The organism is Microcoleus sp. A2-C3, assembly GCF_036706065.1.
GTDB lineage: Bacteria > Cyanobacteriota > Cyanobacteriia > Cyanobacteriales > Microcoleaceae > Microcoleus.
Genome location: NZ_JAUBVX010000030.1, coordinates 1 through 57,221, shown reverse-complemented (window position 1 = coordinate 57,221; position 57,221 = coordinate 1). Strand labels below are relative to the sequence as shown.

The following is a 57,221-nucleotide window of genomic DNA, read 5'->3' as shown; positions in this document are numbered from 1 at the left end:
TTTTAACTGTAGGGTGCTTATGGGCACACCTTACCTAAGTAAGGTGCGCTAAATGTTAACTGTAGGGTGTTCTTCGGCGCACCTTTCCATAGGTGCGAAGCTTACAAAACAGTCCCTATTTCCTTCAAATAAACCCGCGTAAACGGTTCGTCATCCCCCAGACTGTACTGTTCGATCAACCCCTGGTGGCGAATAGAAATATTATTCCCTTCCCGCACCACAACAGTATCCTCATCAGTGCATTCTCTGACCAAAATCATCTCAGTTTCCCCCGGATTGTCCAGCACCACCATATTGCTGCCCCGATAAAACATTCCCTCAGCTTCCAAAACATCTTCGGGATATTCAGCAATCAACAAATCGAGCTTGGGATTCCGCAGCAAAGTTTGCACGTTCACATTGTAATTCTTATTCATCACCTTTTCAGAACGGTTGACGAAAAGTCCAGTGCGACAAACAGCGCCCACCGTCCAATCGGGATGCTGCAATAGAATGTGGTCGATTATTTCTTGCAGTTCCTGCGCCGAAATTCGGTTAAAAGTAATAATGGGAATTCTGGCTGATTTTCCCGATTCAAAGAAAGTTTCGATAATATGCGAAGGCACATCAACCCCTAATCCGACAGCCGGATTGAGGTGCATGAAAATTCCCGGCGCAGCATTGATTTCGAGAATCCCAAAATTGCCTGTTTTCCAAGATTTGGCGAGAGTTTCTGTGATCACATCAACCCCCAAACAAGTTAACCGAAAATGTTGGGCGATATCTTGAGCCAAAACAATGTTATCGGGGTGAACGGTGCGGGTAGCGTCGATGCTGACGCCGCCTGCGGAAAGATTGGCAACTTTCCGCAAAGAAACAGTGCGATCGCGCTCTAACACGCTATCCAATGACAGCCCTTGTTCTTCCAGATACATTTCCATCGCTTCATCGGACTGAATTTTGCTCATCGCCGAAGTTGGCGTATCCAAACGTTCGGGTTTGCGGTTTTCACGGCGGATCAATTCGCGAATTGTTAAGTCGCCGTCTCCTGTTACCGAAGCGGGCCGGCGTTCAGTTGCAGAAACAAATTTGCCGTCAACACACAGCAGCCTAAAATCCGATCCTTTGATGCTGTTTTCCACAATTACTCGCACCGGTTCTGTTTCGGGAATTGCCTTAACTGCTCTTTTAAAAGCCGCCTGCAATTCTTCAGCATCTCGGACATCTGCTGTTACGCCAATTCCTTTATGACCGACTACTGGTTTGATAGCAACTGGGTAGCCAATTTCTCTGGCAACTGCCAGAACTCCGTTTTCTGTAGAGACGATATCTCCTTTGGGAACAGGAAATCCTAAGGTAGCGAGAAAAGCTTTACAATCGTCTTTGCGCGTGGTAAAATCTGAGTCTAAATGGCTATCAGAATCAAAAGTTGTTGCAGAGCCGCGCACCAGTTTTTTGCCGTAACCGTATTGCATCAGTCCTTCATCCCACAAATAAAATGTGGGAATGCCTTTTTGGGATGCCGATCGCATTAATGAATAAACTGTCGGGCCTCCGTAAACAGACTGCCGGAACATATTTTGCAGCGCGCCTATTTGTGCTGACAATGGGAAGTCTTGATTTTGATTGATCGCTTCAAACCAATCCCAAACAGCGTAAACTACGGATCGGGCGCTGCGGGCGTGAAGTGCTTCTATGCTGATTCTGTTAAACTGAGAAAATGGCTTGATGTTCCAGTGTTGGAAGTGCAAACCCATGTCGAGTTTGGCTACTTCTGAGGCGGTGCGGCCGAACAGTTGGGCGTGGTTGGAGAAAGTTTCGTGCAGCAGTTGCGGGTAGCGATCGCCAATAATTTCATGGTAATGTGCGATCGGCTTTAGTTCGCTCGCATCCGTTACCGCCAAATCGAACACTAAAGCCGCTGTTTCTAGGTAAGGGTTTGGCCCGATGTAGTGTTTGAAGTTGAAAATATCAAATACATCAGTTTTTCGAGCATTGACGCGGGCTGTCTCGGTACTTTTTTCTTGCAGCATTTTCTAACCTCCTTTTAACTAATTGGTCAGATTAACTCTCCTCTCGGTGCATTGCATACTACCTGCCGGCATAGATATAGCCTTTCTCACAAAGGTAAGATTTTAGATACTTCGGCTTGCTTCGGCTTGCTTCGGCTTGCTTCGGCTACGCTGGCTCACAAGTCGCTCAGCACAAGACGCTCAGCACAACTCGCGAGCGAACAAGTTTTAGATTTTAGATTGTAGATTGAGGGATCGATACCTCATCGAGAGTGGGCACTGCTATATTTCAGAGAGCGAGCATCTGTGTTTTGCTTTCGCCGTGATGTCCGCACTCGCGCAGCATACAAGACTCGCGAAGTATACAAGACTCGCGCAGCATACAAGACCATTAGTGAAAAAATAAAACTAACGCTGCATTTGTCAATCGGTAAAACTACTCAAAAAACTGCTTTTGAGAAAAGTGGAAAATTCGCAATTTGGGGGTGAGCGGGCATAAATACGGCGCGCCGCACGTCCCCCCAAATCTCAGTTTTATAGCCAAAATATAAGTAAAATTGCTGATTGACAAATGCTCCCTAGTTTAAGTTGTCAGCAATGATACAAAACTCCCGATCGCCAATTCTCCGCGAGCAATTACCAATAACTAATGACTACTTAAAAAAACTATAACTTTGGAGAGGTACAACGCTAACTAAAATTGGCTATGACTGTGAAAAAGGATTTAAGAGGCAGCAAATTATGAAAATCGCACAAACTGCTCTAAGGGATAAAGTTCATCAATTAGCTGAGGAAGCATTTCACCTCAAGCTGATTTCTGGGTACGGCGACGGTCAAAACAGCAACGAATATCAGATTGTCTGGAACGGCAAACCGAGACACTTGCCTTTAGAACGGGCGCGTACAGTGTTGAGCAGTTTGCTCGAACGATCGCACTAACTGGCGATCGGACTCATTTAGCAATTGCGCTCATCAACCCGGTTTGTCGGAAAAACTAACATCAGGAGCGGCGAAAAATCCCACCTGAAAGCCGGTTGATGACCCCGCCCGCGTCAGTCCGAGAATCTAGACTCATTTTTTGACCCCTCCTAGTAGGGAGGGGTTAGTCTTAGAAATCTCTACCTTTTAGCAGTTTTCCAGACAAAAAAGATTATGTTTTATTGAAATATAATCAATTAAAAGTACACAGCGTATGGCTAGCGGCAAAAATCAGGGGAAATTGCTAATTATTGGCGGCGCCGAAGACAAAGACGGGGACTGCAAAATTCTGCGGGAATTCTTGCGGTGCGCCGGAGGCACTAAAGCCCGCATTGTAGTGATGACGGCTGCCACAAGCCTGCCGGGAGAAGTCGGAGATAATTACATCCGAGTGTTTGAGCGGCTGGGCGCAGAAGAGGTGCGAGTTGTTGACACCCAGAAACCCGAAGATGCCGACAATCCAGATTATTTAGAAGCGATCGAACAAGCGACCGGCATATTCTTTACCGGCGGAGAGCAAGCGCGGATTATTAGCTGCTTGAAAGACACGAAACTCGACGCAGCTATGCACAAACGCTACTCGGAAGGGGCGATCATTGGTGGCACCAGTGCCGGCGCGGCGATGATGCCAGACATCATGATTATTGAAGGAGATTCGGAGACAAATCCACGGGTTGAGGTAGTAGCAATGGGCCCGGGAATGGGTTTCCTGCCGGGAATTGTCATCGACCAGCATTTCGCCCAGCGAGGTCGTCTCGGACGTTTAGTTTCCGCACTCTTGGTGCAACCAGCAGTCTTGGGATTTGGGATTGACGAAAATACAGCTATTTTAGTCAGCGACGACCACTTTGAAGTTATTGGCGAAGGCGCTGTAACTGTCATCGACGAGTCGGACAAACTCCACGACAATATAGACGGACTGTTGAAGGATGAGGCTTTGGCGATTTGCGGCGCGAAGTTGCACATCCTCCCCCACGGATACCGGTTTAATTTAAAAACCCGCCAGCCGATGTTCGATCGGATAGCAACACCAGGACAGAGAGAAATGGCGATCGGCTAATTTACTTCCAACTGGCAAAAATCTAAAAATTATGTAGGGTGCGCAGTGCGCACCTTACCGCTTCAACGAAGTATTAGGGTTAAAAAACCCAGTTTAGGCGATCGCGAACTAATAAAAAGAAGAGGATTTGACCTCTTCTTTTATTCCTGCGGTTTCGGCTCGATCAAGCACTTTTCTGTTCGTCAAAAAACGACTGCTGCCCTTCTTCAGTCGATATTAAATTCCACCCTTGAGTAATCAGCTTCTGAAAAGTTGCCCATCCCTTAGAACCGCCCGGTTCGAGGTAGTCGGACGCAGCGAACTGCGGAAAAGCTGTATAAGGCCGCCATGCTTGACGCACTTCGGTACGCAAGTGCAATATCTTTTCTCCATTTCCTCCCAATCTGGGCAACCAACACATTTGTTTTAGCATTTTTTACACTCCAGAGTTTTTACAGTAACGGTAATTCGCCAACATCCCAAATTAAACTTTTAGAACCCTAGAGCCACTGCTCGGAATATCTAACAGGTAACAGGGACGGATGAGATTTTCACCGATTACCAATTACTGAGGTAGCAGCAGTCGTCTAAGCTGATTTGGGTTCTGCCGAGTTTGCCAGTTCAGAAATATAAGACCAGTGCTGCCAAGGCATAAGCAAAAATAATCATTGCTCTTCTTGGCTCAAACTTGACTTAATGTCGATCGCGCGGAAATCTAGTTAAATCAAGCCTTTATCTTTCTGGTTTCCCTTGCCTTATAATTACAAACTCATCCTCGCCCTTTCCGCCTAAAATGACATCTTTCTACGGTATTGGCTCTGTCAGCTAAAAAATGTTCCTTTAGTTACAATTGTTAAATTTTTATCACGATTTATATACTTATCAAAAGTTAAATTACTTTTCATAAACAGCGATTAATAAGTTTTAGTTACTTTAGCTACATTTTTGCTCTAAATCAGAGCTCCGGTTGCTGGTGTAGAGCTTGCTGGATCGCTAGGGTGCGCACGATAGTTGTTGGAATACTACAAATACATGATTCGCCTGCGGGAAATTTTGCCTACACATTACACTGAAAATATTGAATTTATCCACGAAAATCCCGAAACTAAAGTGCTCGCTGATTACCGCTGGAGCGAGGAGAGAATGCGAGTATTAGTAGTTACGAATTTTTAGCTAAACAGACGGGAATCCCCACACTATATCGCTTCGATTAGTGTGGGATGAAAGACGCGGTGAGACGAGGATTCCACCTGTCAACCCACTCAAAACTATGTTTTGACCGATGACGGGTGGATGACGAGGCGAACAAATTATTTTATTCGACTTTTTTCAACCATTTCTGTCGACCGTTGAGATTTGGCAATAAAAGTTAATACTTAATAATAGAAGTTTCTTTGAATGTATAAATAAAATTTTGAATGTATAAATAAAATATTTATTCGCGTACTTGACATAAAGTAACGCATTCAAGTATATTAACAATTGATGAATCGCGATTTAAATTACACATTCACCGCTTAAATGAGAACTTCTTACCAGTATCGATTACGTCCAACAAAATCACAAGCCATTGAGATTGACAGATGGCTGTCAATGTTATGTGCACAGTACAACTATTTGTTGGCAGATCGATTCAACTGGTACGAGCAAAATCGTTCATCCATTAATGCGTGTCCCCTAGTTTGCTACTTACCTGAACTGCGGGACAATCCCGATTACTACACCCAGAAAAAAACGTTACCTCAACTCAAAAAGACCCATCCTTGGTATGCCGAGATTTACTCTCAAGTCCTCCAAGATGCAGTTAAACGAGTTAAGGTAACGTTTGATCGTTTCCTCAAAGGTGATGGTAACGGAAAACGCAGCGGTAGACCAAGATTTAAACAACGCAGCCGTTACCGCACGTTCACCTATCCTCAAATTAAAGACGGCTGCTTGCAAAACAACTTAATTAACTTGCCCATGTTCGGAAAAATTAAAGTTGTTTTGCACCGTTCGATACCTAATGGATTCAAAATCAAAACCGCCTCTATTACTAAAAAAGCTGACGGGTACTATGTCACTCTCAGTTTAGAAGATTCTACAGTCCCTGAGATTAAACCAGAGTTCAATCCTCAAAAGATTGTTGGAATTGATGTTGGGTTGAAGGATTTCTTAACAACATCGGAAAATGAGACTGTAGCAATTCCTCAACATTACCGCAAAGCTCAAAAGCGCCTGCGAACTATTCAAAAGCGAGTCTCGCGTCGTAAAAAAGGCAGTAACCGCAGGCAAAAAGCAGTCAAACAACTGGGGAAATGTCACAAAAAAGTAGCAGACAAACGCAAAGATTTTCATTTTAAAACTGCCAATAATTTATTGAAAAAATATGACGTTGTTGCAGTTGAAGATTTGAATGTTAAAGGACTCGCTCGTACAAAACTAGCTAAATCTGTGTTGGACGCTGGGTGGTCAAGCTTTCTGTCGATTCTAACAAACAAAGCCGTAAATGCTGGTTTGTTGGTAATCCCAGTAAGTGCCTATAATACTTCACAAGATTGTTCTGGTTGTGGCGAAAAAGTACCAAAAAAGCTGCATGAAAGATGGCACGACTGCCCCAATTGTGGATGTAGTCTTGACCGCGATCATAACGCCGCGATAAATATAAAAAATAGGGCGGTGGGTCATCCCGTCTTTAACGCTCAGTCAATGTCCGAAGCAATAGCTGGAGTCACTGAGAAGCCTACGCCATACTGTACTCAGTTGGCGTAGGAGTATGTCACGATACTTATCTATCTAGTTACTGCATTCCTAACTTTCCGAATACGGGAAATTGGCACGAATGGATGTATAACAAAATCGTATAAGTTGGGGAAGAAGGCTTTAAGTTTGATTTGCTGGAATGATCGGCGCAGGTATTTGTTTGAGCGCCGGAGAATTTATGTCTCCAGACAGATGATCGGCGAACTTGTGCAATATTAAATTGTATTTATGATTGGCGCACACAACTCAAGAAACCGGGTTTGGCTACCGAACTGGATGGCTGTAACGATTTTTTTTTGTCGAAAAACTCGGTTTCTGCGTCATGGAGTGCGATCGCAATTCCGATGATTGAGCATAATAATTGCACACCCTCGTGCCAACTGTCAATTAACAAAAACTTTGTGAGAGGACAAATTCTATGGGCTGGCTCAAAAGACTGTTTGGTTTAGAAAAACTGGAAAATCAGGACAATGTGGAAGCTCCTGCTTACCAAGCACCTGCCGCTGCATCTCAAGCTCAAGCTCAACCTGTGGCCCAACCTGCGGCGAACACTCAAACAATCCCGCCGGAACGCATGGGATTGAATGGAGAATACGATCAAAGCGGTTTAGCTAAACGGGTGGCTCAGGCCTTTGATGCAAATCCTGATGTTGCAGATATTGAGACTGTTTATGTGGCTCAACTGGGCACTACTGTGGTTCTCAAAGGTACAGTTCCCGATCAGGAAATTGTTACTAAATTGGTGACAATTGCTAAAGGTGTTAAGGGTGCAACTGGGGTGGAAACTAATCAAGTTATTGTTGGCTAGCGCCACGGTTGTTTATAACAGTTAACAGTTAACTGTTAACTGTTATCGGTTAATAGTTTTTTCACTTATCTTGCTGTACCTAAAAAATATGACTGGGGACACATTAGTACCTACTCGCGGTAAATTAGAACGGAGTCTTGCGCAGGGTATTCAAGCTTTGTACCGTTCTCTACTCGGACATCAAACGAGTCAGGCGCTCTGCAATCTTTTGGATAACAAATTGATAATTGTGATCGAAAATGCGATTACTAAACCCGAAAAATTGCTGGCTCAGAACGGTCAGGAAGATTTGGCTTCGCAGGTGCGATCGCAATTAGACTCGGTTCTGGAATTGCAACTGAAAGACTTAATCAAAGAAGTTTTGGGCGTGGGAGTGACTGATTTGCTCAGCGATGCGACTTTGGAGACTGGCCGCACGGGAACCATCGCAATTTTGGAGTCTGCACCTAAAGTTCGCGATGCTAGTTCTAAGTCTAAAACTCAACCAGAAGTGGCTGATTGTTGAGGTGTTGGCGGATAATAGTTTCTAAATCCTTGATGTTAAAAGGTTTGGAAAGGTATGCAATACAGCCGGCTTGGAGAATCCGATCGCGGTCTTCTGTTTTTGCTAGTGCTGTGACAGCAACAATCGGAATATGTCTGAGTTCGGGGTTTTCTCTGATCCGCTTTACTAATTCTATACCGTCTATATCGGGCAGGCAAATGTCGAGTACGATTAGGTCGGGAGAGCGCGAGACTGCTGTTGACAGAGCTGTGTACCCGTCAACGGCTCCCACGCACTCGCAGCCGAATAAATCGAGTATTTGCGTCAGCAGCTCTAAGTTGTCGTGATTGTCGTCTACAGCCAAGACTAGAGGACGCTTGTCAACCGCCGGTTGACCGCTATTTAAAGACAAAGATTCCAAATTCTTATTCCAATTAGGGTAGTTCATAAATGCCGATCGAAAAACGATCGTAAAAGTTGTACCCGAGGCATTCCTCAAGTGGCGCTCCGGCACTTGAAACAGATTGGCTCGTATTTGTAGCTTTTAATTGCCAGTCTTCGCTCTAGCCCGATTGTACAATATCGGTGCTTTGCTGGTGCAAAGACTGCACCATTCGATCGATTATAGCATCTCCATAATTTTACTGATCAAAAGCGCAAATTACCAACTTACACCTACGGGCGATCGGCATTAGCAACAAGACGCGATAACTAGGAAAAGTATTGCCCATCAAGCATCCTATCTTAACGGCTGTGAAGAGTGGCGGCAGCTTTTCAGGATACTACCAAAAGTAGACTACGGTTGTTCTACGTAAATCCACCTGAAGGAAGATTCTAAGCGGCACTTAATTTTAACAACTTCCACCTGCTGAGAGATTCTTGTTTGTCTGGTTTAGACTTCAATGTTTTTAAGTAGTAATTATCACAATTTTAGCAAGTAAAAAATCATTTTTTACTTAAGTTTTACCGGATATTAACCTAGGAGGTTTTGATGACAATTGCAATCAGAGACGACTTGACTTACATTTTGCTCAAACAGATTGGCAGCGGCAACGGCAAGGGAGAGTCGGCAATTAGGAATGCAGCCGAAGAATATGTCGGTCGAGAAATAGCAGAAGCGGAATTGCTCGGTCACTTGGACTACCTCAACCAAAGGGAATTTATCAAAGCCGAGTTTAGTGGATAGCCTTACGGAGGAACTGAGTTATTGCCGGCTTTAGTGGCATTTCAAGAAGCTGATTTAACGGAAAAAGGCCGCAAACTGTTGCAGAAAATGGAGACGAATCCTCCTAAGTCTCTGCATCAAGAAGGGTCAGCAGTTCCGATCGCCTCTAAGGATATGCCATTTTTGGAAAAAGTTATGGTAAACGGTCACTTGGAGGATATTTTTGATGCCAGGGACATTACCGAATTGGTGTACCGGACAATGCGAGATTTGATGACAACAGAAGCAAGCGATCGCGTGGAAGCTGAACTGCACACAGAAGTTTTGCCGACGGACGACAAAACTTTGCAAAAAGAAATAGCAGACCTCTGGAAAGATACGAATCCGCTGGTGGGATTGCTGAGCCGGGTGCGTCCGCCTTGGCAAGGGCCTGCACCTTTTGTGATTGATTCCAACTTGTTTATTTTTCGGGTGGAACAAGAAGGCCCACTTCCTTCTGGGGTAAAACCGGAAACTGCGATCGCCGCCGTATTTTCGGCAACGAAGGATGAGTTGTCCGAGGAACGAATTCAGGAAATAGCGGGCTTTTTGCCGGACAGAATTCTGAAAATTTGGGAGTCGGCTTAAAAGGATAATTTCGAGTATAAATACTTACCAACCGGGTTGAAAAACCAGCATTCTGCGTTCTTGCATCAGAAGCTTGTCCGATCGACCCGGTTGCTGTATTTGTGCGATCGTTCGGAATAGTAGTCGGCATAAAAGTCTTTTGAGAAAACCCGGTTTCTACCCAAAATTTGTGGGAAAACCCAAAATATTGCTAAAAACCGGGTTTCTCGATCCCGGCTGGAAAAAATCCCACAGATAGAGCGAAAGTGTTGTAGTCTATAATACAGGGCGAGTTAACACAGTGGCTCGCAAAAATGCTGTTAACAGCCGGAGAGCAAAAGGGATGACTCGCTCAAAAGTTAGACAAATGTCACGATCGACTCTAGAACAAGAAATTTTACTCAATCGAATTACCAATCGCATTCGCAACTCTTTAGAACTGCAAGAAATTTTGTCAACAACAGCGCGAGAAATCCGCAGTTTTTTAGGCAGCGATCGGGTAAAACTTTATCGCTTTGAATCCGACGGTAGCGGTGAGGTGATTGCTGAGTCCATCAACGGCGACAACTTGCCATCTCTGCTTGGTTTGCGCTTTCCTGCTGGCGACATTCCCCCTAGTGCCCGCGAAATGTTTCTCAAAGCGCGGCAGCGAGTGATTGTAGATGTCCAATTGCAGCATAAAATAATTAATCGGTTAGATTGTCCCGAAACCGGCAAAACTTTAGCAGTTGAAGATATTCGCTATGGTCCTGTAGACCCCTGTCATGCAGAATATCTGAAGGCTATGGGGGCGCGTTCTTCTCTGACGGTGCCGATTGTGCATCAAAATCAGCTTTGGGGGTTGTTGGCTTGTCACCACAGCCAACCGAAACGGTTTAACGATCGAGAATTGAAAATGGTGCAGTTGCTTGTGGATCAACTTTCAATTGCGATCGCCCAATCTTTTCTGCTAAGTCAAGCCCGACAGCAAGCCCGCGACGAAGCCGTTGTCAACCAGATTAGCAGTTTGCTACACTCTCCTCTGAAATTAAACGAAATTCGGCAAGTAGTTCTCGAACAAACTGTCAAGCATTTGCACGGTTCGGGAGGGCGGCTGTACATTGCAGCCGAGTTTCGCGATCTGCCCGCTAAACTTTATACCTGCGGCCAGCAGCCTTCGGAGTGCGACTTGGAACTCAGCGAATTTTGGCAGCAGATCATGGGGTTGACCAATGAAAACGAGGTAGAAAAAACTGCCGTTAATATCAGCCAATTAGGTATTTTTCCAAATTTACATTCCGAGCATTACAATTCAATTGATACAAATATTTCCAGTTTGATCGTACCACACTTGTACGCGATTTCCGATATTTCTCAAGAACCTCAACTCAAATCTTTATCTGCAAATTTTATCGAAGCTGACCTTCGGTCATTTTTGGTAATACCGCTGCAATACGGCCAACAGTGCATCGGCTGTCTCACCGTTTTTCGCAGCGCCGTAGAAACCGAAATTTTGTGGGCGGGAAATTCCCATTCCGACACCCGGAACGATCGTCCCCGACAGTCCTTTACAGCTTGGAAAGAAATCAAAATCGTCGAAGCTCAAAAGTGGAGCATCGACGAACTGAAACTAGCAAAATCTTTGGGAACGCACCTGTACATGGCTGGAATGCAGAGGCGCGTCGAAGCGATGATCCGACATCAAGCTTCTCACGACCAACTAACTGGTTTAGCGAATAGATTGCTGTTTAATGAAAGGCTGTCTTTAGCTTTAGCTAACGCTCACCAAAACGCCGAAATGCTGGCGGTAATCTTTTTAGATTTGGACAGATTTAAAAATGTTAACGATACTCTTGGGCATCCCGTGGGCGATTTGTTGCTGCAAGGTGTATCTCGGCGTTTGACTAACTGTTTGCGCGTGGGGGATTCGCTCGCTCGTTGGGGCGGCGATGAATTTACCGTGCTGCTGCACAATATCAACAGCCCTGAAGAAGCAATTAAGGTTTGCAAGGAAATTATCCATAGTTTAAGCAGTCCTTTTGATTTTGACGGTCTGGAACTCTATACTAAGGCTAGCTTGGGAATTGCTTTGGCTCCTTATGACGGAGAAGATGCAGAAACTTTGCTGAAAAATGCTGATGCAGCGATGTACAGAGCTAAACAGAGAGGTCGGAATAATTATCAGTTTTACACGCGGGCGATCGGCAATCAAGTCTCGGAAGAACTTAATTTAGAAAATCAGCTTTACAAAGCTCTGAAAAATTCAGAATTTGTGCTGTACTATCAACCGCAAATAAACTTAAATACTGGCAAAATAGTCGGCATGGAAGCTCTGATCAGGTGGCAGCATCCCGAACGCGGCTTGATTTTTCCCGATCGATTTATTCCCTTAGCTGAGGAAACAGGATTTATCTGCCAAATAGACGAATGGGTGATGCGAACTGCTTGCTTGCAAAATAGAGCGTGGCAGTTAATGGGATTGCCGCCGATGCGGATAGCTGTAAATTTATCAGGCCGCCAGTTTATGCAGCCTAACACGGTACAAACCATCGCTGAAATTTTGTCAGAAACCCAGTTAAATCCCGATTATTTGGAAATAGAAATTACTGAGAGCATTGCGATGACCGATGTGAATTTTACGGTATCGGTATTGCGGCAGTTACAGCAAATGGGAATTCACATTTCTCTGGACGATTTTGGCACCGGTTATTCTTCTCTGTGGTCTCTGAAAAACTTTCCGCTCAATAATTTAAAAATAGACAAATCCTTTGTGGCAGATTTGCTCAACGACAGCAGCGGTGCTACGATTGTGAAACTGGCGATTGCCCTCGGACAGGGCTTGAAATTACAGGTGATTGCCGAGGGTGTGGAAACAGCAGAACAGTTGGAATTTTTGCAGTCGTTGCAGTGCGAGATGGGTCAGGGTTACTTCTTTAGCAAACCATTACCGGTGGCGGCCGCAACCGAATTTTGCCTGGAAAATCAACAGAGTAAAATACTTAATGCAGTTGACAGTTGACAGTTGACAGTTGACAGTTTAGTCAGTTGACAGATGAGGGCGACCTCTACTTGGAAGGAAGAGGATTGGAGTAATGAATAGTCTGATTTTAATTTCTCCCTACAAGGGTTCCGGCTTTAAACCAATTCTTTCTGGTAATTTAAATTAACAACCAGAAAGCCGAAAAAAAAGAGCTTGTTCGTAGTTAGGACTTCAGTGATCATAGGAGAATTGAATAAATCTTTTATGTACTGTGAAAACCTCTTCGCAACGCAGATAAACGCAGATGGATTTCCTGATGGAACACCGAAGGAATGCAATGCAAGTCTAATAAGGTTTGTAGTGATGACTTTAGTCCTCAAAAAGAAGGACTAAAGTCATCACTACAAACCTATTTGATTGTTGTTAGAAGGGACAGGTTACTGCCACACAAAGACTTTTGCTTCGTATTCCGGCAAGTCAATCATAATATTGTCATCGCCCGATTCAACATCATAATTTCCCGTCCATTCGTGCCAATTTCCGTTGGCCGGGAAGTGAGGAACGTTGTAACCTGCCAGATAATTTTCTGACATATTCGCCACGACCACAACTCTCGAACCTTCATCGTTCCAGCGAGTGTAAGCAAACACTTTCGCCTCTGGATCTTCGTGGAAAAATTCGATGTTTTCTGTGTAAAGTGCTTGGTTATTTTTGCGTAGGTGAATCAAGCCTTTGTAGTATTCCCACAAACCTTTATTCATGTCATTTCCTAGCAGCGTCCAGTCAATTTTAGATTGCTCGATCGTTTTGGCTTTGTATTCGCCAAATTCTTCGCCCATCCAAATCAACGGCACGCCAACTGCTGTCATTAACAGTGCTACTCCCAACTTCGCCCGCTTGAATGCTGCTTCATCCAAAATTCCGTGCTCTCCCAATTCTGAGAACACGCGATCGTGGTCGTGATTGCTCAAATAATTGATTACATTCGTAGCACCTAAGAAACCTTGCCGCTTGCAGTCGATCACCTCTTTGAGCCGTTCTAAATCAAAATTTTCCCCGCAGAGTTGTGGAATTATGGAGTGATAAAAACTGTCGTGCCAGCAGCCGTCCATCGGCCCATCTACATTGGTGATGCTAGGATCTTCGGGAATGTATTCGGCAATGGTGTAAAACGGTTTTGGACCGGCGACATTTTTGGCTTCTTGAACGATCCAGTGCATAAAATCGTAGTTGGCCATTTGTCGCGCTGCGTCGAAACGAATGCCGTCGAGATGGTATTCTTGAACCCAATAGCGGACTGCATCGCCGGCAAATTTGCGCGCTGGGTAAGTTCCTAGCTTTTCGTCGTAAAATTCGTAGTTGAATTCCGGGCCCCAATTGTTGTCTGGATCGCGGGGGGCGTGGTGGTACCAATAATCGTGATCGATTTGGGTGAGGGGGCTGGATGATTCGGAGTGGTTGTAAATCCCGTCGATGATGACGCGAATCCCGCGCCCGTGACACTCGTCGATCAGGTTTTTGAGTTCTTCTGTGGTGCCGTAGCTGGACTCTGCTGCGAAGAAGTAGCGCGGGTTATAGCCCCAACTGTAGTCACCAGGGTATTCTTTGAGGGGCATTAGTTCGATCGCGTTGATGCCGAGATCCACTAAGTAATCGAGTTTTTCGACTACGTGCTTGTACTTGCCGCGGGCGAGGGGATCTGCTTCGCCGCCGGAAAAGTCGGCAACGTGCATTTCGTATATGACTAATTCGCGATCGGCAGGGAGGGGTTTGTCGTCGTGTTTCCAGACGTAGGTATCGATGATGCGATCGCCATCTTTGATCCTAACAACGGCGTTTTGACTCGCATCGTCAATGTCAGTCGCGTAGGGATCTACCACATCTACCCACTGATCTGCTTCCAGAAACCAGCTTTTCGACTGCACGCGGAATTTGTATTGATAAACGCCATCCTCCAAATCTACTTTGGTGCGGAAATTACCTTTTTCATCCTTTTCCATCGGGATTTCTTCCCAATTAGAAAAACACCCCATCAAGGCAGCTCCTTTGTTGTAGGGAGCAAATAACTTGAATTCAATTGGAGGGGCCATAATACCTCTTTTAAAATATTTCAGTAAGAGTTGATACTTTTAATTTCGCAAATTTAAGCGACCTCAGGCATCACTCTGCGGATAGAATTTCTGTAAGTGCTTAACTATTCCTAAAAGTATGGTTTTTTGCCCTGACCGCTGCATTTTGTGAAGTGAAATCGCGCCAGTATTGGTAGTGCGATCGCCATCGATCTTATTTGCTCTCTCTCAACATTAAGTATTAGTATCCCTATTATTACTTCGCATCTATCTTAAGGTATATTTAGTGAAAAAAAAAGTAATTTTAATATCTGCACCGGGATAGATGCGGACTTAAATATAGCTTTTTAATACTTAAAATTATCGGGCTGACGATGGTGAGATTGCAGCCTAGATTTTTGGCAGTAAGGTGCGGGTGGCGCACCTTACAGAAGCTGCGTAAGGCGCGCAACGCGCACCCTATTTTAACTACTTTTTACCTTATGATAACGGCTTCATCCAACCAAGCCAGAACGGAGGGCGAGAACGGCCGCCTGAGTGCGATCGTCAGCGCACAACTTGTTTAAAATATTGCGGACGTGAGTTTTGACTGTACCGACAGTAATGTACAACTTTTCGGCGATCGCAGCATTGCTGTAACCCTGCACAATTAGTTCCAACACTTCTAACTCCCGCTCGGTTAAAGGGTAAGTTTCAATGATGTGACTGAACTCCGGTTCGGCAGCCTTAATTGTGACTCTTTTGCCCTCAGGCTTGGGTTCTTCTGGAGCAGATTCTTTAGTGCGAGCTTGTTTTAGGACGATGCGGGCGATCGCCGGATCGATCCAAGAGTTACCTTCGTGAGTTACTCTTACTACATCTAATAACTGATCGAAGCTGATATCTTTCATGCAGTAAGAGTCGGCTCCGGCGGCAAAAGCTGCCAGAACTTCTTCTTCGTTGTCCTGAAAAGTTAGAATCAAAACTTTGGTATCAGGATCTGTGTCCGCTATAGATTTTTTGAACTTTTGTGTCAGTTCAATGCCGTCAAAATCTGGCAAGCCAATGTCTACAATTGCCACGTCAGGTTTTGAAGACTGAAGCAGTTTCAATCCGTCGGTAGCGTTGGCTGCATCGCCGACAACTTCTATAGTGTCACGCTGTTGTAAAGCTGTGCGGATGCCGACTCTTGTCAGGTCGTGGTCTTCAATCAAAGCAACGCGAATTTTAGTCATCTTTCTTCCAATAGCCCGCTAAACTTTTAAAATATCGTCAACTGACTCAGCTAAACTGAGTAAATTTGAGAATGTGTCCTGATTTAGGGTTTGACAGGCCGCACATCTTTTTCAAGCATACTCATGCAGTCGCCAAGATTGCAAGTTAATTTTCAAGTTATTTTGCAGAGAACGTCTGGAAAGCCCGATCGCGACTGGTAAGCTCTCAATGTTATAACAGTTTACATGAATTATCCCATTGTCCGCCCGTTGATAGAGGTAAAGATACCACTACCCAGATAGATTTAAAGTATAAAAACTTTTGATGCACTTTGGCAGTCAAAATAAATAAAGCTAGCAGCACGAGTCTTTAACCGGTGTTAGGGCTCAAGTTGAATGCTTATTGATAAAAAACAGTTATGACTCACTATCACGCCAATAACTATTTTCGCTCGGACTTTTCCGACGCCGAAATACGATACAAGGCATCAGAAATAACCTCCCCCCAACAGCCAGTTGGCGATCGCGAAACTCAGAACGATCGCCTGTGGTCGGCAATTCCTCACATAGTTTGGAAAGTAAATGCCAGCGGCTGGGCGACTTATTTAGGACAGCGCTGGGAGGAGTACACGGGAGTACCAGTCGCAGCAGCTTTGGGTTTCGGCTATCTGGCGCGCGTCCACCCAGAAGACCGCCCTCGTCTGTTGGCGCGATCGCGCACGGATGCTGGCCCGCCGCAAAGTTACGAAATAGAAGTTCGTCTCCGGGCGCGCTGCGGGACTTACCGCTGGCATCTCGCCAGAGGAGCGCCCGCCAACCCAGACAGTCATGATGTTTTAGAGTGGGTGGGAACCTACACAGATATGGACGCGATCGAACAAACTCAAGCCGGGCCCGAACCAGACCCAGAATTTTTGCGCTCCTTGGCGCGCCCGGAAGCTAACTTGCAAGCCGAAAAATTGTGCGAAGCTAGGACGGTAATGGATACTGAGCAGGAGTTGCAGGCGATCGAGCGATTTACAAATCAGTTGAGCCAGCGCGCTGGTAACTTGTGCGAATTGTTGCAAGCGATCGCGGACGCGACTGTGGAGGCGATCGCCGGAGCTGAATTTTGCCTGGTTGCGCTCCCGGAGTGCGATTGCAGCGGCCTCAAACTCAGCGCTGTGGGGGGCAGGGAAAACTTTGAGAAAGGCAAAACCCCGCACGTGCCAGACAAGCTGTTGTTGAGGGCGTTTGCGACGGGAGAGTCGCAACTGTGGCGCTCAGAGTCCGGCTCAGGAGTGCCGGCGGCCACCTGTGCTGCGGCGATCGAGTCGGGGGACACCGGGCGTTTGGGCGTGCTGGCGATCGGTAACGGGAAAGACAGCACGGCCATTGACGGATCTGTGCAACTGCTGGTGGTGATGGGTAAACAAGCTGCGATCGCGATTAACAGCGCGCGGGTGATCGAAAAATTAAAAAAACAGGAACAGCTTTTAGAGTTGCAAAACGAGCTGCTAATTCGCCAGCAGGAAGAACTCGAAAATCAAGGCCGGCGCATTCAACAGCAAAAATTGCAACTGCTAGAAGCAGCCAAGTTAAAATCGCAATTTTTGGCTACCATGTCCCACGAATTGCTAACTCCGATGAATGCGATTATCGGGTTTTCGCAATTGCTACTGCGCCAGCACAAACAACTGCTGAGTGCCCAGCAAACAGAAATGGTGGGGCGAATTTTAAATAACGGCAAAAACCTGCTCGTGCTGATCGACGATATCCTCGATCTGTCCAAAATCGAGAGTGGTCGCACAAAATTACAAATTGCAAAATTTGATTTAGCGCATTTAGTAATGGATGCTGCCCTGGAATTTGAAAATCAAGCCAAGGACAAGAATGTGGCAATGTCCGTCAGCGTGTGCTTGCAGCATCAGGTTATCGTTAATGACAAGTTGCGCCTGCGGCAAGTTTTGGTCAATCTGATTTCCAACGCGGTTAAATTCACGCATCAGGGCTGCATTTCTATTGAGGTGCGGGAGTTAAAGTGCGATCGGCTAATTATTACCGTTCGGGATACAGGAATCGGCATCAGTAAAACCGATCTGCCCCACATTTTCGACAAATTCCGCCAAGCCGACCAAACCACAACCCGCAAATATCCTGGCACGGGTTTAGGACTAGCGATTAGCACCTATTTAGTCGAGATGATGAACGGCACAATTACGGCTGAAAGTCAACCAAAAAAAGGTTCGACATTTGCGATCGAAATCCCGCGAACAGTTAACCCCAAAAAACTCACTTCCTGACGGCAAACATTGTACTTCACTCACATCGAGATATCTCTAATTGTTATTGCGATCTCTTAGCGAAGCAATCGCCGAATCTGGGATTACTTCGCTAAGAGATCGCAATGACATAGTATACTCATGAACTAAAAAAAACAAGTATTAAAACCGATATTTGGTATACAAACCTGCGGATAATTCGGAAGTTTATTTATGTCCGCTAATTACACCAAATCCGGCTTTAATGCCTCCTTTGTTCTTCACTCCATCGACTCCGATCTTCGTTTGACTGGCTTAGCAGTTTCAACCGCCGAGTCTTATCTAAAGACTAGAAGTTTTCCCTACTTGTGCCTGAGTAGCAATTGGTTTAACATCGGTGTAGCCCATATTATTAGCTACATCGCGCAGCACCGAAATTTGTTGTTCAAAATCAAGACCTTCAATTTGACCCAACACGCCATTCACAGCCTCAGTTGCCTTATATCCTTCGGGGATATCGACAATTTTTTCCCCCATACCAATAGCCCAAGCATACCAAACTACCAACTGATTGTTAGCAGTTAAAGCTCCGTAAGCGCGAGAATAAGGCGTGTCATCGCGGTTGACAATAGCTCGCATTATATTAAGTTGTTCATCATCAGAAAGGTTGTAAAAATCACCTAGCAGCACGGGAGCTAATTCTGGTTCGGCGGCTGCGGGAGCTGCTGGTGTAATTGAATCTCCCATTTCTTCATAAATAAAGTAGAGCAGCGCCAGTTTTTCATCTGTACCCAACCCGTTGATTTTCTGAACCATCTTTTGAGTGTCGTTGGAGAGAGAGTGAGAATTGGTTTCGGCGGGTGAGTTCATAAATAAGTTCCTTAAAAATGCTTCCAGAATATATAAATATCAAGATTTGTAAGTACAAGTCACCATCCCCTAGAGGTAATGTGATTTTTGATTTTTGATTTTTGATTTTTGATTGGGAATGACTGATTTTATAAGGGTTTGGGGTACGGGCTTGCGGTTGGATTAGTTTTTTATACGGGCGTAATGTTTAGCCACTCCAGGTAAAAAGTCATCCTTAAGATAGAAGCTACCGATACATCTGTAGATAGATGAAAAACTTACGCAATTAAATTATTATGGAGAAATTGAATTCTTAAATAAAACTAGCAAGGAGTCTGATATGTCTGAAGTCAGTAAAGAAACAAATAACTCTCAAACATTTGACGCTCAGCAGATAACTGAAAGCGTGGAAGCTGGAGAACAAAAGTTGCCGACGGTTGATGTATCCGCCGACTACGAAGCTTCAAAAGAATTCAGCGTTAGCGATATCGATCGCGCGGGTGCCGGCGCTCAAGCTGCCGCCGCTGCAACTGCACCTAAATTTCCTATTCCCGCTCCTAAAGATATCGCAAAGCCAGCAGATACAAGCGGTAATTCCGCTGATTTTCGTTCGATGGCTAAGGAAATTAACCCCGCAGGTGCACCGGGCAATGTTACCGACGATTTGGTGCAAAAGGCGATCGATCTTGGTACTCCCGGAAGTTAATTGAGAAATTCTCAATACTTGACACAGAAGCTCCTCTTGACCGATCGATGGTATGGTGCCACGGTGCTAACCATGCAAGCGCGCTATTACGCAACCAGTATACGAAGGTGATGGTATTGCCTTCGTATACTCGTGTTAAGGTCTGCGTCGTCTCGATTCAACAGCCGTCTGGCCCACAGAACTTGTGCGCGCTCAGTACCTCCGCCTCACAGATATAGGCGATGCCCGAATAATCGTCGAAAAACTTCGCTGCGACCTCATCCGAAATCTTCATGGCCATATCCCGACTTTCGGTGAGCACCTCGATCTTTACATTCAAGAAGGTGTCGGAAACAGAGGGGTGTCCCGACGAGCGTACGTTGCGACTGCCTTGACCGCCAGCGTCCACCGCCGTATAACCGGTCGCCCCGGCTTCCTCGATGATCTTGGCGATCTTTTTGAGCAGCAACTTTTCTGTGACAATGACGAGCTTGCTCGCTGGCTTAGCCATGTGGGTTACCTCTTGATGTGTGTATTCATTGAACTATTATAGAAACTCAGGAAAATGGCGGCATCGCGCGATCGCGCTGATTTAGCTGCCGCGTTAGTCGCCGGGCCAGGGGAGCACCGGGAAACGGCGACCAGTCTGGAATCAGCCGCCCCCCGCCAGCGCCTTGGCGAGCTGGATGAAGATCGGTATTCCCAAGGCGATCGCCACTGGAGTGCCGACGGCTGTGGACGCGCCGATGTAGGCGGAGGGATTGGCCGACGGAATACCGGCTCGTAAAGTGGGCGGCCCTGAGATGTCTGAACTCGAGGCGGCGATGACGGCCAGAATCACGACACCACCCCAACTGAATCCCGTTGTGACGTGGGCAATCCAGCCGAAACCGAAGGCCATGAGCCCATGCAGCAGCGGTGCTATAAAGGCATACACTGCGTACCACTGAGCCACCTTACGCAGCTCGGCAAACCTTGCGGCGGCTTCCATACCCATGATCAGCATCAGTACCGAAAGAAATCCACGGAAGAGTGGATCGTAGAAGGTTTTATAGACACTTTCCGGCTTGGTTAGCAGGCCGAGTGCGAGGCCGAGGAGCAGTGCCGTTAGGGCAGAACCCTGGAGGCTTTCCTTGACGATCGGCCAGATATGGACCCGATCGCCTTCGCTGCCGTGCTGCTGGCTGCGATACTCCCTTGCGGTGCTGGGCTGCTCGCTGGGATAATCACCTGCGATCGCGCGCTGCTTTTTGACCTCAGCCTGCTGCTTTTTGGTATAAATGCTGGCCAAGACGATCGCAGTCACGAGGGCTGGGATGTCCATGAAGGGATAGAGTGCAGCGGCCCAGGGCTCGTATGGGATGTTTTGCTCTTCCAGTAGCGTCAGGGCGGCGGCGAGGGTAGAGCCACTCACGGCACCGAACAAGCCCGCAGTTGCCAGGGCATCCACGACTTTGACGTTCGGCAGTTTTGCCAACGTGTAGCGCCCGATGAACACGATCATGATGCCTATGAGCACGGCGAACAGCGCGGGCAACAGTATTTCCGTAGGATTGGAGTTGCGGATCGCCTGGCCACCGGTCAAGCCGACTTTCATGAGCAGCATGAAGACGATGAACTGATAGACCGGATCTGGAATTGCCAGTTGGCTACCGAGGGAGGCAACGATCATACCACCAATCAGAAAGCCGAGTGTCGGGGACTGTAACTGCGCTATGAAGCTCACAAAAAAATCGGACAAGAAATCCACTTTGTAATTCTCCTCAATCAGAACTTAGGGGTCAAAACGGCAGACAAGCCTGTCCTCGAATCCTTGGTGACTGGCTCCACCCATCCGGGTGAGCAGAGAGTCAACCCGCCACTCCATTACATCTGCATCCCGGTGCATCGTGTACTGGAAGATCAGGTTTCGCTCCGGCGATCGCAAACGACGATCGCGCTAATCAGTGATGATTGATTTGCAATAACTTGTTGTCAACATATTTTACCAGCAATTTGGTGCGTAAAATCCCAGCGATGTATCTGGTAAAGCATTTTCGGATACCCACTCATACCAATTTACTATGAAGTTGCATTTATATAGCTTCAAGGATATAGTCGCAACCACAGAGAGATAAAACTTCTTCATTCGTGAGAGATTTGATAATTATATTTACCTGTTTTTTTAGTTGATATAAACTCGAATAATTTCCCCATTTTAGGTCTTTTATTGTGTGTTTCAACAATCTTTCAATCGAAAGTTGATTTGCCTCAATTGCGGAACGCACCACGACAGAGATACAAACGCATCTGAAAATATAGAAAAAGTCGGGATGGGATATCGCCACGACGATAAACGGACATGGAGGGAAGGTAAGACTACTGGTAGCGCGTCCCAATGAAGTGTCAAGAATCCCCGCACATAATCGGGCGGGGAGTCTATCAAATCTATGCAGTTTTAAGTGTGGCTAATTGCTTGATTTTAAGTCGATCGCCCCACAAATCTTGCTCACAGTGCGATCGCCCAAAATTTCCACTACTAAATCCACCCGATCGCCCTCAACCGTCGATTTGATAAATAACTCAGGATGCAGCGCTTTCCAGAAATATTCAACAAACCGATTAATTTCGGACTCAGACATTCCCGACTTCCCCTGCGCGATCATTTCCCGTTCCGCCTGATTGCGCCATACTTGAGAAAGGCGATAATCTTGGGGATACAAAACTATCAACCGATCTAATCGGTTCCACAGCGGCAAATAGTCGTGCAGCTTCACATTCATATCGCGCGCAAACTGACAGTCGCATTCTGTGGAAATCGGAAATGGCGCAGCCGCCAAAAACTCGTTTAATCTGGCATCAGCTACTGGATTCACGCCGACAAACCAACCTTCAAACAGTACAATATCCGCACCGCAAATAATTTCTGGTTGACTTCGATCTCCCGCACCTCCGTAGGCAGATTTGTCAAACCGGGGAATTTCTATATTTTTAATTATATCTGTTTTCAGGACATCAGATTTTAGATTGTCAACTGCGGCTAATTCGCTAGTTTTTGAACCGCGCAACTTGTCTAAAACGGAGATTCCCCAGTCAATATCGTGAGTTCCGGGAGGGCCGCGCCAAATTAAACGCGGGTCTGCTTTTTGGAGTTTTTGGCGATCGGCATAAGTCTTGTAAAGGTCATCTAAAGAAATGCTGACCGTAGAATATCCCATTTTCCCCAAAATCAGCATCAAAACTTGACATAAAGTCGTTTTCCCCGTTCCTTGTCCTCCTAAAATTCCTTGAATTAGAGGACGCTTTAAACTTTGTTTTTCAGTCGATAATTGCATCGCCAGTGGCAGCCAAAGATTCCACAAAGTTTCGAGAAAAACAGTTGACTTTTGCGGGAAAGTATGCGGTTCGTCAAGCAGAGACAAGAATAAATCTGTTTTGTGGCGGACAACATCGGCTACATTGTCAGGGGTAATGCTAAAAGCGCGCGATCGCGAAGCCCTCGAAGAGGAGCGCACATCATCCGCAAGTTCCCAAATTGCTAGCAATTCTAACTCATCGGCGCTAATCTTCCTGAGCGGGCGATCGCCAGCTATCCATGCTTCTAAAATTTCTACAGGATTTAAGTTCGATCGATCCATCTGTTTAAAAATATCGGGCGCACACTCGAAAGCAAGGCCCCTACAAGTCAACACTTGTTAAGAGCCAAGCTTAAAAGCCTCTACAAATAAATTATAAGTAACACCTATTTTCAGAGCTTGGAGCATTTCCAGCCATAAATAACGGGTTCCTGGCCGCTGCCAACGATAAAGCAGCAGGCTCACCAATTCCGTCCACAATACCAACAGCGCTGCGGCGATAATATCCCAATCAGCGGATTGTCCGGCGATCGTCGAAAGAGCGGTTCCCAAAAAAGTGCCGAACAGCAAGCTAATGACCAAAAGCGAAATCCGCCGCCAAGGATTGCTGGCCCAGCGTGCGAATTGCTCGCCCAGAACGTCAAGCAATCTGTTAATTCGGGTATTCTGCATAGTAGTTAAAATTTATACTGATGAGTGAAAAAATGCGGGTCGAGAGCGACTCCAAATGTTTACCGGGTGTGTCGGCCCCCATCTAAAATTTAAAATTTAACATTTAAGATGGTATTGAGCGATCGGGAGCTGATAGCCCCGAACCGTCAAGTAATTAAGTGTAACTGTATCTTGTGGCACAGTAGTCCCAGGTTCTACATTCAAGATCGTTATGACTAATTGGGGGTGTGCAGTCTTTCCTTTAAGCTGAAAATTTATGAAACTTAAAATTTACCAGATATTAGTTGGAGTGGCGATCGTCCTCATTACAGGAATGTTTCTCGGACGTTTTGAAATCACGCTCTCCAACGGCTCAAATCGACCGATAGAGTTGCCCTCGGCAGCCACCGCACTCCCCCCAACACCCCCGGTTTCGAGAGTCGAGACAGCTTCGGTAGACACCGACAGTCAGCCGAAACCGGAGTTACCCCCGGAACCTGTGGAGGAAAGTAATTCCTCAATTCCTGTCAATGGCAAAGCGATCGGCAGTTTGCGCGTCAGCAACCGCAGCGATCGCCCGGTGCGAGTGGCCCTGCTGTCGAAACGGCAAGCTGAGAAATCCTACGGCAAACCGGCGCACTGGGATTTTGCACCGGGAGAAGGCGGTGGCAAGGGACTGATGCTATCGCTGCCGGAGGGCAAGTTACAAATCAAACAGGGAGACATTCTGGTGGTTTTTGCTCAGGATGGTTCTCGCCGCTATTGGGGGCCTTACGTCGCCGGGGAGACAGCCTCGCCCGCTTGGAACGCCACAGCCGGGGAATGGCAATTAATTTTGCAGCCTTGAAGGCTAGAAGGAAGGAAGAAGGAAGAAAGAAGAAGGAAGAAGGAAGACATACAGAGCAAGCTTTTTAGCGATCCGTATTTTACATTTGATTAGGTGGATTTGGTGAGTTGCGGGTGGAGATTTTGGTGGAAAAACCCGGTTTCTGAGGTCTTGTTGAGAATGGTGGCAGATTTGAGTTGAACCGGATTCGATCGAGTTTCGAGTTTCGATCAGGCAATTTTTCGGTAGACTTCTATGCGAGCTAAAATTTTAAATCTAAAATCGCAGGAAGTTTGGGTGAAGGAAGTTATTAAAAATTTGTCAGAATATCGCAGGCACCGCCCGTTAGCACCTTTGTTACTGTCGCTGTTGTGGCTGGGCGCGATCGGCTTCGTAGCTTTTTTGTGGAATCTCGGCAACATCGGCTTAGTTGACGAAACCGAACCGCTGTTTGCCGAAGCCGCCCGTCAAATGACTGTGACAGGGGATTGGATCACTCCTTATTTTAACGGCGAAACCAGGTTTGACAAGCCGCCGTTGATTTATTGGCTGATGGCGGTGGCTTACCGCACTCTGGGAGTTAACGAGTGGGCTGTACGTCTGCCGTCGGCTTTGTGTGCGATCGCCCTTACTTGCCTCGGATTCTATACCTTATGGAAGACAGAAGAAAGTTCGGCAACGGATTCTGTAGCGGATGTCACGGATGTCACGGATGTCACGGAGAAGTCCGAGGGAATATTTTCCCCCTCTCCCACTCCCCCCCACTCCCCCTCTTTCCCCCCCTCTCCCACTCCCCCCCTCTCCCAATCTCCCACTCCCCCCCTCTCCCCCTCTCCCCATCTCCCCCTCTTTCTTTCTACTCCTTGGATTGGGGCGGCGTTAATAGCTTTAAATCCCCAAACTATTGCCTGGGGGCGGACTGGCGTTTCAGATATGCTATTAGTGGCCTGTATGTGTTCGGCACTTCTGGCATTTTTCCTCGGTTACACCTTAGAAGAACAGAGAGAAAAAGCAGAATTTTCCACAGTTTCTGCATCGGTATTTCCCAATAAGTGGTATCTGACTTGTTACGTACTAATTGCCCTAGCAATTCTGGCTAAGGGGCCTGTGGGAATTGTCATACCAGCGCTGATTATTGGCAGCTTCGGGCTGTATTTGGGAAATTTTCGACAACTTTGGCGAGAAATGCGTCCGGTGTCGGGAATCTTGATCGTACTGGCGATCGCCGTGCCTTGGTTCGTTCTGGTTATTTTAGCCAACGGTCAAACTTATATTGACAGCTTTTTCGGCTATCACAATTTCCAGCGTTTTACTGAAGTAGTCAACAAGCACTCAGCGCCTTGGTATTTTTACTTTTTTGTAGTGCTGCTTGGTTTTGCACCTTGGTCGATTTATTTGCCGGTGGCGATCGCCCGTACCCGTTTTTGGCAGCGCAGTTACTGGCGTCGTCAACCGCGATCGGCTCAATTAAGTTTATTTGCCCTATTTTGGTTCGGCTGCATCTTTGGCTTTTTCACGATCGCCGTCACCAAATTACCCAGTTACGTATTGCCATTACTGCCCGCTGCTGCCATTTTGGTAACGCTGCTGTGGAGCGATATTATTGCAGGTAACGAACCCAAAACCAGGCCTGGAAAGTTAGAAAAAAAACCGAATTATTTACCGCGAGGGCTGTTAGTCACATACATTTTCAATGTCGTATTTTTACTAATTATAGCCGGAGCAACTTTCTACTGCTACCACTGGCTGGGAGACGATCCAGCAATGCCCAATTTTCCGCAAGCACTTCATCAGTCGGGATTGCTGATTGTCGGCGGTGCGATTTGGATAGTGGCGGCTGGGGCGATCGCACTTTTACTCTGGAAGCGCAAACAGCGCTGGATTTTGGTTGCTAATTTCATCGGCTTAGTAGCATTTATCATTTTTGGTCTCACTCCCGCCTACAATTTGGTCGATCTCAACCGCCAGTTACCACTGAGACAGTTAGCACAGGTTATTGTTCAACAAAAACTGCCGGGGGAAGAGTTGCTCATGGTTGGTTTCTGGAAACCAAGTCTGGTTTTTTATACCGAAGAGCCGGTGACTTACTACCGAGCTATCAATAAGGCTCTAGACTACATTCAGCAATCTAAAAACCCAATTCTTCCCTCTATTTTGGTGCTAGGATATCCAGACAAATTTGTGGAATTAGGATTGCAGCCAAATCAATATCAATTGTTGGACAGTCGCGGCGCGTACCAACTCGCTAGGGTTCCGAGAAAGGCGTTTTTGAAATAGTGTAGGGTGCTGCGGTTTTGGCGATCGAGCGTCAGACCAGGTATGATGTTGGATCTCAGGTATAATCTACTTACTACCTAAAACTAGAAGCTAGGAGCCAACAATGGTTTCAATCCTTAAAAAGCCATCCTCGTTAATCCATGAGATTTGCATTGAAAAAGTCGATGGGTGGAATTTGTTCAAGTTTAGTGAATCGCTCCAACAGCGAATGGAACAATTGTTAGAGAAGAAAAAGGCAGATCAACTAATGGCAGAAGAGGTAGCGGAACTAGATACAATTGGGGAATTAGATCGAATATTTACCCACATCAACGCAATGATGGTTGCTCAAGATGTCAATCAGTGAGCCTACAAGACAGGCGATTCGAGAAAGAGCGAGCTATTTATGTGAATACTGTCATTCCCCAGAACGTCTAAGTGCGAATCGCTTTACCATAGATCATGTTATCCCACGCTCTTTAGAAGGTTCCGATGACATTAGCAACCTTGCCTTAGCCTGTCGTCGTTGCAATGAGCGACGTTACAATTTTGTGGCGGGGGTCGATCCAGAAACCCAAGAGATAGTTCCTGTTTTCAATCCTCGCCGTCAAAAATGGGCTGAGCATTTTGTATGGGTAGAGAGTGGAGTAGTAATTCAGGGTGTTACGCCAACAGGACGAGCCACTTGCACCCGTCTCGATCTGAACGATATGCGCTATCCAGAGGAAGATTCTATTCGAGCAACCAGGCGATTTTGGATACAAACTGGGTTGCATCCTTCACCCAGCGATCCGTGTCAAACTTAACACAGCAATTTTTGTGAGATAACTAAAGCATATCAAACCATAATGATCAAAACTATAAAACTAAAATTTGGCAAAGCACCAAACCAACCCCCAGCAGAAATAGATACTACGCCTGTAACTGTATTCGTAGGGCCAAACAACTCTGGAAAGAGTAAAGTTCTTTCTGAGATCCATTACCTATGCACAAACGGTCAGCTAAACTCAATGGATGTCATTTTAAGTGAAATCGAGTTTGATTCATTTACATACGATCTGGCCAAAGAAAAGGTCAAAAAAATTACTCTACGACCTCATTCTACTGAGCCGCTAATGCCAGATCATATTATTATTGGCAAGGGAGGAATCAGAAATCAAATACATGAACAGACCCTTTTTAATGCACTTCAGGATACAAAAAATCAACTCAATTTGTTTTGCAGATTCTACCTTGCGTTTAACACGTTGATTTTGGATGGTAGAAATCGTATTAATCTCGTAAGTCAGCAGCCTGCTGGCGATCTTCAATTACCTGGTTGTAATAGTTTTATGGTTTTATTTAAAGACGAGGATAAGAGAAAAAAAGTCAGGCGGATTATTTATGATGCGTTTGGATTGCACTTTGTTGTCGATCCAACTAACTTAGGACATTTAAGACTCCGTTTATCATCTCGTCCTCCAATCACAACATCAGAAGAATGTGGGATTCATGATGAGGCTGTACAGTTTCACTCTAACGCAACTCTTGTTGAAAAAGCTAGTGATGGTGTAAAAGCTTTTACAGGAATAGTCACAGAAATTATCGCTGGCGATCCGGCTGTTCTTCTAATTGACGAACCTGAAGCATTTTTGCATCCTTCTTTAGCATTTAATTTAGGGAAGGAGATTGCTCTTACTAGCTCCGAATCGGAAAAAAGGATTTTTGTATCGACCCATAGCTCAAACTTTCTGATGGGCTGCATACAATCAGGTGCGCCAGTCAATATTGTTAGATTGACTTATCGTGGAGGAATTCCTACGGCGAGGGTTCTTTCCAACCAAGACATTTTGCGATTGATGAGAAATCCTCTATTACGCTCAACAGGAGTGATTAGCGGATTATTTTATGAATTTGTTATAGTTACAGAGTCCGATGCCGATCGTGCTTTTTATCAAGAAATTAATGAACGCCTACTACGGTATCATCCAGATATGGGTATTGGCAACTGCTTATTTATTAATGCTCAAAATAAGCAAACTATTAAGACAATAATTAAACCTTTAAGGGAACTTGGTATACCAGCAGTTGGTATCGTCGATATCGACATTCTCAAAGACGGAGGAAAAGTATGGTCTGATTTCTTAGAAAGTAGTTGTGTTCCAGAGTTAGAACATCAATCGTTGGCGAATTTGCGTAATGCTGTCAAGCAAAAACTTGATGAATCAGGAAAAAATATGAAACGTGATGGGGGAATAGAGGTACTCAATGACGGTGACAAGGAAGCAGCCAATAATCTATTTGACCGACTTGCTGAATATGGACTTTTTGCTGTACGGGGAGGAGAACTAGAATCGTGGCTGCTTCATCTTCGTGCAACTGGACATGGGCCAAATTGGTTAATCGCTGTCTTTGAAAAAATGGGAGAAGATCCCGACTCACAGGATTATTTGAAGCCATCAAATGATGACGTGTGGTCATTTATTGCCGAAATTAAAAAATGGTTTACCAATCCGACCAGAAAAGGTATACCTTTGTAATTTTTTGCCGCCCTACATTGAAAGTAATATAACTCAGACACAGAACGATCGCTCATAATTAATGGAGTGTCTACGGCCAGCCAACATCATCGAAAAAAGCGTATTTAGAAAAGTGGAAGATTATGATACCAATTAATGAAGCTCAGCAGCAATTGCAGCAGTCGATCGCTCCCATGAGTCAATCGCATCAACCGATCGTTATTGCAGGACAGACTAGCAATGCAGTATTATCTGAATCTGACTGGACATCGGTACAGGAAACACTGTATCTGCTTTCAGTGCCGGGGATGCGGGAATCGATTCGGGAAGGAATGACAACACCAATTGAAAAGTGCGATCGCCCTTTAGACTGGTAACTTGGCTAACCAGACGTGCAATAATCAGCCATATTCTCTGGTATGCGATCGCCTGAACCTATGGATGCGCTAATCGGCAAAAGTTTACAAAGTGGAAAATACACCCTAGAAAAAGAACTAGGGCGGGGCGGCTTTGGGATTACCTTCCGGGCAAATCACCGCTACTTAGGACAGCCCGTGGTGATTAAAACCCTCAACGAATCTCTACGGCGCGATCCAAATTTTGCCGAATTCGATCGCAAATTCCAAGACGAAGCGAGGCGATTAGCATCCTGCGTCCATCCGAATATAGTGCGCGTCAGCGACTTTTTTGTGGAAGACGGACAGCCATACATGGTAATGGACTACATTGCCGGTCAGAATTTGGCAGAAGTAGTCGGTGGAAACAATCCCCTCCCAGAAAATCTCGCAATTCTCTACATCACTCAAATTGGCGCTGCTTTGAAAGCAGTTCATCAAAAAGGCTTGCTACACCGAGATATCAAGCCGCAAAACATCCTCCTGCGGCAAGGTACTCAGGAAGTAGTGCTGATAGATTTTGGTATTTCCCGCGAGTTTACAGCAGGTGCAACCCAAAATCACACTAATATGGTGTCCGACGGCTACGCGCCACCAGAACAGTATTTCGCCCAAGGAAAATATACGCCCGCAACAGATGTTTACGGGCTGGCGGCGACGCTTTACACTTTACTCACAGCACAGGTGCCGGTGGCTGCAATTCTGCGTACCAGCCAGCCGATGCCTTCACCCCGCGACTTGCGCCCGGAGTTAAGTACGACTGTCAGTCAAGCTGTAATGCGGGGGATGACGGTAGAGGCTCAAAATCGCCCTGCTAGCGTGGATGAGTGGCTGGGTCTGCTGCGCGGGCAGGGTGCAGGGTCGGACACCGGGCCGACGGTGGCGGTGATGCCGGGACACGGCGCTCAGTCGCCTGCAAATATGAGAACAGCGCCTGCTGTGGTGTCTTCTGGGGGCAGCAATCGCAAGATTTGGTGGATTTTGGGGTTGGTGGCGATCTCCCTGTTAGTGGCAGGTTTTGTCGGTATTGCTAGGGTTTTCTTCAACCGGCCGTCTTCAGAACCCGCACCGTCCGCGAAGGACGATCGCACTTCGGCCCCCGCAGATCCAGACGCGCGATCGACCCCCGCACCAATTCCCACACCAACTCCCACACCAACTCGCCGAGAAACTCCGCCACCTGCTGCTGAAACTCCAACACCAACACCAACACCAACACCAACTACAACTCCCGCGCCTGCTGAAACTCCTTTCTCGCCAACACCAGCCCCAGCGCCAACAACCGCAGGGGAAGGCGCTGAGACACCGCCGCCACAAGAACCAACCGAAAAACTTGTTGACAAGGAGTTGCCGCCCGATCGATCCGCACCCAGCCCCGAACAACCCGCAACCAGTGATCGGAAGACTCCCGCCATCCCAGGGTTTGCCGTTGGTACCTCGGAAAGTCAGATTGTAACTGCATTGGGAAATCCCACAGACTCTCAATCCCGCGGCTATTGGCCGAATACTCGCACCGCGCTTTACGAAATATTGCCAAATCGGATTACTCTCGGCTACATCTACGATCGCGATTCCGACAAATTAGTGCAAACAGAGGGATCATTTGCCCCGTCGGTGGACGATTTGGTGGTGAAAACCGCCTTAAATGGGATGGTGGGCGGTGCTAACCGGGATATTTTGCAAGGCTTGGGGGACGTGCAGCAGCGCCGGACTAATCGATTTACTTTTAGGAAGGGTTCTCTCGAAGGTACGATCGAACGCAATGAGCGCGATCGGATTTACATCGGCGTTTGGGACGAAAATTTACATTAAACATTCCTACACGCAGAACCTCGTAGAGTTCCCAGTGCGAACTTTACAGCTTCCTTCTTCCTTCTTCCTTCTTCCTTCTTCCTTCTTCCTTCTTCCTCCTTCCTTCTTCCATAAAATCCAAAATCAATTGACGTTACACAAAATATTCGCTATGATAAGAGGACACGAGGGGCTGTAATGGTTTCGACAGGGTGGCGAAAGCTGCTCCGTGATGCAGGTCGAGAGGGAGTCTACTCTCGTTAATATCGGCTCAAACAAAAAAGTAAATGCGAACAACATCGTTCCTTTCGCTCGCAAAGCCGTAGCTGTAGCCTAAAAACTTCTCTAGCTTGGTTCAGAGTGTATGCCGCTTAACTCCGTTAAAGGCAGCATAACAACCCCCAACGGATGCCCTAGCTAAACGTTTCTAGTCGTCTAGCCGGGAAAGCAATCACTAGAAAATCCCCCCATTTGGGATAAAGATGGTTCCCGCCCCAAGGATTAGAGGGGATAAACCTGTGAACGATCGGAAAGTTAATACCCATTTTGGACGGCAGTTCGATTCTGCCCAGTTCCATAAAAAAGGTGACGTAAAATCAATGGTTTAAGCCATTTGAAAGCCACTTTACAAAATTCAAAGGGCTCGCGAGTTAACTCGTGAGCCCTTTTGTTTGGCATTTAATCTTGATTCAACCTAAAGATCAGACGGCGGTTGAAACCGCATCTACACAAACGAAGTCCGCCTCCGCGGACTGAAGAAAAAAAGGTAATTTTAACCAATCAGTCTTCAACCCGCGGAGGCGGGTTTTGTCTGTATAGACGCGGTTTCAACCGCCATGTCTTCTGCGGAGGCGGGTTTTGTCTGTATAGACGCGGTTTCAACCGCTCGGTCTTCTAAAAACACATCAGTTACCAACCCATTAGCTAAGCTGCGGGATCACATAATTAGAACTTCACCCCGTCCGTGCGTTCTGCGAGGCTGTGGGGCGATATACTATTAGGCGGTAAAGCATTAAAAATCTTTACAAAGACCCCGCTCTCTAAGCCTACTCCTACGAAGGACTGGTGAAAAATTATATGGCGATCGCTCAAAAGCTGGAAACATGAACCCAGGAATTGACTTACAAGGAAGTTTCGTAGAAGCCCTCATCAATTGGGGCTTACCTGCCGACATCGCCCAAGTGCTTTGGCTACCGCTGCCGATGTTGCTGATGATTGTCGGTGCTGTATTCGGGGTACTGACTAGCGTCTGGCTGGAACGGAAAATTTCCGCCGCCGCTCAACAGCGGATCGGCCCCGAATTTATCGGCCCTCTGGGAGTCCTAGCACCCGTTGCTGACGGGCTGAAGTTGGTATTCAAAGAAGACATCGTACCGGCCAAAGCTGACGCGCTGCTGTTCACGCTCGGCCCAGTCATTGTCGTGATTCCAGTTTTTCTGTCGTACTTGATCGTGCCCTTCGGAGAGCATATGCTCATCGCCGACATGGGGACAGCAATATTTCTGTGGATTGCTCTTTCTAGCATTCAGCCGATCGGCTTGCTGATGTCGGGCTATGCTTCTAACAACAAATACGCCCTCCTCGGCGGACTAAGAGCAGCCGCTCAATCCCTCAGCTACGAAATTCCCCTAGCTTTGGCAGTATTGGCAGTTGTGATGATGTCCAATAGCCTCAGTACGATCGACATCGTACAGCAACAAGCCAGCTACGGAATCCTCGGCTGGAACGTCTGGCGACAACCCGCCGGTTTCCTCATTTTTTGGATCGCAGCCCTCGCAGAATGCGAACGGTTGCCCTTCGACCTTCCCGAAGCAGAAGAAGAATTGGTAGCAGGATATCAGACTGAGTACACAGGCATGAAATTTGCTCTGTACTACATCGCTTCCTACGTTAACCTCGTCCTTTCTTGCCTGCTAGTAGCAGTTTTGTACCTCGGCGGCTGGGAATGCCCGATTCCCGTCGGAGTTATCAGTAATGCCCTCGGATTGAGCGAGACAACTCCTTGGTTGCAGGTAATTACCGGCTTGCTGGGCATTACCATGACCATGCTGAAAGCCTACTTTTTCCTGTTTCTGGCAATTCTGCTGCGCTGGACTCTGCCGCGAGTTCGGATCGACCAATTGCTAAATTTGGGATGGAAGTTTTTGCTTCCCGTTGCTTTAGTTAATTTGCTATTAACCGCAGCTTTGAAGCTTGCCTTTCCCTTTGCTTTTGGCGGTTAATTGATAATAGGTAAAAGGCAATAGCTAACACAAATTAGCTGTTAACCAATTACCTATTATCAATTAGCAATTACCAAAAACTCAAGTACAGAGAGAGAACACAATGCTAAAATTCCTCAATCAAGTAGGCGAATACGCCAAAGAAACTCTTCAAGCTGCTAAGTATATCGGTCAAGGGCTAGCTGTGACTTTTGACCACATGAGACGCCGGCCGATTACGGTGCAGTATCCTTACGAAAAACTAATTCCTTCGGAACGTTTCCGGGGCAGAATTCACTTTGAATTTGACAAGTGCATCTCCTGCGAAGTCTGCGTTAGGGTGTGTCCGATCAATTTACCTGTGGTGGATTGGGAATTTAACAAAGAAACTAAGAAGAAACAACTCAAGCACTACAGTATCGATTTCGGGGTGTGTATCTTCTGCGGCAACTGCGTAGAATATTGTCCGACTAATTGTTTGTCGATGACAGAAGAATACGAGTTAGCCGCTTACGAGCGTCACGAGTTGAATTATGATAGCGTGGCTCTCGGACGTTTGCCCTACAAGGTTACAGATGATCCGATGGTGACACCGCTGCGGGAATTCGCTTATTTGCCGAAAGGTGTGATCGACCCTCATGAAGTTTCCTACACCGATCGCCGCGCCGGTCTCCGCCCAGAGGAAATTGTCGAAAAGTAAGTAATTAGTCATTAGTCAGCAGTCATCAGTCATTGAAACAACCAATAATTAATGACTGCTAACTAATGAGTGAAAACCAACAATAGAAAACTAATGATTGAGGATTTAAAATTGTGAATCTAGCCGAAGGGGTTCAACTTGTTTCATTTGGCATCCTGTCAGTAATGATGATTGGAGGAGCATTAGGAGTAGTCCTATTCTCCAACATCGTTTACTCAGCATTCTTGCTGTGCGGCGTATTTACCAGCATTGCGGGTTTGTACCTGTTGCTGAATGCTGATTTTGTCGCAGCAGCGCAAGTCTTGATTTATGTTGGCGCAGTTAACGTCTTAATTTTGTTCGCCATCATGTTGGTAAACAAACGAGAAGACTTCCGCGTAATTTCCAACGCTTGGGTACGTCAAGTAGCAACCGCAGTGGTTTGTGCTGGTTTGTTTGCGCTTTTGGGTACGATGGTAGTGTCTACTCCTTGGGCGATCGTGCCGATAACAGGAGCACCGGCTGAAAGTTCAATTGTAACGATCGCCAAACACTTCTTCACAGACTACTTGCTACCTTTTGAATTAGCCTCACTGTTTTTGTTGATGGCAATGGTAGGAGCAATTGTCTTAGCCCGCCGCGATTTCTTTGCGGATGAACTGTCCATGAAGCAATCGGAAACACCAGCTTTTAGTTTGCCAGAACGCCCGCGCGAATTAGTTTCAGCAGGTGATGTTTCTTCACCCGAAACAAAGTAATTCTATGGTGTTTGTGGCGCACAGAATTCTGCGTAGGGTTTGCCACAAGCACCTCATGGATTTATGCAAGAAGTCCGATATGTCTGTTTTTTAGTAATTTTAACTGAAGGCAACTCAAAAAAATTATGCAACTGCAACTCCAGTATTTCCTGTTATTAGCTGCGGCACTTTTCTGCATTGGGACTTACGGTTTAATTACCAGCCGAAATGCAGTGCGGGTGTTGATGTCGATCGAGTTGATGCTCAATGCAGTCAATCTCAACCTGATGGGTTTTTCCAACTATCTTGACCCCGTACAGATTAAAGGCCAAGTATTTACGGTGTTTGTACTCACGGTAGCGGCTGCTGAGGCTGCCGTCGGTTTGGCGATCGTCTTGGCGATTTACCGCAACCGCAACACCGTAGACATGGAAGAGTTTAATTTGCTGAAGTGGTAATTAGTAATTAGTCAGTAGTCAGTAGTCATTAGTCATTAGTCAACACTTAGGCAAGTTATATTCGTTACCAGGCAAGAGCCTGGTAACGCATACTCGGAGGGAGCATCTCAGTTTTGCATTTATAGTGCGAGCGTCCCCGCTCGCTCCTCCGTACAATACGCGAGCGGGGACGATCGCACTATACTCGCAACCAGTTAATTACTGTCTTTGCTTCTAGTAATTTCCAGAGTAATTCTGCCGCCAAAGTCAGGAATCGGAGCCGCCGGTTTTGAGAGTTGGAGCTTAACTTTTTCGACTAAATGCAGTTCTAAAAGCGCTTGAACAATAGTATCTGCCAGCCTTTCTATCAATAAAAACTTCGAGTCTTTGACTAGCCGTTGAATCAGAGAAATTGCACTTCGGTAATCGAGAGTCTGTTCAATATTATCGCTTTTGCCGGCTGGCGATAAATCTACCCAGAGAGTAACATCCACTTCAAACCACTGCCCCAATACTTGCTCTTCAGGTAAATAGCCCGTGTAGCCGTAGCAGCGAATTCCTGTAAGTTGAATAGAATCCATTGTGAAATAAACTAAAAGTGCACTACATATACTAATTTACATTGAACCATAGAAATTTCTCTGTCCTCTATTTCTCTGTCCTCTATTTCTCTGCGTTCTCTGCGTTCTCTGCGGTTCAATCACTCTTATTCTACCTTAAATATCAAAACTGCTCTCCCTTCTCCGACCTATCCAGAAAATCTTCAGCAACTTGATACCATTTCTTTCTAATTTCTGTATCTTCGGGCTTGTCTGTCAAGCTACGACCTTGTAATTCTGGATATTTATTGTAAAACAATTCATCCACTTTCTGATAAAATATGTCCGGCTCGATATTAAGATTTTTGCGGCGCTTACCAATTTGTTCTTGTCTAGCTACTTCTGCATCGAAAGATGTATCTGGAAATTTGGGAAGTTCTGGAATTTTAGGCATATCAGGTAGTTTTGGCAGTGTAAAACCAGATTTTACTATGCTAAAAGCTAGCATCCCCGGCAATAAAACCACACTTAAACTCCCTAGAGTTTTCCACGGAATTAACTTAAATTTGCTGGTATTGCTGTTAACAACTTGATTGTTTTGCACAACAGGAGGATTGTTATTGGTAGCTGTTTGAGTCCTTTGGTTGAAAGGGCGGCCGACAAAGTTCATTGTCACCATTTGGGAGATGATGCTGCCAATTTGGGATATTTTTGGGTCTTTGAGTGCTTCGCGGACTTCTTTTGCGGACTGGTAGCGATCGCCCGGTGGTTCTGCTAGCATCTTATCTAACACAGTTGCGAGGTTTGGACTGACTGTGACGTGCGATCGCCAATCCCAAATTTTGTTATGAATATCGTACAATTTCTGAGGCTTTTTGCCGCTTAGCAGCACTAAAGCCGTCACAGCTAAAGCGTACAAATCGCTAGCGGGAGTAACTTTTCCCAGTCGCATTTGTTCGGCGGGCGAATAACCTTGTTTGCCGATCGCAGTATCCGATTGTCCCCTAAACTGAAATAGGGCGGTTGCTGCGATTTGCTTGACTGAACCGAAGTCAATTAAAAATGGCAGTTTATCAGCAGTGTGCTGGATGATGTTGTCGGGGGAAACATCGCGGTGAATTAAATTGCGGGAATGAATGTATTCTAAAACGGGTAAAATTTGAAATAACAGTTGAGTAACTTCGGCTTCGGTAAAATTGTTACCTTGCTGTTGGCGAGATATAAGTATTTGTTCGTAGGTTTCGCCGGGGATGTAGTCTTGAACTAAAAATAAAGATGGATTACCGCCCAAATCGGTGCGAAGAAGTTCTCGAAAGCGGGGGATTTGCGGGTGTTGGAGGTTGTAAAGCATATTCGCTTCGCGATCGAACAATTCGGCCGCTTTGGGGCTTTGAACAACCGGGGAAAATTCTTTGAGCACGCAGTTTTCGCCGTAGCGATTGATATCTTCTGCGAGGTAAGTGCGCCCGAAGCCGCCGCGGCCCAATTCGCGGATGATGCGGTAGCGTTTTTCGAGGGTGGAACCAGGGGCGAGGAGGGATGAGTTAGACATAAACAACGGTAAATTGTTCGAGTTGAGGAGTCGCGGGGGACGGTATAGCTTATTGTAGCTAAGTTTTTTTGGCTGTGAGGGCAATCGATCCTGCAATATCAATGCTCTCTTCAATAGTTTTATCGATCGTTTGATGATGTAGACTCATCATCATCATCATTTGACTCTGACACATTTTCTTCCTGTTGCTGCTGTGACTCCATAAGCTCTGCAAGCAATTGCTTTAAATTCTTGTCAGGAGGACGCTTGGGAAACTCACTGTGTGTATATATCCATGTAAGCTTAATTACGCTTTGAGTACGATCGACTAAGTACATAAGTCTTCCCTGACGCGCCGCACCCTGTAAATTTGGCATATCAAAGTAATACTTTCGGAATTCCCATTCTTCCGGTTTGCTCAAACTTCCGGGCAATTTTTCAGCGAAAGAATCAGGAAGAAAAGGATTGCTACTTAAATTTTTGATGATTTGTGCAACAAAATCCTGAAAAACTTTCTTAGCTTTCTCACCCTTATAATGACGCTTCAGAAGCTCTTTGTAGGAACGCTTAAATTTATCAGATGGATTAATCCGAAACACTGCTCAGCCACTCACAAAACTCATCAGGTGTCATTGCAGGACGATCGCCCGATTTTGCCAAAGCTTCCTGCACAACTTCAACCATTGTTTGCTCGTAATCTGGGTGATCTCTTTCGATGGCTCCAAGTACAGCATTTTTTAGACGAATTAAGGCGTTGAAGTAGTCAGTCAGAACATCAGTTTCACCACGGATTAGCATCCAAGCTAGTGACAGCCTTGTTCTCAGAGAAGCGAAAAAACCTTGATTACCATCTTGATTGATAATTGAGGCATAAATCAGAGCTTTAAGCAACTCACGCTCCCCATCCGAAAAATCTTCCCACTTATTCTCTACTGCTGTTGCTAGAGCCTCTGTGTTTTGGGCGATCGATCGCAACCTTGACTGACTTACTGTATCCGGTTGGGATATTTGCCTAATTTCATAGGGGTTAATGGTAATTGCAGCGGACATTTTTTGCCTCCGGGCGCGATTACGAAGGGTATAGATTCAGTATAGCAGTGCGATCGATAATTTGTGAATAGGCAAATCGCGATCTGGGCGATCGCACTATTGTATTCTACAAATCGCGATGGGTAAATTCCTGAGCATCTTTCCCGACATAACTCGCAGCAATATGACCGTCTCCAACAACTCGATACTTATAGGTAATCAAACCCTCCAAACCAACCGGCCCGCGAGGCGGCATTTGCTGCGTGCTAATCCCCACTTCTGCACCGAAACCGTAGCGGAAACCGTCAGCAAATCGAGTCGAACAATTGTGATAAACTCCGGCTGCATCGACTTGATTTAAAAAAGTTTCGGCGGCTTCGCTGTCTTCGGTGACAATCACATCTGTATGTCTGGAACCGTAGGTGTTGATGTGGTTAATTGCTGCTTCTACAGAATCTACTATTTTGATTGACAAAATCAAATCGCTGTATTCTGTAGACCAATCTGTTTCTGTCGCTTCGGCAATATTTTCTAAGATGCCGCGAGTTGGTTCGTCTCCCCGCAATTCGACTTTTTTTTGCTGCAAAGCTTGGGCGACAGCGGGGAGGAAAATGGGAGCAATATCCCTGTGAACTAACAAGGTTTCAATGGCATTGCAGGCGGCTGGATACTGAGTTTTGGCATCGACAGAAATCTCTACGGCTTTCTGAATGTCCGCTGCTTTGTCTGCGTACAAATGACAAATTCCATCGGCGTGTCCTAACACGGGAATCCGGGTATTTTCCTGCACGAACCGCACGAAAGAATTAGAACCTCTGGGAATAATCAAATCTACGTATTCATCCATTTTCAGCAGTTCGATTGTTTCTTCCCGCGTGGTGAGCAACTGCACTGCTGCGGGATTAACGGCTGTTTCTGCTAATGCTTGATGGATGATTTTTGTCAAGGTTTCGCAGGAACGGACTGCTTCTTTGCCGCCTTTGAGAATAACGCCGTTGCCCGATTTGATTGCCAAGGATACTATCTGAATCAAGGCTTCTGGACGCGCTTCAAAAATAATCCCTAAAACGCCCAAAGGACAGGTTACGCGCTTTAGGATTAATCCTGCGTCCAATTCGCGATGAATTTGCACGGCACCGATCGGGTCTGGGAGTTTGGCAACATCTCGCACGCCCGCGATCGCACTTTTCAACTTGCTCTCATCCAATTTTAGGCGATCGTACAACGGTTTAGCAATCCCATCCGCCTCAGCAGCCTTGCAATCAGCAGCATTCGCCGCTAAAATATCCGCAGCAGCAGCTTCTAAAGCTTTAGCAATAGCCTCAATCGCTTGATTTTTAGCACCGGCGGACAAAACTGCCAATTTTCTAGCAGATGCGCGCGTTTTTTGGGCAATTTCAATAATCGACATAGCAGTAACTTTTAAATAGTTTTGATTGTTGAGTTTTGAGGTAGTAATTGAATTCGCCCAAATAAATTAGGCGGGCAGTTTTCCATCTTAACAAAATAGAGGAAATTATATATTTTTGTTGAGACTCCTTACCGCGATCCGTACTGACAGGTTAAAACAGTGAAGTATAGATAAAATCCCACCGCGATTACCATTTGTCAATAACCTTTGGAGATTATTATGCCATCTCAAGCTCCTTTACGCAAGGCAGGGCGATCGCCCAAAGCCGGCGTTAAACTGATACAGAAAACTGGCGGAAATCTCGTTTTAGCTTCCGGCGTCACCATCACCCTGCTGTTTGGTATGGTGTTGGCGCTATCCTTAGCCTCAGTTTTGATTCTCAACAGTCCCGATCCAGTTACCGGATTGGCGATCGCACTTCCCATAACTATAATTTTTAACATCGCAGCTTTTTTCCTATCGCCTTACTTGATGGACTTAACCCAAAATTGGCTTTACAATACTCGCTGGGTTTCCCTAGCAGAAATTGAAAGCCACAGTCCCGAAGCAGCGAAAGTTATTCAGAAGGTTTGCAAACAGAACAAACTGACTCAGCCGCGGTTAGGAATTATCGACGACCAAAACCCCACTGCTTTTACCTACGGTTCCTTTCCTAACAGTGCTCGGTTAGTCGTCAGTCAAGGTCTTTTTACCTATTTAGACGACGATGAAATTGCCACTGTTTACGCCCACGAACTCGGTCACATCGTTCACTGGGACTTTGCAGTTATGACCTTAGCTTCGACTTTAGTGCAGATCACTTACTTAATTTACACTACAGCTCAAAGGCTGGGTCGGAAGGGCGGCGACAAAGCTAAAGATGCGGCCGGTACTGTAGCTGCTGTTGCTTATTTATTTTACATCGCCGGTACTTATTTGTTGCTGTATTTGTCGCGGACGCGAGAATATTTTGCCGACCATTTTGCCGCCGAAACTACCGGAAATCCTAACGCTTTATCCCGCGCTTTGGTAAAAATTGCTTACGGTATTTTGGAAGAAGGACAAAGAGCGACGGAACCCAGTCGCTTGTTAGAAGGAACTCGCGCTTTAGGCATTTACGATGCCAAAGCTGCCACTTCTACCGGTACAGCTTACCGGATTGCGTCGGAACCGGAAAAAATTGGGCGAGTGTTTCTGTGGGATATGTTTAATCCTTGGGCTTGGTGGATGGAGTTGAATTCAACTCACCCGCTTACTGGTAAGCGAGTTCGCGCTTTGAGCACCTACGCCGAACAATTGGGCTTGGATGTTGAGTTTGACATGGGCCGGATTGTTGGGGAAGGCCACCATTTGAGCAAGCGGAAATTGTACGGCAATTTTGTGTTCGATTTGCTGCTGTACAGTGCGGAAACTCTGGGATTGGCGGTGGGTTTTGCGATCGGCATTTCGCTGTCTGCTGCGAATCCGATGATGATAGTTGCTTGTCCTTTCATCGGTTTGGGTGCGGGAATTTTGCTCAAAGCTTTGGTGATGTTTCCCAATTACGCACAAGCAGAACAATTGGATGTTTTAACCTTAATGTCTGACCCCTATGCAAGTCCTTTGCGCGGTCAACCTGCGAAACTAGAAGGCGAATTAATTGGTCGCGGCGATGCGGGTTATGCGTTTGGTTCCGATCTAAAACTGCAAGACAAAACGGGAATGATTTATCTACGCTATGCTTCTCGTTTTGGGCCGATTGGTAATTTTCTGTTTGGGATGAAACGGGTTAAAAGTTTGATTGGGATGGATGTTAGTGCTTTGGGTTGGTTCCGCCGGGGTGTCGCGCCTTGGATGGATTTGATTCGGCTTGAAAGCGATAGCGGTACGACGGTTAGCAGTTATCACCGTTTCTGGTCTTTTGTGATGGGGATTGGTGCGATCGCGATCGGTATTGCTTCTCTATTTGTCTTGTTTGCTGCTTAAGATTAGAAAGGACTGAAGCCCTCATTACGAGCCTAGTTTGTAGTGAGGACTTCAGTCCTCTTAAGTCAGGGTTAAGGACTAGAGCGTTAGTGTCAACTTAAGCAATATATGTAAGAAAGGGCGATCGCCCTACAGGATAGCTACGCTTCACACCCTGCGTGCAATCATCGCCCTTTGAGATGGTGGAAATGGATCGGATTGTCAGTGGAAACAGGGGGTGGGGTGACACGAGGGTTAAGCGAATATGCTTGGTGGGGCGATCGCTCTGGTTGGATAAAATTAGAATGGCGATCGCGCAACTCTTCCATTGAATTGAGACGAGTCTGCTGTGAGGGTACTGGTGAGCGATCGAGATAAATATGATAATATTAAGAAACGAACAATAAATTTGTGGAAAGAGTGTGAGAGAGTGATTCAGAATTTGATGAAAATGGCAATTTACCACCAGGAGTTCATTTTTGTGAATGGGAGGAGTTTAAGGAGAGATTTGGTACTAATTTCAAGAGAAATAACATGATAGATGGCTTGAAACTAGCAATGACTCAGTTAAAAGCAGCAGGTTGTAGGACTATTTATATTAATGGTAGTTTTGTTACCCTAGAACCAAACCCTAACGACTTTGATGCTTGTTACGATCGCGAAACTGTAGACATGGACGATCTGAGAGTTAATGCTCCTCGATTGTTCAATCATTACGATCGGAATGCCCAAAAAGCTAAGTATAGAGGGGAGATTTTTCCGTCAGACCAACCTGTAGGTAATTACGGAGATAATTCTTTTGAGTTTTTTCAAAAGGATAGAAAACACAGGAATAAAGGAATTATAGCGATTGATTTAATGAGGTGGGAACCATGATCAAAGATGAATTAGAGTATGAAGTCAGCAAAGAATGGGTTGAAAAATTCAACAAAACTATAGCAGCAATGGAGCGGGATGAAGAAGCAAAAAGAAAAGACTTTCTCAAATGGGACGCAGGTAGGGGTGCGATACAATGCCATTTGGATCAGTTACATGAAGAAATAGCGGAATATGAAAGATTGATTAATTGTGACAAGAGCGAACCGATCGAAATTGTAGTTGAGAATTTTAATAAACTGCCCGATGCTTTAATTAAAGCTCGGATCGCTGCAAAAATGAGCGAGAAAGAACTAGCTGAAATGCTAGAAATTGACGAACAGCGGATTAAGGAGCATGAGGCTAAAAATTATAGATATGCTAGTTTTTTAGAACTCCTTGATATTAGCTTTGCGTTGGGTGTAGAGTTTAAGATGGCTGTAGTGCAGGTGGATTTTGAGCAGATAGAGGAACTCAAAGAAAGTGCAAAGAAATGGCACGAACAAAGAATAAAAAGGGCAAGTAAAGTATCTTAAGAATATCTTCTTTTCAAAAGAAAGGGCTGAATAGATCGGGTTTGTTGGCTGTCAATTAAATGAGTAGGTGTGCGATCGCTCATCAGAAAAAAGAAATGGCGATCGCCCTTTTGTTTGCTGGGGCGATCGCCCTACAGGATAGCTACGCTTCACGCCTAGAGTGCAATCATCGCCCTTTGAAATGGTGGAAATGGATCGGATTGTCGGTGGAAAGAGAGGTTGGGGTGAGACGAGGGTTAAGCGAATATGCAAGAAAGGGCGATCGCTCAAGGGGAAAGCTACCAACTTGCACAACTATCACAATCGGAGTAAACTTAGCCTATGGACTTAGTTTTTTAAGAACATGGAAACTGTAAATATCGATCAAGCTAAGACAAATCTCTCCGGATTATTGTCGCGTGTGGAACTCGGAGAAGAAATTATTATTTCAAACGGATCTATCCCAATAGCGAAGTTGGTTCCGTTTCGTAATTCATCCAATCGACGAGCTAGTTTAGGGCAAGATCGAGGGAGATTTATTGTACCCGAGGACTTTAACGATCCTTTACCAAAAGAGATTTTGGCAGCATTCGAGGGGGATTAAAAGTGAAACTTTTGCTGGATACGCAGTGTTGGTTATGGTGGTTTGCCCAACCAGAGCGATTGAATGAGGAGGCGATCGCCCATATTGCCAAGGAAATGAATAAATTGTGGTTTTCTGTTGCTAGTATTTGGGAAATAGGTATAAAAAATGCGATCGGAAAGTTGCCGCTGCCAGAACCGATAGATAGCTACATTTCTAGTCGCATGGTACAGTTAGGTGTGCAGTATTTGGAAATTAGAGCGCCTCATGCTTTACGAGCGACTGCGTTACCATTACATCATCGAGATCCCTTTGATAGAATGCTGATTGCTCAGGCTCAAATTGAGGATATGACGCTTGTGAGTGCTGATTCAATGTTCAAGCAATACAGCGGTGTTTCGATTCTGGGCGCTGGCAATTAGTTTAGTAAGAATCGCCCTTTTGTTTGCTTGGGCGATCGCCCTACGGGATAGCTACGCTTCACGCCGTTGAGTGCAATCAGCGCTTTTTGAGATGGTGGAAATGGATCGGATTGTCGGTGGAAATAGAGGTTGGGGTGACACGAGGGTTAAGCGAATATGTAGGAAAGGGCGATCGCCTACGCACTACAAATCATCGATCGTCACTAAACCGCCTTCGGTGAACTGAATCACAAGTTCTCGATCGTCTAGCAGAGAAGTTCCTAGCAATGGTCGCCTTCCTGTAGCAATCACACGAACTTCCCGTTCTTCCCCGTCCCAGATGACAACCGCTTCATGGACTGGCAGTAAAACCTCGCTGTTATCTGCCAAATTTGCTGGAAGATCGAATATAAAAGGTAGCCTTAATAATGAAACGGCTTCTGGAGGCAAGCAAAGGTCTCCTGTGAATCCTGTATCGATGACAAATTCGATCGGTAAGGTTGAGCCGTTGGGGAGTATAAATGTCAAAGTGACGGTGACGTGTCTATCAGTCACAATACCCGAAATCATTTGTATACACGCTCCATAACTCCACCGAATGACACAGCTACATTGTATCCAATACGGATGCCGAATAGACGAGCATTGGGATGTTTTACTCCCAGGTTGCGGGCTGCTTTTAACCCAGTTTCATCTACTTCGTAGTCTCCTGATTCAAAGTCGATGATTACCATCTTCCCGATGTTTTCGTCTATCTCGACTTGTTCGCGGATGCTGTTTTCGTACAATTGTCTGGCGCGCCGTGCCACTTCTGCGCGGCTTAAAAGGATGGTTTGCATAGTCTCGCCTCGCGATCGCTACACTGATATTGTACCGCGGAGGGCGATCGCCCTACAGGATTAGCTACGCTTCACGCCCTTGAGTGCGATCGTCGCCCTTTGAGAGGGTGGAAATGGATCGGATTGTCAGTGGAAATAGAGGTTGGGGTGACACGAGGGTTAATGGAATATGTATGAAAGGGGGATGCGGCCGGCTTCGCCTACGCCCATCAGAGCGATCGATCGGATAAAATATTGACAAACAGCTAACCTGTATAATATTGAAGCGTTATATTAAATCTAAAGCTGATTCAGGGATGATTTATCTGATTCAATAGCGTGGGACTCAAGAGCAAATTGAAGAAATGCTAGAAATCCTTGGCAGTTATATTAAACTGGCAGTGGATATCGAACGGCGAATTCTGACAGGTGGTGGAGAACTTCACGCTGATTGCGAAGCTTTGTTGTTGGAAAACGGGAGCAAGCAGGTAGATATCTGAGAAGCAGACTGGTATCCGCTGACGCAAGAAGTAGGTTATGAATCTCTAATCAATATCCGTCCGCGTCAGAACAATCGCTCAATGGAAATTCAAGATCCGGTTATTCGCGAACTGGTTGCTCAAATCGTTCAACAGTTATTAGGAGGATTATGAGAGATTGGAATGCTTTAAAGGAACGCTATTTGCGAGACGAACTGCCCATCCGTTTGGGCAATTTAGCATCGAATTTGGCACGAATTAAATCTCGCTGTCAAAATTCAACTAATGGCGAACTGGTTGAAGGTTTGCTGCAAGAAAGTAAGATATTTATTGAGTGGACGGCTCTTGATGCAGAGGTAGAAATAGCCGCTGACTTAGTTGAATTACAAGTTCAGTTAGCTTGCTGGCAGTATCGTTGGACAAGGATTTGGGAGGATGCAGAACAACGAATGATGGTGGCCCAAGAAACAAAGATTTGGTCGGAGAAAGTGCTGAATATGTCCGGTTTGTTGGCTGTTAAATCGAATGCTGATTGCTCAGGCTCGGACATGAACCATTAGAAAATATTTACTTTAAAAAAATGACACAAATTACCACGACTGAATTACCTCAAACCCTCCAGACTCTATTTATAGAAGTCGAACGTACCAAAACCCCCCTCACCATCATCCATGAAGGAAAACCATTAGTGATTATCTATCCTGCTACTACCCAAACCCTACGCCCAGGATTTGGCACAATGAAAGGAAGTGGTGAAATATTAGGAGATTTAATTACTCCTGTCGCCGAACTGTGGGAGGTTTTAGAATGAAACTTTTACTCGATACCCACATTTGGCTTTGGTATTTACTCGGCGACGAACGCCTATCGCTGCAACTTCAAACGGCTATTTCCGATCCTAATACTGAACTTTGGCTCAGTCCAATTAGCATTTGGGAGACGCTCATTCTTGCAGAAAAAGGAAGGATATCTTTACAGCCAGATCCGGTTACATGGGTTAACTTAGCTTTGAAAACCTTGGAAACTCGTGAAGCCCCAATGAATAACGCTATTGCCATTTTAAGTCGCCAGATTGCACTACCTCATCAAGACCCCGGAGACCGATTTATTGCCGCCACAGCCATTTACTATGGGTTAAAATTAGCTACAGTTGATGCCAATCTTACAGGTAATTCGGTGGTACAAACACTCAGTTAGGCAATATTCTATATTTCTGTGGGCGATCGCCCTTTTGTTTGCTGGGGCGATCGACCTACAGGATTAGCTACGCTTCACGCCCCTGTGTGCGATCGTCGCCCTTTGAAATGGTGGAAATGGATCGGATTGTCAGTGGAAACAGAGGTTGGGTGACACGAGGATTAAGCGAATATGGAAGATGGGCGATCGCCATAAATGTCAGTCACCAGATTCATCAGCATAATTTTAAAATAGTTAATTAGACCGTGACAGACTTGGCAATTTTCGCAAGTAATCGCAACGCTTCATTTACAGAAGCTGAGTCTCGAAATATCTCTGCTACATCTGGATCGAGAATCACCACATTACTGGATTGCGTATAAGCTTCATAGTATTTGCCACGAACACCGCCTGAAAAATCATATTCAGGTCTTATCTCGTCATTGACTGTTTCTTCAGATTCCTGACTCATAGTTTCTTCTCTCCTGTCGGGTGGCTAAACGAGCACTGATTAAACGCACCTCACCTTCTTGTTCCGTGTGGGAAACAACCAAAAGACGTTGGAAGTTCGACTGACCTATCGTCAAAAGACGGATCTCACCTACGGAGTGGTCAGGGTCAGAAATTGTCATAGCCAGTGCATCTCCGAAGACAGTGACAGCCTCTTCAAAAGACACACCATGCTTTTTGGCATTGCTGCTGGCTTTGTTTGAGTCCCACTGAAACTTCATAGATATATTCTACTCTCAAGCGGCTTTAGGACGTGGGCAATTGCCCAGCTTACTGCTCTATTCTACTATCTAGGACGAAATGGTGAAAATAAAAAATGAATCGCCAAACTAAAACCTGATAAGTATTTGTGAGTTGAAATAAAAGTTAATATGGGGTGCGATCGCTCTTTGTTTGCTTGCTTGGGCGATCGCCCTACGGGATAGCTACGCTTCACGCCCTCTGTGCAATCATCGCCCTTTGAGATGATGGAAATGGCTCGGATTGTGGGTGGAGAAAGAGGTTGGGTGATACGAGGGTTAAGGGAATATGCTTGGTGGGGCGATCGCAATTCGTACAATCATCGCAGTGTTTGGTATTTGCTGTGAGGGGCGATCGCTATTTATGCGTAATTTGGCGCTCGGTAATAAGAGTGTCAACTAAGTCAAAGCAAACATCCTAGTCATATCAAAATCCTCTCCTAGTTACATAATTGCTAGAACAAATTCACCCTCATTGACAGATTGGTTAATCGAAACATGAAAAACCAATCCACATCTGTCTGAATGAATATTTTTAACGGTAGGGAACTCCTCTGACTTATCAAAGCTCAAAACTTGATAGAGAAGATCCCCCTGCTGAACCGAAGTGCCAAGAGCCACTCTGGATTGAACCATGCCACCTACAGGAGACCAGTATTTTTCAACTTGGCTTAAGGGTCTAAAACTCATATTGAGTTGCATTGATTTTTCTGGGGGCAGGCTTTTTATATTGAGAATTCCTTTTTGAACTAGGTAGTTCTTAACTCCGCAAACTCCCTTAGAAACTGAGTTTGGATTCATTTCCATTCCAGTACCCAGTTCTAGGGTGTATGCCTCTACATCAAATTTTATTTGTTTCCCTAATTTAGATAAGACGTTCTCTAGTGCCAGCCAAGGCTTCATAAACGCTTCGTCAAAAGCATCCCCATCATAATCATCAAACATGATGCCATATTCGAGTAAGAATAACTTTGCACTTTCTTCACGATCGCGGAAGTAATACAAATATTCCAGTCCATAATTAGTGTTACTGTGCAAATCGATCAAGTAGTCAGCATCTAAACAGAGAGATTGCACCTTATATCGATATTTATCGGTAAGTTGTACACTACTTGTGGCATCAATTTTGGATTGAAGCTTCCCAAAGCTAGTTTTAATTTTTTCCTGATAGTTCTGCTTAATGATATCTGGCTCAAGATTGAGTTGTGACTGGGCAAATTCTTCTAAATCCTGACAAACTTTTTTATAGTCCCAGTAGATTCGGTTCCAATCTTTGCCATCATAGGCATTGAATCGTCCTGTAGCAAACTGATGGGAACGCTGGTTTGTCGCTAATGGATTACAGACTGGAACCAGCCAAATTTCTCCCGTTAAGACTTCTGGTTCAAGAGTCATCAAAAACTCAATTAATTGATTAATGACAGCATTACCTACAATTTCATTGCCGTGTAAGTTAGCTTGTAGGTAAACTTTTTTGCCCCGTCTAGCACCAGAGAACTTATAGACCTTGATGGATAAATAATCGCCAGAAGCTAGTTGAAATAGGGGGATAGTATCAATTTTGGGAATCATAAGTTACCTCAGATTGTTGCTAGTATTAGTAAAGAGATTGGGAACCAGATGGGTTATCAATTAAGTTCCAATGTTTCAAATATCGAGTAAAAAACTGAACTGACTCGCGCCAGTATTGTAGCTCTGCAACCTGACTAAAAGAATATCTCTCACTAGACAGAATTTTGGGCGTTTGAATTTTCAATGATTTTAGCTAGTGATCTGACAAAGAATACAACTTCTTCTTGTGTGTTTTCCCTAGAAAAAGATAGCCTAAGAGTTGAATTTGCTACTAAAGGGTCAATTTGCAAGGCATTGAGAATCCTAGATTGTTTATGAGATTGACTACTACATGCAGATTTAGTAGAAACACAAATTCCTATATCAGATAACTCAGCTTCTAAAAAATCTGCAGAGTGACCAAGTATAGCTATAGAAAGTATATATGGAGATGACTTATCGGACGGAACAATTCTGCGATAAATAATTTTATGGTTGTCGAGTTCTTCGGTTACTTTTTTATTCAAGTTTGAAACGTATTGATAGCTAATATACTGGTCTTTCAAAACATCATCAAGAGCAGTTTTCAGCAAATGGACACCAATACTATTGTTAGTGCCAGGGCGGTAGCTGGATTCTTGTCCGCCTCCAAAAATTGTCGGAAGAATTCTATAACCTTCATTTAAGTAAAATAACCCAATACCTTTTGGGGCACCAAATTTGTGCCCAGATATAAAGAAAGAATCAACCTTGGATAAATCAATAGTAAAAGGTAGTTTGCCAACAGATTGAACTACATCTGTGAGAAATAATGTTTCTGGAGACTTCGATTTTACAATCTTTGCAAGCTTATTTATATCCTGATGTACACCTATCTCATTGTTGACAGACATAACTGAAACTAGAGCTGTTTTACTACTCAATAAACTATCAAGCTGATCGAAACAAATTTCACCATACCCATTAACTGGAAGAAAGTGAACCTGAAAGCCTAACGACTCCATTGCTTTAGCTGTATTTGCCACACATGGATGTTCTATTGGAGAAATAAGTATTTCATTCCTTGGAGATTTAGTTTGAAGCAAATACTTCGAGTAACCTTGAATTATTATATTAGATGCTTCTGTTGCTCCCGATGTAAAATAAATGCATGATGATTCACAATTTAGCATCTTTGCTATTTCTAAACGTCCTTCCTCTTGCAATTTGTAAGCTTCCTTTCCTAAGAAATGTTTACTGGATGAATTCCCGTATTGATTCTCTACTACATCATTAAATATATCCAAAACCTTATTAGAAAGCTTTGTTGTGGAAGCATTGTCAAAATAAATCATGAGAAAGTCCTATAGAAATTAGATAAATTTGATTTGTTGAAATGATCAGAGTAATCATCATTTTGTTGAAAAGTGTTATTGTTAATAAAAGAACATTCAACATCCTTCAAATTCTTAGATAATGTAAATTAAATGCATTTTCTATCAAAAAAATCAATAAAAGAAAAAGCAGAAATGACACCTCTTAAAACTTTTTCTCCTATCGCTTCATCATCTTTTCTACAGTAGATAGAAATATGATTGTAATTGTTATCAAAGTTTTGTAATAGCCCACAGTAACTACCTGGGCAGAGAATTCCTGAATACTTGTTGTAAACGTTAATCACTTTCATTTTTTTTATCCTTAGAAATGGAGCATTAAACAAATCTGATGGGTGTATCTCAATAGATTCATCTAACCACCAACTTCCTCCCATCTGAGAGTTTTCAGTTCTGCAATCAAACAGAAAAGCGTTTGTAAAGCCAAAAGTGTTTCCATCGCTACTAACTAAATATATACATTTAGAGTTATTAAAGGAGTTTTTAGCATCATCTCCAGATCTAATTCTCTTTTTGACCTTTTTTAGCTGACGAGTAAATAGATTACTGTTTTTAGATTGTAAAGTGATCAATGGAGGTTCAGTATAACCATACTGCAACAATAGATCAGAGTAGTCTTTAGGAAAAAACTTCGGTAATGTTTGCTCTGATATTAGGTTTCTTAGAACTGAGCGAGCGGATATATCTTTTATATACTTCCTAGTATCAGATAAACAGATATTTAATTGAATATCACAAACTCCATGATTTTCTAAATATTGTTTCAGTATTAACCCCATCTCTAAGGTTAATATCTCTGTTTCAGACGGCTTATTCTTACCAATAAAAAATCTTTCTCCGTCATAAAAAATTGGTGCGTGACCACAGTCAATTACTAGCTTCTTACCAATGAAATAATTAATAGTAGGTAAAAAACTTATCATCTTATCAATATATTTCATTTAGCAATCTCAAAAGTTTTCAGTTTATGATTTTTAAGCTATCAAGTAGTTTATGATGTATCTGACTAGCAAGATTATCAGTTACTTGAATTTCTCTCTCGGTAACCATTCCCCTGGTAGTGTTTTCATGAGCTTAATCCACCGATAAATAATAAATATTGAAATAGTTATCATTATCACTCCAAGATTTAGCTAGATAAAATCCACACTCTTTAGACAATTTTCTTATTCCCTCCATACTAAACTTGTAAGAACTTTCTGTGTAAATACTTTCACCGTCTATAAACTTAAATTTTCGATCTGCTACGGTAATAATTTGATCCTTTAAGCTCACTAAATGCATCTCAATTCTACTTTTTATGAGATTGAAAAAGGCATAGTGAGAGAAATTTCTCAAATCAAAATCAGCCCCCAGTTCTCTATTTATACGAGATAGAAGATTCATATTGAAAGCAGCAGTTACACCCTTTACATCATTATAGGCAGCATGAAGAATTTGCGGATCTTTTTTTATATCAACCCCAATTAGCATTCCACCACCTGAACCTACGATCGCTGCCGATCGCTTCAAAAGTTGTAGTACTTGCTCTGGTTCTAAGTTGCCCATGGTAGTGCCAGGGAAGAAGATCACTTTCTTGTTAAGAGAGGAGTGATCATAATCAGGAAGTAGCATTTCTGTCGTATAGTCTGCACAAACTGCTAGTACTTTTATATCTTGATATTTATCTGCAATCGTCTTGGATGCGGATAGCATATGCTCCCTTGAAATATCAACTGGCTTATATGCCAAAGGTTTCTTCAGTGAATCCAGAAGGAGGTAAATTTTTTGGCTACTACCACTGCCGTACTCGATGATGAGAGAGTTTTCTCCAATTTGATCGGCAATCTCTGAGCAATTCTCTTGCAAGATGCTAAATTCAGTTCGTGTCGGGTAGTACTCTTCTAACTCACAGATTTGATCAAAAATCTTGGAGCCATAGTCATCATAGAAGAATTTTGGCGGGATTTGTTTTTGTTGCTTGCTTAAGCCTGCTAAGACTTCATCTCGAAAATTGCTGATCTTAGGTTGCAAGTCATAAAAGCTAAAGTTATTCATAATTAAGCCACCTGAGCGAGAATACAGTGATTGAACCAAATATGAAATTGACGTTCATGAATCCTTAAAACCCAGGTCACTGCATCTTCTTCATTCAGGATTTTCATGTTGCAAGAATTTTCTAAGTATTCTCTAATTGAATCTTCTGGATTTAGATTTGAATGACCACCAAACCACTCTTGGCAGGGAGCGGTTTTGAGTTCCCAATCATAGGGATCTGTATGGAAGAAAAACCCACTTTGAGTAATGAATTGGCTGATTGAGTCGATCATTGTTCTCGGATCAGGAACACAATCAACGACATTTGCAACGCTAACAAGATCAAAACAATTACTGGAAAATGGAAGATTATACGCTGATGCCACTAAAAATTCGACCTTAGATTCTTCGGAAAAATTTAAATCGAGATTACGTCTATCAAAATTTACTCCTTGTCGATGTAAACGATACTGATTTAATGGAGTTGGTGAACCCAGTAAAACTCTTCTTGCGGTTAAAATAGCTTCAAAAGCAAGATCGATTCCGAAAACGATCCCGCTCATATTGGCGAGACGATAGGTTAACCCGCCAACGCTACAGCCAATGTCCAAGGAACGTCTTAACTGATGAGCATGGGACGAGATCATATTGATTGCTACTGAGTAGAAGTCACGAGTCTGATATGATTCCAGAAAAGTTATAAATGGATGATTTCGAGACAGAGTACTTCTCAAGTTATCGTAATGTGCAGCTAGATATATCTGCATAGCTTGAGAGTTTGTCCATTGAGGGATCGTACTTGTAGCTTCAGCGATGTCTAAGTTTTTTGAGCTAAAATAATCAAGCATTTCTTGACTAATATTTAGTCCTTGCTGAGTAGCAAGGCTTGTAATTTTAGTGAAATTTTGACTTATATAAGTTGCAAAATCTTTAACAACTATCGCAACCCCACAGATAATGGGATACTCAGTTTGACACCCTGTACATTGAAGTAGAGATTCCTCAATTTCATTACTTTCATCGGCTTGGTACTTAACTGGAACAGTATCAGTAGCAACAGAAAACTGACTGTAACAGATCGGACATTTGAGTTCTTCTAGTAACCAATTTCTCATCTGCTAAACCTAACCATTTCTTAGGAATGTTTGTAGAGTTGAAACTAGATGTTCAAGTTGAATACTTTGTTGTTCTCCGTTTGACATATCTCGGATCAGAGCCGTATTGCTCTCGAATTCTTCTTGCCCAATAATTACGACAAATGGAATCCCTTTCTTGTTGGCATATTTCATTTGTGTAGCAAGCTTTTTATCTTCTAGATACACCTCAGTATTGATACCAGCATTTCGCAGGAGTCCACCAATTCTCAGATAATCTTGTTGTCTATCCGTTTCGAGAGACATGACTAGAACGGATGTAACAGTTGGTTTTGATGGTTGAATGACTCCAAGTTCAAAGAGTTTAGGTAGAAGCCTTGTCAAGCCAATTGAGATTCCTACACCTGGATACTTTTTAGTAGCGAAATTAGCAGCCAAATTGTCATATCTGCCGCCACTACATATACTACCAATACCCGCCTGACCAGTGAGCCGTGTCTCGTATATTGTGCCAGTGTAGTAATCTAAACCACGTACCATTGAAAGATCGATACCGTAGTAGTCACTTGGAACTCCTAAGTTACCAATGCCTTCGAGAACTGCAATGAGTTCGTTCAAACCAGTTGCAAATTCTCCTTCAATATTCAAGGATTTGAGGTAGTCTATCAATTCATCGCTAGATGCTTTCTTTGAGAAAAACTCTAAAATAGAATTAACAGCAGTAGCACTTAAACCAGCTTTGGTTAAATCCTCAGTGACTTGAATAACTCCAACTTTCTCCAATGCATCAACAATACCGATGACAGTTGGCACGTCTACTTCATCAACGCCAACATGAGTTAAGAAGCCTTGCAGGATTTTTCTGTTGTTGATCCTGATCTGAAAATGCCCAATATTCAATTCCTTAAATATTTGATAAATGATAAAAGGCATTTCTGCATCATTCAGTAGTGACAATTCCTCGTCTCCGATAACATCAATGTCACACTGATAAAACTGTCTATAGCGACCTGCTTGAGCGCGTTCACCACGCCATACAGGTTGAATTTGATAACGCCGAAATGGAAAGGCAAGATCATTGGCGTGTTCTGCAACGTATCGAGCAAGGGGAACAGTGAGATCAAAATGTAGGGCTAAATCTGTAGCATCATCTCCTTCTTCAGCCTTTAGTCTGCGTAATCCATACACTTCCTTGCTGATGTTGCCTTTGGCAGTCGATAAGGTTTCAATGCGCTCAACTGCTGGTGTTTCGATAGGTACAGCACCAGCCCGTTCAAATCCTTTCTTGATAACATCAATTACCTGATTGAATGTGATCTGCTCTCCAGGCAAAAATTCGGGAAATCCAGAAATAGCCATTAGATCGATTCTCCCTTGTTTTGTTGTGTTGGTTGAATTCTTGGATCAAAGTAGTCATCTAAAGCCAGTTTTTCGATAAGAAACTGGGATGCTTCTCGACCTGTATATATACGATTCATTGGCATACATACATTTCTCACATGGGGTTTAGCCCACAGATGTGGAAGTTGTTCTGCTGTGCCACCCGTCCCGTAGATAGCAACAATATATTTGGGCATTTCATTATTTTTGATTATCGATTCATTAATTTTTTGAATGTGAGCGCACTCTGTTAACGTCCCTGCGCTACCACCAATCACTATCATTCCATCAATCAAAGATGTCCAAGTAGCACCTTCATCTCCCCATCGTGCTTCCCCGATCATGGGATCTACACAAATTGATAAATCAAGGAGTGAGGAATCGAGAGCATACTTTCTGCCCTTCCTAGGAAATACACCAATTGTTTTGAAACCATATTCTTTTGCTTTTTTAGTCGCTAATTCTGGAATACCACCCTCGGTTCCACCCGTCAAAATCGCTATTCTATAGCCCCGTAAAATTTTTAGAGCATCGGATATCAAGCGATCGTGAAAGGTGTTTCGGAAGGCTATATACTTTAACTGCAAATCATCATCTTCTGGAATACCTTGCAATTTATCATCAGCACCGCCAGAAAACCCAATAACTTTGTGAATACCCTGCTCTTTCAGGAAGGAGGCAACTTTCGATGCGTAGTCTTCCTTCCCAAGGATCTCAATTAACATCCTGAATCCTCACATGAAAAAACGACACATAACACTAAAAAAAACTTCAAAAAAAGATTAATGATTTTGCGATTGCGCCTCCACTGATATGAAAAACAATAAACGGGCTTATGCTCTTGTCATTATTCCTTAAAAGTAAAACTTTTGTCCAGTCCCAAAAAGTCCTATTTTGCCGACAACTTTCTCCTGCTTTCACTCTCTTTAAGTCTAGTTATGTACTAAAATATCTAAAAATATACTACAATGTCTAAAACTGTGCTATGGTATACAAAACTTTCCCATCCTCTTGAGCCGATGAATCTCAAAGAAATGTTAAACTTCGCCGATCGCATAATCTTCGAGAAAACGGGTCAGCACCTCGACGACTTACAGGAAGCGGTACTAAAAGGCACTTTAGAACGTGAGACATACAAGCACATAGCCAAAGAATTTGACTGTTCTGAAAGTAATGTGAGGCAAATCGGATCGGAATTATGGCAGATACTCTCAAAAGAGTTAGGAGAAAAGGTCAGTAAAACGAATTTTCGATCGGCAATGCAGAGGTTACAAAACTCTAATGTTTTAAACTTTGCACAAAACGTGACAGGTAGTTTCAACATCTGTGGAGAAGCTAGACACCCGCCAAACATACCAAATCCACACCCACCCAATCAAGAAACATCCCATCACGACTTAAGCGAAATGCCGCAACTAGGTGCTTTCTACGATCGCACCCCACAACTCCAAACCCTCAAAAACTGGATTATACAACAAAACAGCAGCCTCATAGCCCTCACCGGCATCAGCGGCATCGGCAAAACCACACTCGCAGTACAACTCATCCAACAAATCAAACACGAGTTTGAATGCGTCATTTGGTGCAACCTCGACACATCCCCCACCCTCCCGGAATTTGAAGCCAACCTAATCCAGTTTTTCTCCCAGTACCAAAAGCAAGACTCACCGACAACCAACCAGAAAGCATTACCCCTAATTAAATATTTACAAAAACATCGCTGCTTAGTAATCTTAGATGACATTCAAAACCTGTTCAGCAGCGGCGAATTAGCGGGAAAATATCAACCAGAATACGAAGAATATCGCTCTTTATTCAAAAAAATAGAAAAAATATCCCATCAAAGTTGCTTCCTGCTAATCGGTTGGGAACAACCCAGAGAACTTACTCAAATTAACAACCAAAATACACAAATTAATACGTTACAACTCAAAGGTTTAGACATCGCCGCCGGACGGGAAATCCTCAGAGATTATGGATTAGCAGACATCGACAACTACTCAGCACTGATTCACCGCTACCAAGGCAATCCCCTCTGGTTAAAAAGCGTCGCCACTCAGATGCAAGAGTTGGGCGGATGCGTCACAGAGTTATTATTAAATGATATTATAGCAATCCTAAATCATTTTCTATGTATAGGTGTACTGATGGATTTTTGGGAAATCAAATTTATGTTCGTTTGTG

The 57,221-nt window shown here is 44.5% G+C and carries 60 protein-coding genes, 1 other RNA gene and 2 pseudogenes; 36 read left to right on the top strand and 27 right to left on the bottom strand.

What is annotated here, in order from left to right; genetic code table 11:
* Positions 1–101: 101 nt before the first annotated feature.
* Positions 102–2,012 carry an ATP-binding protein gene (locus QUB66_RS17630; protein WP_265238930.1) on the bottom strand — a complete coding sequence of 637 codons (1,911 nt, stop codon included), beginning with the start codon at positions 2,010–2,012 and terminating at the stop codon, positions 102–104.
* Between the two features lie 720 nt (positions 2,013–2,732).
* On the opposite strand from QUB66_RS17630, the gene QUB66_RS17625 reads away from it, so the two are divergent.
* Positions 2,733–2,930, top strand: a complete 198-nt coding sequence (locus QUB66_RS17625) for a hypothetical protein (protein WP_265238929.1) — start codon at positions 2,733–2,735, stop codon at positions 2,928–2,930.
* Positions 2,931–3,183: 253 nt separating this feature from the next.
* A complete protein-coding gene (locus tag QUB66_RS17620; RefSeq protein ID WP_265238928.1) occupies positions 3,184–4,029 on the top strand; it encodes a cyanophycinase in 846 nt (281 codons plus the stop codon).
* Between the two features lie 163 nt (positions 4,030–4,192).
* Here QUB66_RS17620 and QUB66_RS17615 read toward each other — a convergent pair whose 3' ends face one another.
* Positions 4,193–4,441: a hypothetical protein gene (locus tag QUB66_RS17615; RefSeq protein ID WP_265238927.1), complete on the bottom strand. Its 249-nt coding sequence runs from the start codon at positions 4,439–4,441 to the stop codon at positions 4,193–4,195.
* 581 nt (positions 4,442–5,022) lie between these two features.
* Between QUB66_RS17615 and QUB66_RS17610 the strand changes: the two genes are divergently transcribed.
* The 4 genes from QUB66_RS17610 to QUB66_RS17595 all read left to right on the top strand — a co-directional run bounded on the left by QUB66_RS17610 (position 5,023) and on the right by QUB66_RS17595 (position 8,063).
* Positions 5,023–5,181, top strand: a complete 159-nt coding sequence (locus tag QUB66_RS17610) for a hypothetical protein (protein ID WP_265238926.1) — start codon at positions 5,023–5,025, stop codon at positions 5,179–5,181.
* Positions 5,182–5,529: 348 nt separating this feature from the next.
* Entirely contained in the window at positions 5,530–6,759 is a 1,230-nt protein-coding gene (locus tag QUB66_RS17605; protein WP_332968870.1) for an RNA-guided endonuclease InsQ/TnpB family protein, read from the top strand.
* A 409-nt stretch (positions 6,760–7,168) separates the two neighbouring features.
* A complete protein-coding gene (locus tag QUB66_RS17600; RefSeq protein WP_332968869.1) occupies positions 7,169–7,558 on the top strand; it encodes a BON domain-containing protein in 390 nt (129 codons plus the stop codon).
* Between the two features lie 88 nt (positions 7,559–7,646).
* Positions 7,647–8,063, top strand: coding sequence for a DUF2294 domain-containing protein (locus tag QUB66_RS17595; protein ID WP_265238923.1), 417 nt, complete (start codon positions 7,647–7,649; stop codon positions 8,061–8,063).
* On the opposite strand, the gene QUB66_RS17590 is transcribed toward QUB66_RS17595, so the two are convergent.
* Entirely contained in the window at positions 8,032–8,490 is a 459-nt protein-coding gene (locus QUB66_RS17590; RefSeq protein WP_265238922.1) for a response regulator, read from the bottom strand. The genes QUB66_RS17595 and QUB66_RS17590 overlap by 32 nt on opposite strands.
* Positions 8,491–9,033: 543 nt before the next feature.
* On the opposite strand from QUB66_RS17590, the gene QUB66_RS17585 reads away from it, so the two are divergent.
* The 3 genes from QUB66_RS17585 (at position 9,034) to QUB66_RS17575 (ending at position 12,811) form a co-directional block, all read left to right on the top strand.
* Positions 9,034–9,228 carry a hypothetical protein gene (locus QUB66_RS17585; RefSeq protein ID WP_265238921.1) on the top strand — a complete coding sequence of 65 codons (195 nt, stop codon included), beginning with the start codon at positions 9,034–9,036 and terminating at the stop codon, positions 9,226–9,228.
* A 21-nt stretch (positions 9,229–9,249) separates the two neighbouring features.
* Complete coding sequence (locus QUB66_RS17580) at positions 9,250–9,834, top strand: DUF2267 domain-containing protein (protein WP_265238920.1); 585 nt, start codon at positions 9,250–9,252, stop codon at positions 9,832–9,834.
* A gap of 322 nt (positions 9,835–10,156) precedes the next feature.
* Positions 10,157–12,811 carry an EAL domain-containing protein gene (locus QUB66_RS17575; protein WP_442923298.1) on the top strand — a complete coding sequence of 885 codons (2,655 nt, stop codon included), beginning with the start codon at positions 10,157–10,159 and terminating at the stop codon, positions 12,809–12,811.
* A gap of 398 nt (positions 12,812–13,209) precedes the next feature.
* Here the strand turns inward: QUB66_RS17575 and QUB66_RS17570 are convergent, their stop codons facing one another.
* Entirely contained in the window at positions 13,210–14,862 is a 1,653-nt protein-coding gene (locus QUB66_RS17570; protein WP_332968865.1) for an alpha-amylase family glycosyl hydrolase, read from the bottom strand.
* A gap of 473 nt (positions 14,863–15,335) precedes the next feature.
* On the bottom strand, positions 15,336–16,055 hold the full coding sequence (locus tag QUB66_RS17565; RefSeq protein WP_265238917.1) for a response regulator: 720 nt from the start codon (positions 16,053–16,055) through the stop codon (positions 15,336–15,338).
* Between the two features lie 398 nt (positions 16,056–16,453).
* Here QUB66_RS17565 and QUB66_RS17560 point away from each other — a divergent pair, with 398 nt between their 5' ends.
* Positions 16,454–18,316: a sensor histidine kinase gene (locus QUB66_RS17560; RefSeq protein WP_265238916.1), complete on the top strand. Its 1,863-nt coding sequence runs from the start codon at positions 16,454–16,456 to the stop codon at positions 18,314–18,316.
* 300 nt (positions 18,317–18,616) lie between these two features.
* Here QUB66_RS17560 and QUB66_RS17555 read toward each other — a convergent pair whose 3' ends face one another.
* Positions 18,617–19,144: an orange carotenoid protein N-terminal domain-containing protein gene (locus tag QUB66_RS17555; RefSeq protein ID WP_265238915.1), complete on the bottom strand. Its 528-nt coding sequence runs from the start codon at positions 19,142–19,144 to the stop codon at positions 18,617–18,619.
* 319 nt (positions 19,145–19,463) lie between these two features.
* On the opposite strand from QUB66_RS17555, the gene QUB66_RS17550 reads away from it, so the two are divergent.
* Positions 19,464–19,829 carry a hypothetical protein gene (locus QUB66_RS17550; protein WP_265238914.1) on the top strand — a complete coding sequence of 122 codons (366 nt, stop codon included), beginning with the start codon at positions 19,464–19,466 and terminating at the stop codon, positions 19,827–19,829.
* Positions 19,830–19,986: 157 nt separating this feature from the next.
* Here QUB66_RS17550 and QUB66_RS17545 read toward each other — a convergent pair whose 3' ends face one another.
* Together QUB66_RS17545 and QUB66_RS17540 are read right to left on the bottom strand one after the other, a co-directional pair.
* The gene (locus tag QUB66_RS17545) at positions 19,987–20,319 is read right to left on the bottom strand and encodes a P-II family nitrogen regulator (protein WP_265238913.1); all 333 of its coding nucleotides are present in this window, start codon (positions 20,317–20,319) and stop codon (positions 19,987–19,989) included.
* 141 nt (positions 20,320–20,460) lie between these two features.
* Complete coding sequence (locus QUB66_RS17540) at positions 20,461–21,558, bottom strand: sodium-dependent bicarbonate transport family permease (RefSeq protein ID WP_265238912.1); 1,098 nt, start codon at positions 21,556–21,558, stop codon at positions 20,461–20,463.
* Positions 21,559–22,021: 463 nt separating this feature from the next.
* Here QUB66_RS17540 and QUB66_RS29775 point away from each other — a divergent pair, with 463 nt between their 5' ends.
* Positions 22,022–22,189 carry a zinc ribbon domain-containing protein gene (locus tag QUB66_RS29775; RefSeq protein ID WP_332999782.1) on the top strand — a complete coding sequence of 56 codons (168 nt, stop codon included), beginning with the start codon at positions 22,022–22,024 and terminating at the stop codon, positions 22,187–22,189.
* 66 nt (positions 22,190–22,255) lie between these two features.
* On the opposite strand, the gene QUB66_RS17535 is transcribed toward QUB66_RS29775, so the two are convergent.
* Both QUB66_RS17535 and QUB66_RS17530 read right to left on the bottom strand, forming a co-directional pair.
* On the bottom strand, positions 22,256–23,425 hold the full coding sequence (locus tag QUB66_RS17535; protein ID WP_332968862.1) for a glycerate kinase: 1,170 nt from the start codon (positions 23,423–23,425) through the stop codon (positions 22,256–22,258).
* 57 nt (positions 23,426–23,482) lie between these two features.
* Positions 23,483–23,815 carry a DUF565 domain-containing protein gene (locus QUB66_RS17530; protein WP_265238910.1) on the bottom strand — a complete coding sequence of 111 codons (333 nt, stop codon included), beginning with the start codon at positions 23,813–23,815 and terminating at the stop codon, positions 23,483–23,485.
* 256 nt (positions 23,816–24,071) lie between these two features.
* Between QUB66_RS17530 and QUB66_RS17525 the strand changes: the two genes are divergently transcribed.
* The 12 genes from QUB66_RS17525 (at position 24,072) to nuoK (ending at position 35,635) form a co-directional block, all read left to right on the top strand.
* Positions 24,072–24,641 (top strand): hypothetical protein, encoded by a 570-nt coding sequence (locus QUB66_RS17525; protein WP_332968861.1) that lies wholly within the window; start codon positions 24,072–24,074, stop codon positions 24,639–24,641.
* Between the two features lie 234 nt (positions 24,642–24,875).
* On the top strand, positions 24,876–26,897 hold the full coding sequence (locus QUB66_RS17520; protein ID WP_332968859.1) for an ArnT family glycosyltransferase: 2,022 nt from the start codon (positions 24,876–24,878) through the stop codon (positions 26,895–26,897).
* 103 nt (positions 26,898–27,000) lie between these two features.
* Entirely contained in the window at positions 27,001–27,243 is a 243-nt protein-coding gene (locus tag QUB66_RS17515; protein WP_332968858.1) for a hypothetical protein, read from the top strand.
* Positions 27,230–27,682, top strand: a complete 453-nt coding sequence (locus QUB66_RS17510) for an HNH endonuclease (RefSeq protein ID WP_332968856.1) — start codon at positions 27,230–27,232, stop codon at positions 27,680–27,682. The genes QUB66_RS17515 and QUB66_RS17510 overlap by 14 nt, the downstream gene beginning before the upstream one ends.
* A gap of 42 nt (positions 27,683–27,724) precedes the next feature.
* The gene (locus QUB66_RS17505; RefSeq protein ID WP_332968855.1) at positions 27,725–29,395 is read left to right on the top strand and encodes an ATP-dependent nuclease; all 1,671 of its coding nucleotides are present in this window, start codon (positions 27,725–27,727) and stop codon (positions 29,393–29,395) included.
* A gap of 122 nt (positions 29,396–29,517) precedes the next feature.
* Entirely contained in the window at positions 29,518–29,751 is a 234-nt protein-coding gene (locus tag QUB66_RS17500; protein WP_332968854.1) for a type II toxin-antitoxin system Phd/YefM family antitoxin, read from the top strand.
* Between the two features lie 42 nt (positions 29,752–29,793).
* On the top strand, positions 29,794–31,581 hold the full coding sequence (locus tag QUB66_RS17495) for a serine/threonine protein kinase (protein WP_332968853.1): 1,788 nt from the start codon (positions 29,794–29,796) through the stop codon (positions 31,579–31,581).
* A 168-nt stretch (positions 31,582–31,749) separates the two neighbouring features.
* Positions 31,750–32,140: a transfer-messenger RNA gene (gene ssrA, locus QUB66_RS17490) on the top strand.
* 523 nt (positions 32,141–32,663) lie between these two features.
* A complete protein-coding gene (gene nuoH, locus QUB66_RS17485; RefSeq protein WP_265239375.1) occupies positions 32,664–33,782 on the top strand; it encodes an NADH-quinone oxidoreductase subunit NuoH in 1,119 nt (372 codons plus the stop codon).
* 103 nt (positions 33,783–33,885) lie between these two features.
* Entirely contained in the window at positions 33,886–34,461 is a 576-nt protein-coding gene (ndhI, locus tag QUB66_RS17480; RefSeq protein ID WP_332968852.1) for an NAD(P)H-quinone oxidoreductase subunit I, read from the top strand.
* Between the two features lie 113 nt (positions 34,462–34,574).
* Positions 34,575–35,198 (top strand): NADH-quinone oxidoreductase subunit J, encoded by a 624-nt coding sequence (locus QUB66_RS17475; protein WP_332968851.1) that lies wholly within the window; start codon positions 34,575–34,577, stop codon positions 35,196–35,198.
* A 131-nt stretch (positions 35,199–35,329) separates the two neighbouring features.
* Entirely contained in the window at positions 35,330–35,635 is a 306-nt protein-coding gene (gene nuoK / locus QUB66_RS17470; protein WP_332968895.1) for an NADH-quinone oxidoreductase subunit NuoK, read from the top strand.
* A gap of 194 nt (positions 35,636–35,829) precedes the next feature.
* Here nuoK and folB read toward each other — a convergent pair whose 3' ends face one another.
* From folB to QUB66_RS17445, 5 genes are all read right to left on the bottom strand, one after another.
* A complete protein-coding gene (gene folB / locus QUB66_RS17465) occupies positions 35,830–36,195 on the bottom strand; it encodes a dihydroneopterin aldolase (RefSeq protein ID WP_332968850.1) in 366 nt (121 codons plus the stop codon).
* 142 nt (positions 36,196–36,337) lie between these two features.
* A complete protein-coding gene (locus tag QUB66_RS17460) occupies positions 36,338–37,705 on the bottom strand; it encodes a serine/threonine-protein kinase (RefSeq protein WP_332968848.1) in 1,368 nt (455 codons plus the stop codon).
* Between the two features lie 119 nt (positions 37,706–37,824).
* A complete protein-coding gene (locus QUB66_RS17455) occupies positions 37,825–38,283 on the bottom strand; it encodes a hypothetical protein (protein ID WP_332968846.1) in 459 nt (152 codons plus the stop codon).
* Positions 38,270–38,734: a hypothetical protein gene (locus tag QUB66_RS17450; RefSeq protein WP_332968845.1), complete on the bottom strand. Its 465-nt coding sequence runs from the start codon at positions 38,732–38,734 to the stop codon at positions 38,270–38,272. The genes QUB66_RS17455 and QUB66_RS17450 overlap by 14 nt, the downstream gene beginning before the upstream one ends.
* A 106-nt stretch (positions 38,735–38,840) precedes the next feature.
* On the bottom strand, positions 38,841–40,124 hold the full coding sequence (locus QUB66_RS17445) for a glutamate-5-semialdehyde dehydrogenase (RefSeq protein WP_332968844.1): 1,284 nt from the start codon (positions 40,122–40,124) through the stop codon (positions 38,841–38,843).
* Between the two features lie 219 nt (positions 40,125–40,343).
* On the opposite strand from QUB66_RS17445, the gene QUB66_RS17440 reads away from it, so the two are divergent.
* The 7 genes and pseudogenes from QUB66_RS17440 (at position 40,344) to QUB66_RS17410 (ending at position 44,422) form a co-directional block, all read left to right on the top strand.
* Positions 40,344–42,068, top strand: coding sequence for a zinc metalloprotease HtpX (locus QUB66_RS17440; RefSeq protein WP_332968843.1), 1,725 nt, complete (start codon positions 40,344–40,346; stop codon positions 42,066–42,068).
* Positions 42,069–42,290: 222 nt separating this feature from the next.
* The gene (locus QUB66_RS17435; protein WP_332968842.1) at positions 42,291–42,425 is read left to right on the top strand and encodes a hypothetical protein; all 135 of its coding nucleotides are present in this window, start codon (positions 42,291–42,293) and stop codon (positions 42,423–42,425) included.
* Positions 42,426–42,497: 72 nt separating this feature from the next.
* Positions 42,498–42,923: pseudogene (locus QUB66_RS17430) on the top strand (DUF6932 family protein); the annotation flags it as partial.
* Positions 42,920–43,438: a DNA-binding protein gene (locus QUB66_RS17425; RefSeq protein WP_265239674.1), complete on the top strand. Its 519-nt coding sequence runs from the start codon at positions 42,920–42,922 to the stop codon at positions 43,436–43,438. The pseudogene QUB66_RS17430 and the gene QUB66_RS17425, both read left to right, overlap by 4 nt.
* A gap of 59 nt (positions 43,439–43,497) precedes the next feature.
* A complete protein-coding gene (locus QUB66_RS17420) occupies positions 43,498–43,794 on the top strand; it encodes a hypothetical protein (RefSeq protein ID WP_265239675.1) in 297 nt (98 codons plus the stop codon).
* The gene (locus QUB66_RS17415) at positions 43,782–44,021 is read left to right on the top strand and encodes a type II toxin-antitoxin system Phd/YefM family antitoxin (protein ID WP_265239676.1); all 240 of its coding nucleotides are present in this window, start codon (positions 43,782–43,784) and stop codon (positions 44,019–44,021) included. The genes QUB66_RS17420 and QUB66_RS17415 overlap by 13 nt, the downstream gene beginning before the upstream one ends.
* A gap of 2 nt (positions 44,022–44,023) precedes the next feature.
* Positions 44,024–44,422 carry a type II toxin-antitoxin system VapC family toxin gene (locus QUB66_RS17410; protein WP_332968841.1) on the top strand — a complete coding sequence of 133 codons (399 nt, stop codon included), beginning with the start codon at positions 44,024–44,026 and terminating at the stop codon, positions 44,420–44,422.
* A 183-nt stretch (positions 44,423–44,605) separates the two neighbouring features.
* Here the strand turns inward: QUB66_RS17410 and QUB66_RS17405 are convergent, their stop codons facing one another.
* Both QUB66_RS17405 and QUB66_RS17400 read right to left on the bottom strand, forming a co-directional pair.
* Positions 44,606–44,971, bottom strand: a complete 366-nt coding sequence (locus tag QUB66_RS17405) for a clan AA aspartic protease (RefSeq protein ID WP_332968840.1) — start codon at positions 44,969–44,971, stop codon at positions 44,606–44,608.
* Positions 44,968–45,240, bottom strand: coding sequence for a hypothetical protein (locus QUB66_RS17400; RefSeq protein ID WP_332968839.1), 273 nt, complete (start codon positions 45,238–45,240; stop codon positions 44,968–44,970). Before QUB66_RS17400 ends, QUB66_RS17405 begins: the two co-directional genes overlap by 4 nt.
* Before the next feature lie 335 nt (positions 45,241–45,575).
* Here QUB66_RS17400 and QUB66_RS17395 point away from each other — a divergent pair.
* From QUB66_RS17395 to QUB66_RS17380, 4 genes and pseudogenes are all read left to right on the top strand, one after another.
* Positions 45,576–45,872 (top strand): annotated as a pseudogene (locus tag QUB66_RS17395) (DUF5674 family protein).
* Positions 45,869–46,258 (top strand): hypothetical protein, encoded by a 390-nt coding sequence (locus tag QUB66_RS17390; protein ID WP_332968837.1) that lies wholly within the window; start codon positions 45,869–45,871, stop codon positions 46,256–46,258. The pseudogene QUB66_RS17395 and the gene QUB66_RS17390 overlap by 4 nt, the downstream one beginning before the upstream one ends.
* Positions 46,259–46,278: 20 nt before the next feature.
* On the top strand, positions 46,279–46,509 hold the full coding sequence (locus QUB66_RS17385; RefSeq protein ID WP_332968836.1) for a type II toxin-antitoxin system Phd/YefM family antitoxin: 231 nt from the start codon (positions 46,279–46,281) through the stop codon (positions 46,507–46,509).
* Positions 46,506–46,895 carry a type II toxin-antitoxin system VapC family toxin gene (locus QUB66_RS17380; protein ID WP_332968835.1) on the top strand — a complete coding sequence of 130 codons (390 nt, stop codon included), beginning with the start codon at positions 46,506–46,508 and terminating at the stop codon, positions 46,893–46,895. The genes QUB66_RS17385 and QUB66_RS17380 overlap by 4 nt, the downstream gene beginning before the upstream one ends.
* A 238-nt stretch (positions 46,896–47,133) precedes the next feature.
* Here QUB66_RS17380 and QUB66_RS17375 read toward each other — a convergent pair whose 3' ends face one another.
* The 10 genes from QUB66_RS17375 to QUB66_RS17330 form a co-directional block, all read right to left on the bottom strand.
* Positions 47,134–47,346 (bottom strand): hypothetical protein, encoded by a 213-nt coding sequence (locus QUB66_RS17375; protein WP_332968833.1) that lies wholly within the window; start codon positions 47,344–47,346, stop codon positions 47,134–47,136.
* On the bottom strand, positions 47,330–47,605 hold the full coding sequence (locus QUB66_RS17370; protein WP_332968831.1) for a BrnT family toxin: 276 nt from the start codon (positions 47,603–47,605) through the stop codon (positions 47,330–47,332). Before QUB66_RS17370 ends, QUB66_RS17375 begins: the two co-directional genes overlap by 17 nt.
* A 65-nt stretch (positions 47,606–47,670) precedes the next feature.
* On the bottom strand, positions 47,671–47,943 hold the full coding sequence (locus QUB66_RS17365) for a hypothetical protein (RefSeq protein WP_332968829.1): 273 nt from the start codon (positions 47,941–47,943) through the stop codon (positions 47,671–47,673).
* Positions 47,944–48,067: 124 nt separating this feature from the next.
* The gene (locus QUB66_RS17360; protein WP_332968828.1) at positions 48,068–49,195 is read right to left on the bottom strand and encodes a succinylglutamate desuccinylase/aspartoacylase family protein; all 1,128 of its coding nucleotides are present in this window, start codon (positions 49,193–49,195) and stop codon (positions 48,068–48,070) included.
* 152 nt (positions 49,196–49,347) lie between these two features.
* Entirely contained in the window at positions 49,348–50,508 is a 1,161-nt protein-coding gene (locus tag QUB66_RS17355; RefSeq protein WP_332968827.1) for a cysteine desulfurase family protein, read from the bottom strand.
* A gap of 128 nt (positions 50,509–50,636) precedes the next feature.
* The gene (locus tag QUB66_RS17350) at positions 50,637–51,488 is read right to left on the bottom strand and encodes a hypothetical protein (RefSeq protein ID WP_332968826.1); all 852 of its coding nucleotides are present in this window, start codon (positions 51,486–51,488) and stop codon (positions 50,637–50,639) included.
* A 133-nt stretch (positions 51,489–51,621) separates the two neighbouring features.
* Positions 51,622–52,584 carry an L-histidine N(alpha)-methyltransferase gene (gene egtD / locus QUB66_RS17345; protein WP_332968825.1) on the bottom strand — a complete coding sequence of 321 codons (963 nt, stop codon included), beginning with the start codon at positions 52,582–52,584 and terminating at the stop codon, positions 51,622–51,624.
* A 2-nt stretch (positions 52,585–52,586) separates the two neighbouring features.
* A complete protein-coding gene (locus tag QUB66_RS17340; RefSeq protein ID WP_332968823.1) occupies positions 52,587–53,678 on the bottom strand; it encodes a class I SAM-dependent methyltransferase in 1,092 nt (363 codons plus the stop codon).
* Between the two features lie 9 nt (positions 53,679–53,687).
* Complete coding sequence (gene hisS, locus QUB66_RS17335; RefSeq protein ID WP_332968822.1) at positions 53,688–55,016, bottom strand: histidine--tRNA ligase; 1,329 nt, start codon at positions 55,014–55,016, stop codon at positions 53,688–53,690.
* Positions 55,016–55,762 (bottom strand): hypothetical protein, encoded by a 747-nt coding sequence (locus QUB66_RS17330; RefSeq protein WP_332968820.1) that lies wholly within the window; start codon positions 55,760–55,762, stop codon positions 55,016–55,018. Before QUB66_RS17330 ends, hisS begins: the two co-directional genes overlap by 1 nt.
* Positions 55,763–56,005: 243 nt before the next feature.
* On the opposite strand from QUB66_RS17330, the gene QUB66_RS17325 reads away from it, so the two are divergent.
* Positions 56,006–57,221, top strand: a 1,216-nt coding sequence (locus QUB66_RS17325; protein ID WP_332968819.1) for an NB-ARC domain-containing protein, incomplete at its 3' end; no start/stop codon positions are given.

Coding starts and splice junctions, on each gene's coding strand:
- QUB66_RS17630 (WP_265238930.1), bottom strand. CDS start 2,012: ATGCTGCAAGAAAAAAGTACCGAGACAGCCCGCGTCAATGCTCGAAAA.
- QUB66_RS17625 (WP_265238929.1), top strand. CDS start 2,733: ATGAAAATCGCACAAACTGCTCTAAGGGATAAAGTTCATCAATTAGCT.
- QUB66_RS17620 (WP_265238928.1), top strand. CDS start 3,184: ATGGCTAGCGGCAAAAATCAGGGGAAATTGCTAATTATTGGCGGCGCC.
- QUB66_RS17615 (WP_265238927.1), bottom strand. CDS start 4,441: ATGCTAAAACAAATGTGTTGGTTGCCCAGATTGGGAGGAAATGGAGAA.
- QUB66_RS17605 (WP_332968870.1), top strand. CDS start 5,530: ATGAGAACTTCTTACCAGTATCGATTACGTCCAACAAAATCACAAGCC.
- QUB66_RS17600 (WP_332968869.1), top strand. CDS start 7,169: ATGGGCTGGCTCAAAAGACTGTTTGGTTTAGAAAAACTGGAAAATCAG.
- QUB66_RS17595 (WP_265238923.1), top strand. CDS start 7,647: ATGACTGGGGACACATTAGTACCTACTCGCGGTAAATTAGAACGGAGT.
- QUB66_RS17590 (WP_265238922.1), bottom strand. CDS start 8,490: ATGAACTACCCTAATTGGAATAAGAATTTGGAATCTTTGTCTTTAAAT.
- QUB66_RS17585 (WP_265238921.1), top strand. CDS start 9,034: ATGACAATTGCAATCAGAGACGACTTGACTTACATTTTGCTCAAACAG.
- QUB66_RS17575 (WP_442923298.1), top strand. CDS start 10,157: ATGACTCGCTCAAAAGTTAGACAAATGTCACGATCGACTCTAGAACAA.
- QUB66_RS17570 (WP_332968865.1), bottom strand. CDS start 14,862: ATGGCCCCTCCAATTGAATTCAAGTTATTTGCTCCCTACAACAAAGGA.
- QUB66_RS17565 (WP_265238917.1), bottom strand. CDS start 16,055: ATGACTAAAATTCGCGTTGCTTTGATTGAAGACCACGACCTGACAAGA.
- QUB66_RS17560 (WP_265238916.1), top strand. CDS start 16,454: ATGACTCACTATCACGCCAATAACTATTTTCGCTCGGACTTTTCCGAC.
- QUB66_RS17555 (WP_265238915.1), bottom strand. CDS start 19,144: ATGAACTCACCCGCCGAAACCAATTCTCACTCTCTCTCCAACGACACT.
- QUB66_RS17550 (WP_265238914.1), top strand. CDS start 19,464: ATGTCTGAAGTCAGTAAAGAAACAAATAACTCTCAAACATTTGACGCT.
- QUB66_RS17545 (WP_265238913.1), bottom strand. CDS start 20,319: ATGGCTAAGCCAGCGAGCAAGCTCGTCATTGTCACAGAAAAGTTGCTG.
- QUB66_RS17535 (WP_332968862.1), bottom strand. CDS start 23,425: ATGGATCGATCGAACTTAAATCCTGTAGAAATTTTAGAAGCATGGATA.
- QUB66_RS17530 (WP_265238910.1), bottom strand. CDS start 23,815: ATGCAGAATACCCGAATTAACAGATTGCTTGACGTTCTGGGCGAGCAA.
- QUB66_RS17525 (WP_332968861.1), top strand. CDS start 24,072: ATGAAACTTAAAATTTACCAGATATTAGTTGGAGTGGCGATCGTCCTC.
- QUB66_RS17520 (WP_332968859.1), top strand. CDS start 24,876: ATGCGAGCTAAAATTTTAAATCTAAAATCGCAGGAAGTTTGGGTGAAG.
- QUB66_RS17515 (WP_332968858.1), top strand. CDS start 27,001: ATGGTTTCAATCCTTAAAAAGCCATCCTCGTTAATCCATGAGATTTGC.
- QUB66_RS17510 (WP_332968856.1), top strand. CDS start 27,230: ATGTCAATCAGTGAGCCTACAAGACAGGCGATTCGAGAAAGAGCGAGC.
- QUB66_RS17505 (WP_332968855.1), top strand. CDS start 27,725: ATGATCAAAACTATAAAACTAAAATTTGGCAAAGCACCAAACCAACCC.
- QUB66_RS17500 (WP_332968854.1), top strand. CDS start 29,518: ATGATACCAATTAATGAAGCTCAGCAGCAATTGCAGCAGTCGATCGCT.
- QUB66_RS17495 (WP_332968853.1), top strand. CDS start 29,794: ATGCGATCGCCTGAACCTATGGATGCGCTAATCGGCAAAAGTTTACAA.
- nuoH (WP_265239375.1), top strand. CDS start 32,664: ATGAACCCAGGAATTGACTTACAAGGAAGTTTCGTAGAAGCCCTCATC.
- ndhI (WP_332968852.1), top strand. CDS start 33,886: ATGCTAAAATTCCTCAATCAAGTAGGCGAATACGCCAAAGAAACTCTT.
- folB (WP_332968850.1), bottom strand. CDS start 36,195: ATGGATTCTATTCAACTTACAGGAATTCGCTGCTACGGCTACACGGGC.
- QUB66_RS17460 (WP_332968848.1), bottom strand. CDS start 37,705: ATGTCTAACTCATCCCTCCTCGCCCCTGGTTCCACCCTCGAAAAACGC.
- QUB66_RS17450 (WP_332968845.1), bottom strand. CDS start 38,734: ATGTCCGCTGCAATTACCATTAACCCCTATGAAATTAGGCAAATATCC.
- QUB66_RS17445 (WP_332968844.1), bottom strand. CDS start 40,124: ATGTCGATTATTGAAATTGCCCAAAAAACGCGCGCATCTGCTAGAAAA.
- QUB66_RS17440 (WP_332968843.1), top strand. CDS start 40,344: ATGCCATCTCAAGCTCCTTTACGCAAGGCAGGGCGATCGCCCAAAGCC.
- QUB66_RS17425 (WP_265239674.1), top strand. CDS start 42,920: ATGATCAAAGATGAATTAGAGTATGAAGTCAGCAAAGAATGGGTTGAA.
- QUB66_RS17420 (WP_265239675.1), top strand. CDS start 43,498: ATGAGTAGGTGTGCGATCGCTCATCAGAAAAAAGAAATGGCGATCGCC.
- QUB66_RS17415 (WP_265239676.1), top strand. CDS start 43,782: ATGGAAACTGTAAATATCGATCAAGCTAAGACAAATCTCTCCGGATTA.
- QUB66_RS17405 (WP_332968840.1), bottom strand. CDS start 44,971: ATGATTTCGGGTATTGTGACTGATAGACACGTCACCGTCACTTTGACA.
- QUB66_RS17400 (WP_332968839.1), bottom strand. CDS start 45,240: ATGCAAACCATCCTTTTAAGCCGCGCAGAAGTGGCACGGCGCGCCAGA.
- QUB66_RS17390 (WP_332968837.1), top strand. CDS start 45,869: ATGAGAGATTGGAATGCTTTAAAGGAACGCTATTTGCGAGACGAACTG.
- QUB66_RS17385 (WP_332968836.1), top strand. CDS start 46,279: ATGACACAAATTACCACGACTGAATTACCTCAAACCCTCCAGACTCTA.
- QUB66_RS17380 (WP_332968835.1), top strand. CDS start 46,506: ATGAAACTTTTACTCGATACCCACATTTGGCTTTGGTATTTACTCGGC.
- QUB66_RS17375 (WP_332968833.1), bottom strand. CDS start 47,346: ATGAGTCAGGAATCTGAAGAAACAGTCAATGACGAGATAAGACCTGAA.
- QUB66_RS17370 (WP_332968831.1), bottom strand. CDS start 47,605: ATGAAGTTTCAGTGGGACTCAAACAAAGCCAGCAGCAATGCCAAAAAG.
- QUB66_RS17360 (WP_332968828.1), bottom strand. CDS start 49,195: ATGATTCCCAAAATTGATACTATCCCCCTATTTCAACTAGCTTCTGGC.
- QUB66_RS17355 (WP_332968827.1), bottom strand. CDS start 50,508: ATGATTTATTTTGACAATGCTTCCACAACAAAGCTTTCTAATAAGGTT.
- QUB66_RS17350 (WP_332968826.1), bottom strand. CDS start 51,488: ATGAAATATATTGATAAGATGATAAGTTTTTTACCTACTATTAATTAT.
- egtD (WP_332968825.1), bottom strand. CDS start 52,584: ATGAATAACTTTAGCTTTTATGACTTGCAACCTAAGATCAGCAATTTT.
- QUB66_RS17340 (WP_332968823.1), bottom strand. CDS start 53,678: ATGAGAAATTGGTTACTAGAAGAACTCAAATGTCCGATCTGTTACAGT.
- hisS (WP_332968822.1), bottom strand. CDS start 55,016: ATGGCTATTTCTGGATTTCCCGAATTTTTGCCTGGAGAGCAGATCACA.
- QUB66_RS17330 (WP_332968820.1), bottom strand. CDS start 55,762: ATGTTAATTGAGATCCTTGGGAAGGAAGACTACGCATCGAAAGTTGCC.